This is a genomic window from Capnocytophaga sp. oral taxon 864 (assembly GCF_002998835.1).
Taxonomy (GTDB): Bacteria; Bacteroidota; Bacteroidia; order Flavobacteriales; family Flavobacteriaceae; genus Capnocytophaga; species Capnocytophaga ochracea.
In genome coordinates this window covers 1,656,374-1,714,044 of record NZ_CP027232.1, presented here as the reverse complement: position 1 = coordinate 1,714,044, position 57,671 = coordinate 1,656,374, and the positions used below count along the sequence as shown (strand labels likewise).

The 57,671-nt window shown below is 42.3% G+C and carries 35 protein-coding genes, 1 tRNA gene and 1 pseudogene (2 of these 37 running past the window's edge); 5 read left to right on the top strand and 32 right to left on the bottom strand.

The annotated features are described in order from the left end of the window. The 3 genes in view from C3V44_RS07530 to C3V44_RS07520 are tightly spaced (at most 36 nt apart) and all read left to right on the top strand, a layout consistent with a single transcriptional unit that may run on beyond the window. Positions 1–128, top strand: the 3' portion of a protein-coding gene (locus C3V44_RS07530) for a M23 family metallopeptidase (protein WP_106096646.1). The gene continues 847 nt to the left of window position 1, outside the view; 128 of the gene's 975 nt are visible here — the last part of the coding sequence; its start codon lies beyond the left edge, outside the window; the stop codon is at positions 126–128. Positions 129–164: 36 nt separating this feature from the next. Continuing rightward, complete coding sequence (locus tag C3V44_RS07525) at positions 165–944, top strand: DUF695 domain-containing protein (protein ID WP_106096049.1); 780 nt, start codon at positions 165–167, stop codon at positions 942–944. 15 nt (positions 945–959) lie between these two features. Beyond that, positions 960–1,292, top strand: a complete 333-nt coding sequence (locus C3V44_RS07520; RefSeq protein WP_009411004.1) for a MerR family transcriptional regulator — start codon at positions 960–962, stop codon at positions 1,290–1,292. A gap of 70 nt (positions 1,293–1,362) precedes the next feature. Here C3V44_RS07520 and C3V44_RS07515 read toward each other — a convergent pair whose 3' ends face one another. From C3V44_RS07515 to C3V44_RS12270, 29 genes are all read right to left on the bottom strand, one after another. Continuing rightward, positions 1,363–3,429: a beta-galactosidase gene (locus tag C3V44_RS07515; RefSeq protein ID WP_106096048.1), complete on the bottom strand. Its 2,067-nt coding sequence runs from the start codon at positions 3,427–3,429 to the stop codon at positions 1,363–1,365. Positions 3,430–3,472: 43 nt separating this feature from the next. Next, positions 3,473–7,516, bottom strand: a complete 4,044-nt coding sequence (locus tag C3V44_RS07510) for a two-component regulator propeller domain-containing protein (RefSeq protein WP_106096047.1) — start codon at positions 7,514–7,516, stop codon at positions 3,473–3,475. A gap of 836 nt (positions 7,517–8,352) precedes the next feature. Continuing rightward, a complete protein-coding gene (locus tag C3V44_RS07495; RefSeq protein ID WP_106096046.1) occupies positions 8,353–11,412 on the bottom strand; it encodes a glycoside hydrolase family 2 TIM barrel-domain containing protein in 3,060 nt (1,019 codons plus the stop codon). 24 nt (positions 11,413–11,436) lie between these two features. Further along, a complete protein-coding gene (gene bglX, locus C3V44_RS07490; RefSeq protein ID WP_106096045.1) occupies positions 11,437–13,749 on the bottom strand; it encodes a beta-glucosidase BglX in 2,313 nt (770 codons plus the stop codon). Positions 13,750–13,896: 147 nt separating this feature from the next. Continuing rightward, complete coding sequence (locus C3V44_RS07485; protein WP_106096044.1) at positions 13,897–15,309, bottom strand: cellulase family glycosylhydrolase; 1,413 nt, start codon at positions 15,307–15,309, stop codon at positions 13,897–13,899. A 93-nt stretch (positions 15,310–15,402) separates the two neighbouring features. Then, positions 15,403–15,792, bottom strand: coding sequence for a hypothetical protein (locus C3V44_RS07480; protein WP_048745689.1), 390 nt, complete (start codon positions 15,790–15,792; stop codon positions 15,403–15,405). 201 nt (positions 15,793–15,993) lie between these two features. After that, a complete protein-coding gene (locus tag C3V44_RS07475; RefSeq protein ID WP_106096043.1) occupies positions 15,994–16,482 on the bottom strand; it encodes a hypothetical protein in 489 nt (162 codons plus the stop codon). A gap of 714 nt (positions 16,483–17,196) precedes the next feature. After that, positions 17,197–19,653 carry a beta-galactosidase GalA gene (galA, locus tag C3V44_RS07465; protein WP_106096042.1) on the bottom strand — a complete coding sequence of 819 codons (2,457 nt, stop codon included), beginning with the start codon at positions 19,651–19,653 and terminating at the stop codon, positions 17,197–17,199. Further along, entirely contained in the window at positions 19,654–20,442 is a 789-nt protein-coding gene (locus tag C3V44_RS07460; RefSeq protein WP_009417047.1) for a glycoside hydrolase family 16 protein, read from the bottom strand. A 32-nt stretch (positions 20,443–20,474) separates the two neighbouring features. Beyond that, positions 20,475–22,031: a DUF1735 domain-containing protein gene (locus C3V44_RS07455; RefSeq protein ID WP_106096041.1), complete on the bottom strand. Its 1,557-nt coding sequence runs from the start codon at positions 22,029–22,031 to the stop codon at positions 20,475–20,477. A gap of 141 nt (positions 22,032–22,172) precedes the next feature. After that, positions 22,173–23,873, bottom strand: coding sequence for a RagB/SusD family nutrient uptake outer membrane protein (locus tag C3V44_RS07450; RefSeq protein WP_106096040.1), 1,701 nt, complete (start codon positions 23,871–23,873; stop codon positions 22,173–22,175). Positions 23,874–23,877: 4 nt separating this feature from the next. Beyond that, on the bottom strand, positions 23,878–26,631 hold the full coding sequence (locus tag C3V44_RS07445; protein ID WP_106096039.1) for a SusC/RagA family TonB-linked outer membrane protein: 2,754 nt from the start codon (positions 26,629–26,631) through the stop codon (positions 23,878–23,880). Positions 26,632–26,655: 24 nt separating this feature from the next. Then, positions 26,656–28,404 carry a RagB/SusD family nutrient uptake outer membrane protein gene (locus C3V44_RS07440; RefSeq protein WP_106096038.1) on the bottom strand — a complete coding sequence of 583 codons (1,749 nt, stop codon included), beginning with the start codon at positions 28,402–28,404 and terminating at the stop codon, positions 26,656–26,658. 12 nt (positions 28,405–28,416) lie between these two features. Then, positions 28,417–31,701, bottom strand: coding sequence for a TonB-dependent receptor (locus tag C3V44_RS07435; RefSeq protein WP_016478422.1), 3,285 nt, complete (start codon positions 31,699–31,701; stop codon positions 28,417–28,419). A 1,038-nt stretch (positions 31,702–32,739) separates the two neighbouring features. Then, on the bottom strand, positions 32,740–33,198 hold the full coding sequence (locus tag C3V44_RS07430) for a CopD family protein (RefSeq protein WP_106096037.1): 459 nt from the start codon (positions 33,196–33,198) through the stop codon (positions 32,740–32,742). An 18-nt stretch (positions 33,199–33,216) separates the two neighbouring features. Then, positions 33,217–33,783, bottom strand: coding sequence for an aminoacyl-tRNA hydrolase (gene pth, locus C3V44_RS07425; protein WP_016478424.1), 567 nt, complete (start codon positions 33,781–33,783; stop codon positions 33,217–33,219). A 43-nt stretch (positions 33,784–33,826) separates the two neighbouring features. After that, a complete protein-coding gene (rimO, locus tag C3V44_RS07420) occupies positions 33,827–35,128 on the bottom strand; it encodes a 30S ribosomal protein S12 methylthiotransferase RimO (protein WP_106096036.1) in 1,302 nt (433 codons plus the stop codon). A gap of 50 nt (positions 35,129–35,178) precedes the next feature. Next, positions 35,179–35,796, bottom strand: a complete 618-nt coding sequence (locus C3V44_RS07415; RefSeq protein ID WP_009411026.1) for a hypothetical protein — start codon at positions 35,794–35,796, stop codon at positions 35,179–35,181. 3 nt (positions 35,797–35,799) lie between these two features. After that, positions 35,800–36,885, bottom strand: coding sequence for a hypothetical protein (locus tag C3V44_RS07410; protein ID WP_106096035.1), 1,086 nt, complete (start codon positions 36,883–36,885; stop codon positions 35,800–35,802). A 236-nt stretch (positions 36,886–37,121) separates the two neighbouring features. Beyond that, positions 37,122–37,616 carry a hypothetical protein gene (locus C3V44_RS12285; protein ID WP_254425412.1) on the bottom strand — a complete coding sequence of 165 codons (495 nt, stop codon included), beginning with the start codon at positions 37,614–37,616 and terminating at the stop codon, positions 37,122–37,124. Continuing rightward, positions 37,564–38,061, bottom strand: coding sequence for a hypothetical protein (locus C3V44_RS12280; protein WP_254425411.1), 498 nt, complete (start codon positions 38,059–38,061; stop codon positions 37,564–37,566). Before C3V44_RS12280 ends, C3V44_RS12285 begins: the two co-directional genes overlap by 53 nt. A gap of 694 nt (positions 38,062–38,755) precedes the next feature. Continuing rightward, positions 38,756–44,230, bottom strand: a complete 5,475-nt coding sequence (locus C3V44_RS07395) for an alpha-2-macroglobulin (RefSeq protein ID WP_106096033.1) — start codon at positions 44,228–44,230, stop codon at positions 38,756–38,758. 151 nt (positions 44,231–44,381) lie between these two features. Beyond that, positions 44,382–46,040, bottom strand: a complete 1,659-nt coding sequence (locus C3V44_RS07390) for a hypothetical protein (protein WP_106096032.1) — start codon at positions 46,038–46,040, stop codon at positions 44,382–44,384. Continuing rightward, positions 46,030–46,509 (bottom strand): regulatory protein RecX, encoded by a 480-nt coding sequence (locus tag C3V44_RS07385; protein WP_106096031.1) that lies wholly within the window; start codon positions 46,507–46,509, stop codon positions 46,030–46,032. The genes C3V44_RS07390 and C3V44_RS07385 overlap by 11 nt, the downstream gene beginning before the upstream one ends. Positions 46,510–46,625: 116 nt before the next feature. Further along, the gene (locus tag C3V44_RS07380; protein ID WP_106096030.1) at positions 46,626–47,006 is read right to left on the bottom strand and encodes a hypothetical protein; all 381 of its coding nucleotides are present in this window, start codon (positions 47,004–47,006) and stop codon (positions 46,626–46,628) included. A gap of 48 nt (positions 47,007–47,054) precedes the next feature. Further along, positions 47,055–47,125 (bottom strand) — tRNA-Cys (locus C3V44_RS07375). A gap of 45 nt (positions 47,126–47,170) precedes the next feature. Beyond that, positions 47,171–47,536 (bottom strand): dihydroneopterin aldolase, encoded by a 366-nt coding sequence (gene folB / locus C3V44_RS07370; RefSeq protein ID WP_009411038.1) that lies wholly within the window; start codon positions 47,534–47,536, stop codon positions 47,171–47,173. A 17-nt stretch (positions 47,537–47,553) separates the two neighbouring features. Next, positions 47,554–48,504, bottom strand: a complete 951-nt coding sequence (locus C3V44_RS07365) for a type IX secretion system membrane protein PorP/SprF (protein WP_009411039.1) — start codon at positions 48,502–48,504, stop codon at positions 47,554–47,556. Between the two features lie 560 nt (positions 48,505–49,064). Beyond that, complete coding sequence (locus C3V44_RS12270) at positions 49,065–49,238, bottom strand: phosphinothricin acetyltransferase (protein WP_106096029.1); 174 nt, start codon at positions 49,236–49,238, stop codon at positions 49,065–49,067. 516 nt (positions 49,239–49,754) lie between these two features. Between C3V44_RS12270 and C3V44_RS07350 the strand changes: the two genes are divergently transcribed. Next, positions 49,755–51,824: a GDSL-type esterase/lipase family protein gene (locus C3V44_RS07350; RefSeq protein WP_106096028.1), complete on the top strand. Its 2,070-nt coding sequence runs from the start codon at positions 49,755–49,757 to the stop codon at positions 51,822–51,824. A gap of 389 nt (positions 51,825–52,213) precedes the next feature. On the opposite strand, the gene C3V44_RS07345 is transcribed toward C3V44_RS07350, so the two are convergent. From C3V44_RS07345 to C3V44_RS07335, 3 genes and pseudogenes are all read right to left on the bottom strand, one after another. After that, positions 52,214–53,296: an OmpA family protein gene (locus C3V44_RS07345; RefSeq protein ID WP_106096027.1), complete on the bottom strand. Its 1,083-nt coding sequence runs from the start codon at positions 53,294–53,296 to the stop codon at positions 52,214–52,216. Positions 53,297–53,341: 45 nt separating this feature from the next. Continuing rightward, positions 53,342–54,637 (bottom strand): leucine-rich repeat domain-containing protein, encoded by a 1,296-nt coding sequence (locus C3V44_RS07340; RefSeq protein ID WP_106096026.1) that lies wholly within the window; start codon positions 54,635–54,637, stop codon positions 53,342–53,344. 1,058 nt (positions 54,638–55,695) lie between these two features. Further along, positions 55,696–56,996 (bottom strand): annotated as a pseudogene (locus tag C3V44_RS07335) (hydroxymethylglutaryl-CoA reductase, degradative). A 131-nt stretch (positions 56,997–57,127) separates the two neighbouring features. Between C3V44_RS07335 and C3V44_RS07330 the strand changes: the two are divergent. Next, positions 57,128–57,671: the 5' portion of a porin family protein gene (locus C3V44_RS07330; RefSeq protein ID WP_106096025.1), read on the top strand. It continues 131 nt past the right edge of the window; only the first 544 of its 675 coding nucleotides appear in the window; its start codon is at positions 57,128–57,130; its stop codon lies off the right edge, out of view.

Sequence of the window (57,671 nt, the reverse complement as noted above, 5' to 3'; positions counted from 1 at the left end):
TGCACTACGAAGTGATAAAGAACGGCGAACACATCAACCCGATACACTTCTATTATGGCAACCTCACCCCGAGCGAATACACCGAGATGCTACACGTTTCTACCCAAGAAAATCAATCGCTTGACTAAGATGATTGGAAATAGTATTTTGTTAATTAAACCCATATGACTCACCATAATCTTCCCCAGAATTGGGACTTCTTTATGTGCCATATCGAAGACGTCCCAGCTTCTATACGCACCAATTTAGCCTTGTTTGAGCTTGCTCCTCTCGAGGGCTTATCGCAACGTTTACAGTTTTATATAAAAATGAAAAATCCTACCTCTGATGGATTTCCTTCAAAGGAGGAGTATCCTATCCTCTGTGATATAGAAGATGCCATAAACGAGAAAGCCGAAGCCACAGGAGCAGTATTGGCAGGTGTGGTAAAATCCGAAGGCTTTTTAGAGCTTTGGTTTTACTGTAATAATGTGGAAGTTTTAGCACAGACTTGCGAAGAAGCGTTACAAGCTTTTGAGGGGTATAAATCGGGATATAATACCGCTGAAGATGCCCAATGGGAAGATTATTTCGACTTCCTTTATCCTGATGAGTTTTCTTATCAAACGATGCAGAACAGAAAAGTGCTAATGCAACTTGAGAAGAAAGGAGATAAGATGGAAGTGCCTCGTGAAATCGACCATTTTATCTACTTCAAAAGTGAGGCACAACAACGAGGTTTTGCCGACAAAGTAGCCGAAAAAGGCTATAAAGTGCGTTTGAGTGATGAGAAAACAGTAGAGGAACGAAAATCCGAAGGACATACTTTTCCTTACACCGTCGAAGCCACACGTGAGGATAGTCCGTTAGATATCAATAATATCGTATGGGAACTGATAGAGCTCGCCTCTTCTTTTGAAGGAGAATACGACGGCTGGGGCTGTGTGAATGTAACTGATAACTGATAATTTCTTAGAGAAATGGATATTGTATTACCCGATAAACTATATTACACCATAGGAGAAATAGCAAAGGCTTTCAATGTGAATGCTTCTCTTATTCGCTTTTGGGAAAAGGAATTTTCTATTATCAGCCCGAGAAAGACGAGTTCGGGAAGCAGGAAATTCTCTCCCGATGATGTTAAGAAACTCCAGCTCATCTATCATTTGGTAAAAGAACAAGGCTACACCCTTGAAGGAGCGCGTCAACGTCTTAAAGAAGACAAGCAGAAACCTCTTACAAACCTTGATGTGGTTACAAAGTTAGAGCGTGTAAAGCAAATGCTTATTGATATCAAAGAAAATCTTGAATAACAAAAAAGCTGTACGATGTAACTATACTCGTACAGCTTTTTTAGGAAAAAACATCAATATTAATTTGTATCTATTTCCAAAGAATCACTAAGGTTTCTTCAGAGGATAGGCGAGCGGTGTTAGCTGTTGCACTTCCTCCCTTATCAGCAAAAACGACCGAAGGATTTACTCCTTTGGGGTAGCGCAATGCCACTGTGGTAGCTTGTGGGCGTTTGTTAATGAGGATAGTGAGATATTGATTGCCTTTTTGCATCGTATACATTTGCACTCCTTTTTGGTAAGTTTCAAACTGAAAAGGGACTGCAGCTTGCGCTTCGGCGAGTAGCAAACGCGAAAGCGCTTCCCCTTTGCCACTGCGCAAAGCACCCATACCCAATAGCGATGGAAACCAAAAGGTCTCTCCCCTCATAAAGCGATGTCGCGTTGCCAACACACTATTCCCCTCTTGGGTTACTATTTGCCCTTGAGTATTGTAGATACTCCCTTTCCAAAGGTGGGCGGGCAGGGGTGCGTTTTGGTAATTTACACTAAAATCGGTAGGGAGGCATTTTACTTCTTTCAGCGCTCCCCCCAATACATCTTGTAGCGGAAATCCTGTGTGATGTAGGGCAAACATATTTTCGTCATAGAACGCACTGAGTCCTTCCATTATCAGTTTGCCGCCATTGCGTACAAAGTTGCGCAGGGGTTCCCAATAACGCGACGGGAGGCTTATTTGTCCTGATAAAATAATGGTTTCGCCTTTGTAAGAAGCTTTGTTCCAGTTGAACTCATCAAAGCACTGAAACTGACTATTGATACCGTTTTCAAGTAGGGTTTCATACATTGCAAACGCCGATTTCATAGCTCCTCCCGTGTTTCTGCCCTCGTAATCATTGTTGGTATTATCATTTAGTTGTGCTTTCTTTTCTACCCAAAGTGTTTCGCGGGTATAGAGGATATGAATGTTGGCTACTACGGGTTTAAATTTGCTGATATTGATTTTTCGGAGTGTTTTGGCAACTTCGGAGGCAGCAATGAGTCGGTCGGTAGGTTGGTTTTGGAAATCTACGAGTGCCCATTCGCCTGCTTCATCACCCACAGCACGGGGGTTTAAGCACCAAAACAAGATGTGTTCAGCACCGTTGCCAATACTCGTCCACAGCCATTGGGTAATTTCTTCTTTGGTAGGGCAGAAGGCTTTATAACCGCTATAAGTGTTGTTACCTCCTTGCAATTCGGTTACCCAAAAAGGCAATTCGCCTGCTCCCGAACGTATGATAGCGCAATTCGCCCCCAAAGCTGTAGCGTACTGATTTCTGTGAAACATTGTGTAATGCCAACTGGGGTGAGCAGAAGCGCCTAACGAATTGAGGAAGTTGCGCCAAGCGGGGAAGTTGTATTCGGCAATATTGCTGAATATTTGGTGAGAATTGACGTGCAAATAGGCGTTAGGGTCGTATTTTTTTACCTCATTGGCAATCCATTGCAGGTACCAAGTGTTGTAGTATAGCAAGAATTGTTGAGGGGTGAAATCTACTATTCGTGGGTATCCTTTGCTGTTGTAGGCAGTAGGTTGTAGTGTTTTGAGCCATTCACTTTTTTGGGTATTGGCAAAAGTGTCGTTAGGCACCCAACCTCCTGTACCAGGTTCGTTCATCAGCACCCAACCATAGAGGGCAGGTGAGGTTTTGAAATGGGTTACTACTTGCTTGATATAGGTAGCAATTTCTTGTAGATGCGACTGCGAATAAGGGTGCTTAAACCCACCTAATGAATTGTCGGGGGCAGCGGGGAAGAGCGTGCCTACAATCTTCACATTGTACCGCTCTGCTGCTTTAAAAGCCTTGTCGAACAGCAAGAAATCCCAAGTACCGTCGGGGCGCTTCATATAGTTTTCGAACATACGAATGCGACAACAGTTCATTTGGTGCTCGCTGAGGAGTTTGAACCAAGTATTTATCTCCTCATCAGTTTGCCCAGGTTCGATAAATACCTGTGCACCAATGGGTGATACATAGGGTTGCGCTTTCACAGTGGTAGTGATGGAGGCAATCCCAAGGCATAAAAGGTATATACAATTTTTTAAAAACATACAAATACTTTTTTGGTGGTACATTTTGTGGTGCAAAGGTAAGGCGATAAAGAGTTTATCCACTTATCTTTTCTTTTAGAAAACTTATCAAATTAGCTTATACGCTTCACATTTCACTTTCCCCTTTCAAATACTCTCTCGGTGAGGCGTTGTAGAACTTCTTAAACGAGCGACTGAAATTCGATAGCTCTTGGTAACCCACCTTATAGGCTACTTCCGAAATGTTCAAATTGCCTTGCTTCATCAGTTGGGCAGCGGCGGTCATACGTATTTGTACAATCACGTTGTAAGGGGTGGTGTTCATAATGGCTTTTACCTTTTTGAAGAGTTGGTTAGTGCTCATATTTAGGGCATCGGCGAGGGCATCAATACCAAACTCGGGGTCGCTGAGGTGTTCCATTACAATGTTATTCACTTTATCTACAAACTCTTTTTTCCAAGGTTGCCCGATGAGTTTTTCGCGGTACACATTCAGGTCAGATGAGGAGCTGTACTGTTCCCACAGCTTCTTGCGAGAAAGCAGTATATTTTCGATGCGTTTGCTGAGGATTTTAGCCGAAAAAGGTTTGGTGATATAGTCTTCTACACCCAAACTATACCCCTCTACCACTTGCGATTCCTTGTCTAAGGCAGTGAGCAGAATGATAGGGATATGGTTTGTTTTTTCGTTGGCGCGCAGTTCTTTTACCATTGAAATACCATCGCGTTTAGGCATCATAATATCCGATACGATAAGGTCGGGGATATGGGCAATTGCCAATTCTAAGCCCTCTTCACCATCGCGTGCCAATAGTACGTGGAAATGCTCGTTGAGAATGTGCTGTATATAATCGCGCATATCATCGTTGTCTTCCACTACCAAAATAGTCTCTTCCTTGTCGGTTGCATTTTCTTGTGGAGCTATTTCTTTTACTGTTTGGGTAGTGTCTATCTGTTGCAAGGTGATAGACGCCTCGTCGTGGAGTTGTGGCACATCTAAAATAGGCAACAATACCGTGAAGGTAGCCCCTTGTTTTTCTTCACTTTCTACCTCTATATGTCCTTGGTGTAGGTCGACGAGGTCTTTGGTGAAGGCGAGCCCTAAGCCAGCCCCTTCGTTGTGGAGTTCTTTTTGGCGTTTGCCTTGCAAGAAAGCGGTAAAGAGCTGTTTTTGTTCTTCTTTGGAGATGCCAATGCCCGTATCGGCTATCTTTATTTGCAAAAACTTCTGCTGATTTTGCATCACAGTGGCAATGAGCACCGTGATTGCACCTTTTTCGGGGGTGTATTGGAAGGCATTTCCGATGAGATTGTAGAGAATTTTGTCTAATTTATCGGCATCAAAAGGCATCCACAAGCTGGGCATTGTACTCTTGATAGTGTATTGTATTTGTTTTTCTAAAGCCAGATAAGCAAAGGTTTCACTCACTCCTTTCACAAATTTCACTACATCGTCGTATTGTAAATTCAGCTCTAATTTGTTCTTTTCTAACTTCCTAAAATCGAGTAATTGGTTGATGAGGCGCATCAGTTTTTGGGCGTTGCGCAACATCATTGTATATTTCTCTTTGTGTTGCTTAGGAGAATTCTCATCATCTACCATTTGGTTTAGCGGACCTACAATCAGCGAAAGCGGTGTTTTGAACTCGTGAGAGATATTAGAGAAAAAGTTGGTTTTCATCTCGTTGATTTCGTACATACGCTGGGCTTCCAATTGCGAGATACGCAGGTTCTGCTTGTCTCTTTCCTTGATGGTGTAATACTTCACGATAAGCACGAGCAAGCCCACCCCCAGCAAGGCATAGAGGATATAAGCCCAAGTTGTTCGCCAAAGCGGAGGGGCTACTACTATCTTAATTGTAGTAGGTTTTTCGCTCCACACCCCGTCGTTGTTAGTGGCTTTTACTTTAAAGATGTAAGTGCCTGGGTTGAGGTTTGTATAGGTAGCGATACGCTCGGAAGCATCGTAAATCCAATCGCTATCAAAACCTTCGAGCATATAGGCGTATTGGTTTTTGAAAGAAGCGCGGTAGTTCAATGCCGAAAAACGGAACGATATTACTGATTGCCAATGTTTGAGGTGAATGCTTTGGGTCTCGTCTATTACCTTGGTGAGCACCCCTCTTTCTTCTGGTCGTACCGATTTGTTGAATATTTGAAAATCGGAAATTACTACTTTGGGTTGGGTTTGGTTAAGGGTAAGCTGTTGAGGATAGAAAGTATTAAAACCGTCTTTTCCTCCAATAAGCAACTCGCCGTCTTTGGCTTGTGCAAAAGCCCCTAATTGAAAGCCCGAATTTTGCAATCCGTCGTACTCGTTGAACACTTGAAACTGTTGGCTTTTTGGGGTGTATTTCAGTACTGCCGAAGGGGTACTCATCCACAGATTGCCACTATTGTCTTCTGCTAAACCGAAAATAGGGTCGCCATAGTCGGTGCCTTTACGGCGAATGAGTTCAAAACGTTCGGTTTTCTTGTCGAACTTGTGTAGCCCTCCTTTGGTGCCTATCCACAAGGTGCCGTCTTTGCTCTCGTGGATAGCCGTAATAAAGTCGTTGCTCAGGGCGTGTGTGTTGTTTTTTAGGGCTGTATAGGTGTGTTTGAGTTTTAGGTCGCGGGTGTAACAACGCAAGCCTTTTTCGGTGCCTACCCACAAAAGGAGGTCTTGGTCGCGGTGAATTACGTGGGTTTTATCTTCGGGGTAGATAATGTTTTTACTTTCGAATAGCGGGATAAAAACACCCGTAGCAGGCTGGTAGTTGATTGCCCCCAACTCGGTAGCAAGCCAAAAGGAATTATCCCAATCTTTGGTAATTTGATAGACGTTGCGGTAGGTGTAGTTCGTACCAGTAGGCATTGGAATGGGCACCTGACTAAAACTGTTGGACGAAGGGTTGTACTTAATGAGATAATTGGCGTAGTTGCCTATCCAAATATTGCCTTCGGCATCTTCACAAAAAGCCTGATAGAGCTGAGTATTGGGGTTGTAGGACTGGTTGCTAAAAGCGGTGAGTGTCTTTCTGTCGGGATTGAGTTTATCAATATGGTTTAAGCCACCTAACCAGAGGTTGCCTTTGCTGTCCTTAAAGATAGCGCGCACTTGCTTTTCCGAAAGAAAATTCTTGTACCTCACCCATTTGAATTGGGCAGGGGTAGGACTAAAATAGTAAATCCCTGAGGCGGTACTCACCCACATCAGCTGACTTTTATCTCGGTAGATGTGATTCACACTTTCATTAGCGAGTTGCGGGTTTTGCAAGTCGGTAATGGAGTGAGTGTTTTTATTGAGGAGTTTGATGCCCTCGTTGGTCTCTATCCAAATGTTGTGCTGACCGTCATCGGCAACCGAAAGCACATTCACATTGTGTGTACAATGGCTCGCGCCACACACCGCATAACGTTGGTAGTTTTTCGTTTTTTCATTTAAGCTATACAAACCACCGTGAGCCGATGATACCCAAACAGTGCCTTCTGGGTCTTTGTAGAGGTTGAAAATGTGCTTGCACACCTTCTCATCAGTGTCGTTTGTATGCCAATAAGGATGTAGTTCAAACTGCTTTTCCTTGCGGTTAAAACTGTACACCCCGCCGCCCCACGAACTGAGTATGAGCGTGCCATTGGTCGCTACCATACCCGTAAGGGCGTTGTTCAGGGGATTGGAAGTGCCTTTTTCTCGAATGTCATAATGAGTGAAAACACCTGTTTTGGGGTTGAGCATATCCAGTCCGCCACGGTCTACGGCTATCCAAATCATACCCGCTTCGTCCTCTACTATGCCCGCTACATCGTTATAGCTGAGGCTTTTACTGCCTTTTTGATGTTTGTAGGTGGTGAAGATACCCGTGCGCAGGTCCAGTTTGCTGAGTCCTTCGCCTTTTAAGCCAATCCAAAGGTTATGCTGACTGTCTTCAAACAAACACCTGATAGAGTTCCCTGCAAGGCTGTTCTTCTGGGTGCTATTGTGCTTATACACAGTGATATCATAACCGTCGAACTTGTGCAATCCGTCATCAGTGCCTATCCATATAAAGCCTTTTGAGTCCTGCAACATACTGGTGACCTCATTGCTTACCAATCCGTTGTGGGTGGTGATTTTGGATAGATACGCCCAGTCCTGCGCTGAGAGCAACGCAGGAAATAACACCCATATTATGTAGAGTAGTTCCCTCATTTTCCAAATTTGCTAATTCCCAAATTTTCTAATTTACTAATTCCCTTTTCCTTCATTACATTCCCCCTTTAAAGGAAGTCCGCCTTCGTCATTCGCCTCTCGTTCATTCGTCTTTTCTTTCAATTTTCCGTCGCTACACTCCCCCTTTGAAAGGTAGTCAGTAATAGCTGAGTATGTGCCCCGCTAGAGCGGAGTATGTGAGAAGGGAGATGTTTTCACCACATTACCTTCATCTTTTCCGTCGCTACACTCCCCCTTTGAAGGTAGCCAGCGACAGCTGGGTATGTGTAAAGGAAAGGTTTGTCTCCTTTTCCAGCTTGTCCCCCTTCGGGGGTTCGAAGGCTTACCGAATAAATGACTCGCCACAATTTTCTCCTTTGGAGGTATCCAGCGACAACTGGGTATGTGTAAAGGGTGATGTTATCCCCTATTACCTAATGTCTAAGACCTCACACTTCTCCATTTACTAATTTTCTAATTTCCAAATTCTCTAATTTGCTAATTCTCTTTTTTGTCATACTCCCCCCTATTGCCTATGGCCTAAGGCCTAGTGCCTCTTCCTCTTTCTTTCGCCTCGAAACCCTGATTTTAACATTTTTAGCACTGTTGTATTATACTATGAGTCAAATACTTATACACCCTTTCTATACCAATCGTCCAAGATTCGTATAAGCTTCCTATAAGCTCTCTATAAGCTAACCCCACCCTCCTTACACCCTTTTTTCACCAAAATCCCCCTTAACCTTCTTCCGAACTTTTCCGTTTCCTTCCGTACGACTCAACCCTCCCATTTGCTAATTTCTCTCATTTTCCCATTTCCAAATTTCCTAATTTTCTCATTTCCCACCTACCTGAATGCTAAATTCGTAATGATAATACGGTTGGTTGAGCAAAAATTCTTTATGTACGCGTGGCGACCAGCTGTCGTCACCTCCTACACCCATTTGAGCCTCATCGATATGCAAATAAGTGTGGTCTCCACGGTGCAGTTCTTGGGTTTCTTTGGATTGATTTAGCGCGTCGTCTGAATAGTCTTGCACGTTGAAATTAAATAGTTTAGGAGCACTGATGTACAGTTCGGTAGTACCCGAAAGGAGTTTGAGCCAACGGGTATCGGTATGATTGCCGTTTTCAGAGGGCATCACATAAGGGAAGTGCATATCCTTTACTGCACCGCTGTGAATACCCACAAAAGCCGATTCTTTTCTATCGGCATAAGTTTCATAAGGACCTTTGCCGTACCATTCCACTTTGTTAAAACTCTTGTCGAGCGTTAGGAGCATTCCCACTCTTGCCAAAGGAGGCACAGAGGCAGGTACTTCCACATTTGTGCTGATATCTATACGTCCGTCTCCATTGATGAGGTAAGTTACTTGTTGGCTGATATTGCCCGCTTTGGTTTCAATGCGGTTGTGTGCTACTATCTTCACTTGGGTTTCCCCTATGGGTGTAGCTTTCATTTCGGTAGCTGTTACCGTAGCTTCTTTTAATCCCGCTTTGCGCCAAGCTGAGGCATATGATTGTTCAAAACCCCCTTCATCGTTATCGGTAGGCACACGCCAAAAAGAAGGAACCATCGCTTCTGAAAGTAGGTTTTTCCCTTTATGCGTAAATTGACTTAAACCACCTGTTTTTTTGCTGAATACGGCTGTAAAATTGTCGCCTTTTACGGTGAAGTTTGTAGCTTCGTCAGTAAAGGTTAGTTTTTTATCGGAAGGCTTGGTGAGTTCTCTCTCAACACGGTTAGGGAAAGCGAGTTGTTCTTTGGCTACTTCAAAATCTTTTGAAGCCCAAGCAGTTGCCTTTTTATTCTTAAAACGGAAGTTCATAAAGTATTCCTTGCCGTTTTGTACCAATTTTGTATCGAAAGGTATTTGTAGAGCTCTTTGGCTTTGTGGGGCAATGTTCAAATCCTTGATTACCCCATTGGCGATAGGCTTGCCATTTTCGATAAGTTCCCATTGCAAATACACCTCATCGCTATTTACAAAGTAGTTGCTATTGCTGATGAGCACCAAGCCTGTGTTGATATCAATATCTTTTATATTGAAATACTGATATACCTTTTTCAGTTCGTGCATTTCGGGTTGAGGAACGCCTGTGGCATTTACCAATCCGTCGTTCACATTCGCTTTGTCGATATGATTGATGATGTTCCAATACTCTTTGCCGTTCTTATCTTTGCAACGCAACGCTTGATCTTTCCAGTCCCACGTAAAACCACCTTGGTAGCGCTCATTGGTAGCAAAAAGCTCCCAATACTTGCGGAAGTTGCCTAAGCTGTTACCCATAGAATGGGCGTATTCGCAGATAATCACAGGGCGTTTAGGGTCTTCGGTAAAGAGATTGTTCAGGTGGTTGAGCTCGGTGTACATATTAGAGATGATATCGTAATGCGAGAGTACGCCTGCATAAGCAGGGTTTTTAGACTCGTAGTGCACGGGGCGCTTTTGAGGGTCGAGTGCTTTTATCGCTTCGTAAGCTGCATCGAAGTTCTTACCCCAACCCGATTCATTCCCCATCGACCAATAGATGATACAAGGGTGGTTCTTGTCGCGGGCAACCATATTCACATTGCGCTCCACAATGTCCTTTTGCCATTCGGGGCGTTCGCCTATGTAGTAGCCACTCTCCCACAATCCGTGGCTCTCAATATTGGCTTCATCTACCACATATAATCCATATTCGTCGCAGAGGGTATACCACTCAGGCTGATTGGGGTAGTGAGAGGTGCGCACCGCATTGATGTTGTGCGTTTTCATCAGGATAATATCGTCAATCATCGATTGGCGGGTAATGGTGCGACCGTTATAAGGGTCGAACTCGTGACGGTTTACTCCTTTAAACTTCACAGGCTTGCCGTTCACAAGGAGTAATCCATTTGTTAGTTCAACTTTCCTGAACCCTACATTTTGAGTAAACGATTGTAACACTTTGCCTTTGGCGGTGAGCAAACTGAGTTCCACTTTGTAGAGGTTAGGGGTTTCGGCAGTCCATTTCAACGGATTTTTTACAGCTATTTGGGCACTAACGGTAGCTTCTTTTCCCGCAACAATATCCGCAATAGAGGCTTTTTCAGTGCCTATCACGTTGCCTTTACTGTCTTTAAGAGTGGTTTGTACCACAAGGGCATCGCTTACTTTTTCGCCTAAATTCTGTACCTCTACTTGCACCTGCAAGGTAGCATCGCGGTATTGCGCATCGAGTTGAGGATAAACCGAAAAGTCACGCATACGCAACTCGGGGGTAGCAAAGAGGTATACATCGCGATAAATACCGCTGAGTCGCCAAAAGTCTTGGTCTTCTATATAACTGCCGTCCGACCAGTTTAAGACTTTTACATAGAGCTCGTTTTTGCCTTTTTTTAGGTAAGGAGTGATGTTGAACTCGGCAGGTAGCATTGCATCTTCGTGATAGCCCACTTGCTTACCATTGATGAACAACTCCATCGCCGATTGCACTCCCGCAAAGTGAATGAACACCTGTTCGCCTTTCCATTTATTAGGCACAGTGAACTGCGTTCTATACACTCCCGTAGGGTTGTAGTCCTTAGGGGTGTAAGGAGGGTTCATCTCAAACGGATATTTGATATTGGTAAAAACAGGAGGGTCATATCGGTTGCTTTGCAGTTGCCAATTTGAAGGCACTTTTATAGCGTCCCATTGGGTAATGCCTTTGCCCAAAAAGAAATCGGCAGGCACTTGTGAAGGGTGCTTGAAGTAGGCAAACTGCCAATTGCCGTTGAGGAGTACTTTTCCAGCCGGCTCATAGTGGCTATGGCTTTTTTCGGTGTTGATACTGCTTACCGCTAAGTTTTCCCAATTGTGGGTTTGCGCTGTGCTGAGGCTACTCGCCAAAGCAAAAATGAATAAGAATAGAGTATGTTGTATTCTCATAATCGTTTACTATTTTATGGTTTGTTATTCTTCTATTGTAAAATGTTGTTCGTTATTATTATCGGCAGAATGTAAGCCCACCCACAGCAAGCACTCGCTGGGCTCAGTGTCTTTTTTTCCATTGATTCCGTAAAAGGCAAGTGCTTCGGAAGGCAGTTCAAAACGGACTTGTTTGCTTTCACCTGCTTTGAGAGATATTTTCTGAAACCCTTTCAATTCCTTTACGGGGCGACTAAAACTTGCTACTAACTGTCGGGTATAGAGTTGCACCACTATTTCGCCTTCGGTTGTTCCTGTATTCTGTACAGAGGCATTTACTATAATGCTATCGTTATAACGTTTCATACTTTTTTTATTTATATGCACATTATTAATAGCAAAGGTAGTGTAACTGAGTCCGTAACCAAAAGGATAAAGAGGCGTAATAGAACTATCCAAATAGCCTGCGTTATAATGAGGGCGGTGGTCTACTTCTTCATTATTTGTATATACAGGTCGCCCTGTACTCTTGTAGTTGTAGTAAATAGGAATTTGCCCTACACTGCGCGGGAAAGACATCGTTAAGTGTCCCGAAGGATTTACATCACCTACTATCACATCAGCAATACCATTGCCTCCTTGCGTACCAGGAAACCACGCTTGCAAAATAGCTTGTACATTCTCGTTTTCCCAAGAAAGGTCGAGCGGTCGTCCGCTAAAAGTAATGATAGCTATGGGCTTGTTTATGGCTTTTAGTGCTTCGAGCAATTGGCGTTGTGCTTGAGGCAAACGAATGTCGGTGCGCACCGCCGATTCTCCTGACCAGCTGCTCTGTTCACCTACGGCTACTAATACCCTATCGGCTTTGCGAGCCATAGCAACTGCTTCTTTGAGTTGTTCTGTTGAAATAGTTGTAAAACCACAGCCTTCGGCATAAAGAAGTTTTACGTTTGTACCCTTGTATTTCTCGGTAAGCCCTGTGAGTAAACTCACGCTTTGTTTGCCGTCACCTAAGCACGTCCAACTGCCGTTGATATCACTTGTGTTATTCATCATAGGTCCTATTACAGCAATCGTTTTACCGCTATCTTTTTTGATGGGTAATACTTCAGCTTCATTTTTCAAGAGTACTACTGAGGAAGCAACAACTTGTCGCGCTACTTTCAGATATTCCTCAGTAAAAGTATTTTCTTTGGCACGGGTTTCATCTAAGTATCGGTAGGGGTCATCAAAAAGACCTAAAAGGAACTTCATTTCCAATATATGCCTTACTGCTTTATCAATTTGAGCTTCGGTTGCTTTGCCTTCTTTTACTAAGGCACTAAGGTATTTAATAAAGGTTGCCCCGTTCATATCCATTTCTATTCCTGCATTGGCTGAGAGGTTTGCCGCTTGTTTATCATCTTTGGCTACCCCGTGTCGCACCAACTCGTTAATGCCTGTATAATCACTCACTAACAAGCCGTTAAAACCCCATTCTTTGCGAAGCACCTCAGTAAGCAACCACTTGTCGGCGGTAGCAGGTACACCGTTTATCTCGTTCAAAGAAGCCATTATACTGCCCACCCCTGCGTTTAGGGTCGCCTCATAAGGAGGTAAATATACATTGCGCAAGGTGTGCATAGATAGTTCAGCTGTATTATAGTCCTTTCCTGATTCGGCAGCTCCATAGCCGGCAAAGTGTTTACCACAAGCTAAAAGCGTGTGAGGGCTACTCAACGTTTGCCAATTGTCTCCCCCTTGAAATCCTTTTACGCGCGCTTCGGCAATGAGACTTCCTAAATAAGGGTCTTCGCCTGCGCCTTCCATTGCGCGTCCCCAACGAGCATCGCGGGTAATATCTACCATAGGGGCAAACGTCCAGTTAATACCATCGGCACTAGCTTCACGGGCAGCGAGTTCAGCTGTTTTACGCATCAAAGCCAAATCCCACGAGCAAGATTCAGCTAACGGAATGGGAAAGATAGTTTTATAGCCGTGTATCACATCTTGACCAAAGAGGATAGGAATACCCAAACGTGTTTGTTCTACCGCTATTTTTTGCAATTTTCGTATACCTGCAACCGAAGTAGCGTTAAAAATACTTCCTACCAAGCCTTTTTCGAGGTAAGGTTGGTACTTATCAGCCATTACAGGACCTGTAACCGACCAATCGGCTGAGAATTGTGTCATTTGTCCGATTTTTTCTTCAAGAGTCATCAAACGCAGTACAGAATCTACGCGCTGTTCTATGTGTTTATCGCCACTGAAACTCTTTTGGGTGAATTTTTCATTATCAGATTTTAGGATAGCGGGTGTTGCGCAACCTATCATAAGTAACGAAATAAGCGTTTTAAAGATGTGTTTGCTATATCTCATAGATACATTAACGTTTTTATAAAAAACACCTTCCTGCCTGTACCCTTCCCTTGAAATGAGAATTACATATTGCTTTGTTTTTATAATTTTGCCCTTTGCTCATCTATTAGGGCAGTAAGAAAACTAAGGAAAGAAGACAGGAAGATGCTATGGGTTTTCTAATACCACTACTATCGAACGCTTGAAGGCTGGAATCAATGCCTTTCCGTCATACATAGGCATATGTCGTTCCCATTGATCCGTCCAAGGGTCGTAAACACTGTAATGAGTATATTTTATATTTATGAGGTTGAGTGGTATTTCGAAATCTCGTTTCATTTGGGCAGGACGCCCCTCACGCAACTCTGTTTTCCAATTGTTAGTTAGGTCTCTGCACCACAATATCGTTTTTGTTTTGCCTTTTAGTCCGTAACAGGCTACAGCATTTCTTTTGAAATAGAAGGGTTGCATCGCTTCTTTCACGGGGTCAATTCCTTCAATAGCGTTTTTGAAACGCCCAAAGTGATACCACAATTGGTTAGGTTCTATGTAATGATCCCAATGCCAAGTATTGCCTGAACCTGCACTACCTCCAAAGAAAGGGGCAAAGATAAAATCGTGTAACAAAACGCCCTCTGTGTCTTTCGTATAAAGCGACGAAGGTCCTGCGTGGTTAGGGTTTACAGCTCCTATCTCATTGATGATAACAGGCTTGGGGTCGTTTTTGGTAAATGTCAACCCCATAGCTACGGCATCGGTTGCTAAATCACTCACAGCTCCTTTCACTATGGGATATTGATGCCACTTGTCGCCCTCGTCCAGATAACGGTGAATGCTCAAAAACTCGTTGTCAGGTATTACTGCCAGCTTCTTGTAGTAGTCGTCCATATAAGAGGCGTGCATACTGCCTAAGGTTTGGGTAACCAATTGCTCAGGGCATAACTTTTTCACCTTACCGAGCATCTCTTCGGTAAAAGGTAGCCACTCTGCTTCGGGTACTGCTGAATCCATTTCATTCCACAACTCCCACCCATATACATACGGGTGGTTTTGGCATTTTTTAGCAATCGCTCTGAGGCGTTTTAAGTAGGACTTTTTGCCTTTTTTAGTACTTACATACTCGCTTACATTCTTGAACTTGGTAGCTAGTGAATAGCTGTTACACCAAGAAGCCTCAGGTGAGATGTTATTAGAGATAGTACGCAAGTGATGCAGGGTGAATTTAAGGTAAATATGGTACTTTTCGGCAAGTTGTAGCAACTGTTCTATACGCGCTAACTTCTCAGGATTGTATTTTCCTTCCCTTTGGTCTTCTATTTCTAAGAACTCAGTGCTTATCCAGATGCGCATTGCATTTCCACCATTCTCGGCAAAGTGTTTAAAGTACTTTTCTATCTCTTCAAAATTATGCGATGGTAGATAATTGGTGCTAATAGGAATCCACGTCGCACCGTTTTTTTCAAAATAGCGCGGGTGGGTTTTGCTTACCGTTATATTTGCTTGTCCCAAACATAGCGGAGTGCTTAGGCAAAGCATTAAAAACAAAGCGTTTCTTAGTGTTTTATGTAGGGTTATGTTCATTTTAAATCAAGTAATAGGTAACAAGTTTTAAAAACGTTTTTGTTTTCATATGTAATAGTCTTTTTTATTACTTATTGTTTTATGAGAGTCGTTTTATAACACTTCTATTTTAGTTAAAGTGATATGATTATAACTATAAATTGCTGGGTGAATCCATTTTTTACAAAGAGTTTTTACCTCTCCTTGAATTTTTACTTTTATAGTAGTACCCTCTTCCTTATATTTTAAATCTCTTATTTTTTGAGGTAAAATATCCTCATTGCAAACTATAAAAAAATGAAACCCCTTGCCTATCCAAAATGTGTTAGGATAATAAGTATTTTGATTGTTTGCATAACTTATTTCTTCTTCAAGAGATTCTTTAATAGTCCAAACAGTAGGACTATTGCACCCACAATCTTCTTGTGGAGGAGTCTCTTTTTTTGAGCAACCGCACCCCACTATTGCCAATAACAGTAGTGCTAAAAACGTTTTTGTTTTCATAATGCTTTATTTTTATAAGTGATGTTTTTATTTGTCTTACGAAATTCAATCGTACAGAAAGCAGGCAGGTTTTTCTGATGAGCCTCTCAGAGTCCCTCCAACAAATCTGCTGATAATCCCGTGTGACTCACACCCTCATTTGCTCATTTCCAAATTTCCTAATTCTCTAATTTTTCCACCTGTCTTGCTACGACCTCGTCCCTAAATATCTTTGTTCACTTCAAGAGGCAATACTTCTACGGTTACAGTAGCGTTTTCAGGTAGTTTTTGTACTACCGCACCGTAGTATAACACTACAGGTCCAAATAGTCCAAGTAAGTCGAGGTCTACCGTAAGCACGTAGCTATTATTGTTTTTCTTGCTAAACCTACATTTCGCCTGTGTCATTTCAGAAAGCCCCTTTCTTCCTATGATAAGAGTCTGTGTACCGAAATCAATATCCTTAAATTCCTTTATAGTACTGAGGTCAGTATTAGGAAAGAGCGCTTGTAGGGCTTCTTTATTTTGGACAACTCGGTAACCATCTTGGGTAAGGGCAAAATTCACAAAACTATGCTCGGGTGTATTTGCTACAGTCGCAAAACTCTTAACCATTACAGCCTCAGGAAATGTTGTTTCCTCTTCTGTTTTAGAACAACCACAAGCTGTTATCACCAATAACAACATTGCTAAAAATGCTTTTGTCTTCATATATAATTGTTTTTAAGATTACTTACTGTTCATTTCAATTCCTACACCAAAGCATTTTCTATTATAAAAATACTCTTTGGCAGAAAGTCTTCTTTCGGGATTGTCGGCAACAGCCGAGTGTGTATATAGGGAGATGTTTTCACCACATTACCCTCGTCATTCGTCATTCGTCTCTCGTTATTACTTCCCTTTTCCATCATACTTCCCCTAGTGCCTATGGCCTAAGGCCTAGTGCCTCTTCCTCTTTCTTTCGCCTCGAAACCTCCTTTTTGCCATTTTTTGCATCGCTGTATTATACTATGAGTCAACTACTTATATACCCTTTCTATACCAATCGTCCAAGATTCGTATAAGCTTCCTATAAGCTCTCTATAAGCTAACCCCACCCTTCTCATAGCCCTTTTTCATCAAAAAGTCTCTTAGCCTCCTTCTGAAAAGCTTCGTTTCCTTCCGAAAATCCTAACTAGTCCGATTTGCCCTACAAGTTATACCTGTCAAAAACCCTTTTTTTATCATTACCCATTTTCTAATTCTCTCATTTCCTAATCTGCTAATTCACACCACAAAGTTATAAAATATTTGTCAATACAGCAATATGCTCTCTCTCTTTTCACTCTAAGTCAGTTTTTCCCTTTATTTATTTTTCGTTCAAGCCTTAACTTATTTTTTACTGACATACCCAGCTCTGAACCCTCTCTGGCTTTACCTTTTACCTTAATTCATTCTCACCATTGCCTCTTTCAGTCCGTTACTTGTAGCGCGTAGTTGTACCTTTCCGCCTTTTTCACCTGAGCGGATAATCACTTGGCATTTGCCATTAAAGAGTTTGCGCTCTACACGCTCTCCTTCGGCAAAAGTATCTTTCTCGTGCGAACTGGGGTCGCCGTTTCCTACTCCTATAATGCGAGCATCTCCTATAAGCTGAAACTGTATAAGGGCATCGGCATTGGGTACTTCACGTCCTTTTTTATCTACTACACTCACGTTCACTACTACGGCATCTTGCTTACCGGCTTTCAGTTGTGTTTTATGAGGAGAAAGCACAATCGCAAAAGGTTTTTCGGTAGTAGTTATTTCGGAGGTAATCCGCTTCCCATTCTTAGTGCCTACCGCTTTCAGCGTACCTTTTTCGTAGGGTACTTCCCAATATAAGTGTCCAAAAGCAGGTGTTTTTTGTTTGCCGAGCGTCTTTCCGTTCAAGAAAAGTTCCACTTCTTCGGTATTGCTATATACCCACACTTTTACCACAGTGTTTTGGGGTAGGTTCAGATTCCAATGAGGGGCTATGTGCAATACAGGCGATTCGCTCCAATGGGCTTTGTAGTAGTAATACACGTTCTTAGGGAAACCACACACGTCCATTACCCCAAAATGCGAACTAATATTAGGCCACGCAAAGGGGGTAGGCTCTCCGCGATAGTCGAAGCCCGTCCATACGAAACCTCCCATAAAACGAGGGTCGTTAGCAGTCGTGCTGTACCATTGCTGTGCTTGTGATGCCCAACTGGGGTAACTTTTGTCTTGGTCGAGCAGATAGGCGCGTAGGGTATCGGCTACAAAATGACCACTGTACCCCCCGGCTTTGTCGAGCACTATTTCCGGCAGATACACCCCTCGAGTACCCACGGTGCTGGCTACTTCGGTACCGATGATAGGTTGATTGGGGTGCGCTTTCTCATAATCGGTAAGACCATAGAGGTTGTAATTGAAGCCTCGTACAGGTATGGCAGCACTCACGCCTTCATTTTCATTACCTACGTTGGCGCCATAAGTGCTCACGCGTGAAGGGTCTAAATGCTCTTGTAAACTCACCAACGTACGAGCGATGCGCTCACCAGTTTCGGTGCTTTGTATTTTTTCTTCTTCATTCCCGATACACCACATAAAGACGCTAGCGTGATTGCGGTCGCGCTTGATAAGGTCTTCAAATTGTTGACGGTATTCTCGCCCGCTGTTTAAGAGTCGGGTTTCGTCCATTACTAATAAACCCAAACTGTCGCAGGCTTGTAGCACGGCAGGGCTATGAGGGTGATGGGCAGTGCGGTAAGCATTGGCACCCATCGCTTTGAGTAACCCAATACGATAATACTGCAACTCATCTAATAGTGCAGTACCTACTCCGGCGTGGTCTTGATGTACGCACACGCCTTTTATTTTTATTTTTTTGCCGTTGAGGTAAAAGCCGTCGGGTTGATAACTAAATGTGCGTACCCCAAAGCGGGTGTGAATAAGGTCGGTGGTCTTTCCGTTGGAAATGATTTTCGTTGTTAAGGTGTACAGATAGGGGTGCTCAGTGTCCCAAAGCTGTGCATTAGGAATGTTAAGGTTACTCTTTACAGTTACTTTTTCGTTAGAGGCAAAAGTAGTATTTGCAGATTTGTGAGTGGCTATTACTTTCTTTTCACGGTTAAGAATAGTCCATTCCACCTGAAATGTTTGTGAGCTTGTCTCTCGGTTATGCACAGTGGCTTCGGCGTACATTTCGGCTTGTTTGCCAATGCTTTTGGTATAGATAAAAACCTCTTCGGGGGAAGAGTGAACAGGGCTGTAAGAGTTCAGCCACACGTGCCGATAGATACCTGCGCCTTCGTAAAACCAACCTTCGTTTTGGGTAGCGTCTACCCTTATGGTAATCACGTTGGGTTTGCCAAAATGCACCAAATCGGTAATATCGTACTTTATTCCTGTATACCCGCTGAGGTGATGCCCTACATAAATGCCATTTACCCAACACCGACTGTCCCTAAAAATACCGTCGAATTGCAGTTCGATGTGTTTGCCAGCTTCGGATTTGCTGAGTTCAAAGGTTTTTCTATACCAACCGATACTATGCTCGGCGAAGGTACTGCCTAAGGCTTTATATCCGTGTGACCAATCACCTTTTTCACTGAAAGGGAGAGTTACTGCCCAATCGTGAGGAAGGTCTACGGTTTGCCACGTGCTATCGTCGTAGTCTATGCTCGAAAAGTTAATGCCTTTGGAAAGTGTTTTAGAGAAGTCGTTATACACGCGGTAATACAAATCTTTAGTAGGGTCGGTAGCGTGCCCTAAGCTGAATTTCCAACCGTTATCTAACAATATATGCTCCCTAATGGCTTGCCCATAGATGGGGTGAGCAAGCCATAGGAGCATACCGATGAGAAAGGGAAGAAACTTGTATGGATATCTCATTTACTTTTTAGGTACATATTTGTATACCTTTACCCAATCTACTTGTAGTTTGAGTTGTTTGGTAAAAGGTTTGTTAATGTCTTTTTCAGTTTGAAAGCATAAATGGTGAGGTGCTTTAGCCATTGCTATAGGGTCTTTAAGAGTCCATTCAAGTTTACCGTCGATGTAAATCTTTATGTACTCAGGAGCCCATTCCATTGCTACAATATGCCAATCGGTTTTGCTGTAGTTGCGGAAGCTCTGTTGATACTGTTGGTCTTTACCAGATACTGCATAATGGATATAGGTATTCCAAGCGTTGTCCTCGTGATTTGTTTCATAGATGTCGTTTTCGCCATCGTCAGGCCATTTTTCACTTTCAGGCCAAGTAAGTCCTAAACCGCTGGAAGATTTATGAGGGTCTTCGTCCATACGTATTCTGAACTCAAACTTACCGTATTTGTAGTTCTTTTTATGAGCTATTCCACCTGTTATAAACATTCCTTCGCGTTTATAATCTTTGTCGATAAGGCAATTCAAGAAGCCGTCTTTCACTTCTATGGCATAGGTACGGCGCGTATTCTCAGGTTTGAGTTTACCTTCTTTTTCGAGGTATTCATTGTCATACACAGCCCAATTATCTGTGTTTAAGGCATTGCCATCGAAGTTGTCTTGGAAGTCTAACACCCATTCAGTAGGGGTTTCAGGCATAGGGTTGTCTTCAATAGGAGTGTCTCCTCCCGATTTGTTACAGGCAGTAAGCCCGCACAATAACATTGTAATAAAACTAAAGGTTGTTGCGTTTTTCATATGTTTTTTAATTATCTATTTAATAAATTCATTTAAGGTGCTTTTTTAATAAAGATATCTGAAAAGGTCAAGTCTTCGTAATTGTTATCCCAGCTACCTATCTTTATCACAAAGTATAGTTTACCGGTTTTAGTAGCTGTGTAAGTCTTTTCCCCTGAAGCTAATTCCGACATCAGTCCGCTTTTAGGTGTTTTGATTTCTCCCGATAGGTCAAACACCTTACCGTCGTTGAAATCTTTGCCTTCTTCTGGTTCCCACTGACTTATATACACTTGTATCCAGCCCCACGCTTTACCTTTGGCGGTGAGTGTCATATCGTAAGTATAGGTTTCTCCTCCGCTTACTTCAATAGGCTGATAAATTACGTGGTTGAACATCTTTCCTTCGGTGCCCGAAGTGTAATGAATATTACCGTCGGTAATGGTGATATCAGCTTTTTCTGAAAGACCTCCATTGATGCCTTGCAATAGTATTTTCCAAGCGTCTTTCTTGATGCTAGTCTCTACCGGAGGTTTAGGAGGCTTAGGACTATTATCTTTCTTGAATACGATATCAGAGAGGGCTAAGTCCTCAAAGTTGTTATCCCAGCTACCTATCTTTATTACAAAGTAGAGTGTGCCGGTTTTACCAGCGGTATAGGTCTTTTGGTCTTGGATAGTTGAAAGTTCTGCAAATGAACCACTCATAGGAGAGGTGATGTTGTTTTGGAGTTCGAATACCTTGCCATCGCCGAAGTCTTTGCCTTCTTCGGGTTCGTGTTCACTCACATACGCTTGTATCCAACCCCACGCTTTTCCTTTGATTTCTACGTGCATATCGTAAGTGTAAGTCTGTCCTTTTTCTACGTTTACTGGTTGGTAAATCACGTGGTTGAACTTGCCACCCACTTTACCAGATGAATATTGGATATTACCATCTACGATATTAATCTTAGCATCGGCTGTAATTTTTCCGTCTATACTTTGTTTTAGAATCTTCCAAGCGTCTTTTTTGAGCATATTTTCCACAGGAGGCTTAGGAGGCTCAGGAGGTGTAGGCAAGAATTTTGCCCCATCAATCACTACTATGGTAGTTGCTTTGTTTTGGAGGATTCTCTCATTGCCATAAATGCTTACTGCCAAAGCGATGCGATTCTTGTAGTAATCGGGGTGGTCGGTAAGGAGCTTTTGCACATCCACTTCTAAGTAGAAAGACTCTTCATTCTTACCAGAAGGGATGATAGCGCTTTCAGGCAGAGTGTAAGAACCTTCGGGTAGTACAACAGCTGGTTTTTTCTCATCGTTTTTGTACTTTTCTACATAAGCATTGGTAGCTTGTGCATCCACTTTTACTTTTACAGAAAAACCTTCGGTAGAGAGACCTGAATTTTTCACGCCCAATACTATTTTCAATTTCTTGGTAGTCTCGTTGAAAGTGTAGTTTTCGGAGTTTCCGCCGAAAGGCACATTGTATTCATTACCTCCGTTGTTCAAGGAGGCTTGTGGCATATAGATATTGTTTATACCAGGGTCTTCAAATACATCGTCTTTTTTACAAGCGATGAAGGCTACGAATAGGAGTAGCAATAATGTAATGTTTTTTGTTTTCATATATAAGAGTTTGTCCTCACCCCCTCCTTCTCCCCCTCCCCCAAGGGAAGGGGGAGAGAATTCGCAAAAGCGATGAGGTTTGTTATTCAGTTATTTTTTTCAACTTGACGTATTTCTTCACTCGTCATTCGTCATTCGTCACTACCAACCAGGGTTTTGTTTTACAATTCCGTTAGATTTATTGATTTCGCTATGAGGAATAGGGTAGTAATACATCTTTTCGGTAAAAGTGCGCTTTTCTACTTCTTTTACTTGATAGCTAAAATGATTACCGTTTTTGGTAGCTTGCACTCCCGTAAGCGGCTCATTGAGCACGGTAGTAGCGTCTTTCCAACGGCGCAAATCCCAATAGCGGTGTTCTTCAAAGGCGAGTTCTATACGGCGTTCGTGTTTTACTTTCTCTCTGAACTCTTCTTTTGATGCTGTAGTAATCGCAGGCATTTCCACACCCGTTCTGCCTCTCACCAAATTGATAGCCTCTTTGGCAGTGAGTGCATAACCATTGTTAGCATCGGGTCCGTAGGCTTCGTTCATCGCCTCGGCATAGTTGAGGTAAATTTCAGCCAAGCGGAACACTATCCAAGAGCGGAGTCTTTTCTCGTCTTGTACTAAATCGAGATTATCGTTCAAAAACTTTTTGAGGTAGTAGCCTGTGCGTGAAGCGTTTTTGGCGTTGTAGTTGTCGGCGCCACCTGCGTATATTTCCATTGTACGTCCGTTCCACTGACTGTTGTTGGTTACTATCGTATAGCCGAGTCGAGGGTCGCGATTGGCGTATATATCATTAGGGTTGGGGGTGCCTTTGTACTCATAAGCACTCACCAAATTATGTGAAGGTGTGATGCCGCTGTTGCCTCCTGCCGTGCCAATAGGGTAGTTTTTCCTTTCCAAATCATTGGTGGCACTTTGGCGAATAGCAAAAATGGTTTCTGAGCTTTTGGCACTTCTGTCGCCGAGGAACAAATCGCGGTAGCTATTGTCAAGGCTGTAGAGATTTAAGCTGAGGAGCTCATTGGCAGCACTGGCAGCTGCTTTCCACTTGTTTATATCGTTAGTGGGGTTGTACAACGGACTTGCCGCATAAAGCAACACTCTGGATTTGAGAGCTAAGGCAGCGCCTTTGGTAATACGCCCGTCTAAGCCAATATCAAAATCTCTTCCCCAATTGGTAATCAAGCTATCTTTGGAAGCATCGATTTCACTCACGATATAGTTCACAACCTCGTCCACTGTGTTGCGAGGCAAATGCGTGTTACTATCGGCGGAAAGCGTTGTTTTTACAAGAGGCACCCCTCCGTAGCGTTTCAGTAGTTCGAAATAGAAATAAGCTCGCAACACGCGGTTTTCAAAGCGCAAAGCCCTTATGCTCTTTACATCGCGATTGTAGTTGTTAATGTCGTTTTGAGTGATAAGGTTGCGGTTCTGCTTTAAGAAAGAAGCATAGTTAGGGAAAGTTTCCAAGAAATAAGTAGCCGCTTGTATGCCTTCGTAGTTGTAAGCATACGTATTATCGGGGTTGTTGGTGCTATTCCAGCTTCCTTCGTTAAAAACTTGAGTGTTTGAAGGCGAAAGCGTATATTCAGCCTCGTCGCTCACTGCTGCAAACAGATTGCCATCGATGGCATCAAAGCGGTTTTGCAAACGCGTATAGGCAGCATAACCAAAGTCGTACAACACTTGGTAATTGGTTTTTATCTGCTCGTCGGTATCGTAAATATCTTCTTTGGTGTCTAACACATTACACCCGATAAGTGTACTCATCAGCGCAATGCAGCTCACTGCAAAGATTGTTCTGCTCGGTTTATTACTCTTTAACATAGCGATATATTTTCGGTAGTTCATTTGTTTAAAACTTTAAAGACACCCCCATAGTAACCGATTTGAGGGCAGGGTAACCCGATAACACTTCGGGGTCTAAGTCGTAATCGGTAAGCAGTGATGAGAAAGTAAATGGATTGGTAGCATTTACGTAAATGCGCAATTTGCTAACGCCTATCTCGTCGAGCATTCGTTTAGGAACGCTGTAACCTAACTCTATGTAGCGTACTCTTAGGTAATTAGCTTTCTTTATCCACAAGGTGGAAGGCTGGGTGTTATTGTTGTTGCTCAATAACGACAAACGTGGGTACTGTGCGCTGCTACGGGTATCGATGCCTTGTGCAGGATAGTAAGCCCAGCGGTTTTTGGCGATAGCATACACATTGCCGTTGTTCTCGAAAGCAACTGTTTTTTGGCGTGCATCGTCTAATAAATTGACCTCTCTGCCTTGTACTCCTTGTACGAGCACTCCAAGGTCAAATCCTTCATAACCGAGGTTGATTGTACCAGCATAAGTGAGTGTAGGGAGGTAGCTTTTGCCTATTTCGGTTTTATCGGCAGGGTCTATACGGTTGTCACCATTTAGGTCGCGGTATTTCACATCACCAGGGGCAACGTTTCCAAACGAAGGTTTAGGGAGTGAAGGTAGCAGATTGCCATTGCTGTCAAAATCGTTTATGTCGTAAAAGCCCGTAGCTTCATAGCCAAAGCGTGTGCCGATAGGTCTGCCTGTTTGAGCTGAACTCTCGCTAGTAGCGTTGTATTCAGCCATATAGTCTATTTTGTTTTTAGCATACGAAGCATTAGCGCCTATACTATAAGTGAGTTTTCCTGCTGCATTGCTGTAAAGTGTACTCACTTCAAAACCTCGGTTAGTTACCTTTCCTATATTTTTATAGGGAGGGGTAGCCCCAAAGATATCCGAAATACTGTAATCAGGGGTGATAATACCTTCGTGTTTGTTGAGGAAAGCATCTATCATCACGTCCCATTTGTTGAAGAATTTAGCTTCCACGCCTATGTTGTACTTATAGGCTTTTTCGGCAAATATACGCTCATTAGGCACGTATTTTAGTCCGATGGCACTATGCCACGACGGGTCATCGTTTCCTGTGGCAAAACCGCCTCCTCCGTAAGAACCGTAATAGCGTTCGTATAAGTAGCGACCTTCGTTGTACACATCATTACCAGTACTACCTACCGAAGCGCGCAATTTCAACCGATTGATATTGGCATTCGCCGAAGGGTGTTGCTCATTGAAAACCTGATAAGCTGCTGAAAGGGCGTGATAAAAACCAAAGCGATTGCCTTTTTTGTAATTATCCGAGCCACCGAAAGCAAAACCAAATTCTGCCGATACGCGTTTGTTCCAATCGTAGAATACACGTCCGCCGATGTTCTGATAGGCGTAGTTGTTGTTCAAACCCGCTTTTCCGTTGAGATTGTCGTCTATATTATAAACGTATTGAAGGTAGTTTACCGCTGTTTGGAAAGTGTTTTGTCCAAACTCACGGGAATAACCTGCACCTAACAGAAACTGCAAACGGTTCCATTGGTTGGTACCCCAGTCGTCGTTTACTTTATAGTTACTATCGCGATGAGTGGTTTGTGCTACCCCATTGAACATACGAGTGTAATCTCTACTTACAATGCGTGTGCCTCGTGTCCACGAACTGAGCGATACGCCTTGTTGTATGTACAACCCAGGGGTGATGAAGTCTAATTTCTCTTTTAGGTTGAAATTAGCCCCTAAAGTGCGGTCGTGTAGGGTTTTGATACCTAAGGCTCGGATAGAAGCGTAAGGGTTATCGGGGTGGATGGCTGTACCAGGGAATGACCCATTGGGGTTTTGTGCCGGATAAATGATATTAGGGTAGCTCGCCAAGTTTTGCCAGAGCTTATACTCGTTGTAATTAGGTGATTTACGGTCTTCTATACGTCCGTTGATATTTACATTTCCTTCAAATATTTTGAGCATACTGAAGTCTAAATTTGCCTTTACGAGATATTGGTCGAACCTTCCGCTGGAATGTGAATCGTCGTTCTTAGAGGCGTACAAACCACTGTTGCCAGCGTGCCCTAATAGCACAAAATACTTGGTAGTAGCCGAGCCTCCGCGTATGCTCACATCTTGCCTATCAAACAAAGCCGACTTTTTGAGCACTTTGTCGTACCAATCGGTGTTGTATTTCACATCGTTAGGAATATTGTAAAAGCTCGTCCAAGCCCCTGCATCGTTACTGTAAGCCTCGTTGTATAGTTGGGCATACTCGGTAGCCGATAGCGGTTTGCTCAGTACCGTAGGCATTTGCACGCCTGTTTGGAAATCTACCCCTACCACGGGCTTGCCTTCTGTACCACGTTTGGTGGTAATCCACACGATGCCGTGCGCTCCTTTCATACCAAACGGCGCTAAGGCAGCCGCATCTTTCAAAACCGTAATCGACTCGATTTCGGAAGGCGATAGCAGTATAAAATCACTTTGGTAACCATCGATAAAATAGGTAACCGAAGGGTAGTTGTAAGAACCCAACCCGCGGATATTTAGGCTGGCATTGTCCATTCCTCCGCCTTGCAATACAGTGAGCCCAGGTAGCAACCCAAACAAACTGTTGGTAAAGTTAGTTGTGGGCATTTTTAAGAGTTGTTCTCCTTTTACTGATGAGGTAGAAAGCGTAGACAATTCTTCGGGTACGTTCAGAGGGCTTTGTGCCTGCACAGCACCTGCCCAAAGCATACAGCCCACAAGGCTACAAAATAATATGTTATGTTTATATTTCATTTCAGTTGTTTTATTAATTGGTTATTAGTACCCTGGGTTTTGTATCAAGTAGCCTTTGTTCACTTCCGATTGAGGGAAAGGCTCTAAATACTGACTGTTGTCCCAATACCCTGTATAGACAGGTTTCACAGCATAAGAAGCGTAATCCCACGCATTCCACCCTTCCGATTTTCCTGGGGCGTACTCAAAAACTACTCCTTTCTTTTCCCCTCCAATGATACCATTGGCAATATCGGTGAGTTTCCAGTGTTTTACATCAAAGTAACGGTGATTCTCTTCGTAGAACTCTACCGCCCACTCTCTTTGTACGAGTTTGCGCAAAGCATCTTGTCCTGTTTCAGTAACATTGGGCAGCCCTGCACGCGAGCGGATAACGTTTAGGTTTTGCAAAGCCTGAGCAGGATTGCCTGCTTCGTTATAGGCTTCGGCGAGATTCAAATAGAACTCAGCCAAACGGTACAAAGGGAATTCAAACCAATCGCGGGTATCAGCCATATAGAAGAATTTTACACGGCGTCCTGCGCCTTCACTGCCCGCTCTCTTTTCCCAAGTAGACGCATTTGCCAAACTCTCACTTGACCAATAATGCGAGTTAGGGTTGTTCCACGCTTGTTGTCCTGCAATCGCTGCTGAGGCTTTAAAGCGTGCTTCTAACTCATTACACTTGTTCACATAAGTAGCGTAGCTTTCCCAATTTTCACCCGTCCACGTTTGGTCAGTTCCATCAGTTTTGTAGTATTGGGTAAGTTGCAAGTAACTCATAGAATTTGCTCCTCCTGGTTGGCTGTGAGGGTTATAAGCCTCTATATACTGTTGTGATTTAAAGGCGAGGAGCACTTCTCGGTTGTTAGGGGTTGCTACCGCTGTACCGTAATCGGCTAAGGGGTTGCCCGTATTGATGATTTGATAACCATTGGCAGTTGCCCAGCGTATCACTTGCTCATTAGCCTCAATAGCTTGTTGCCACAACGAAGCATCGTGTGTGCCAAAACAAATCAGGTTGTTATTGCCGCCCAAACTCATATAAGGCGTATTGCTATTGAACAGCGGACGCGCGGCGTACATCAATGCTTCGGATTTGATACACATTGGGATACCTTTGGTTACACGTCCTTTTTCCGAAGCGTTGTAGCTATCGGGCAGGTCGCTAATAGCTTTGTTGCAAAGGGCAATAATGTGGTTTAAGGTAGCGCGCAAAGTAGCGCGAGGAATATTCAGGTCGGAATCTACTGAAAGTATACTTTCTATAATAGGTACCCCGCCGTAACGTTTAAACATCTCCTCATATCGGTAGGCAATGAGGGTATACATTTCGGCTTTGATACCTTTCTTTTGTACCTCAGTAAGATCGGGGACTTTATCGATATTCTCAATCACCAAATAGCACTGACGGATAGATTGGTAGTTGAACACGAAACCATCGGAGCTAAGTGCTTTGCCATCGGAGTCGCTGGCTACCATTCCAGAACGTTGAATTTTATAGGTATCTTCCCAACTGAATTTCACATCGTTCACTTCTCCCGATAGGTGAGAGAGCGTTCCCGCTTTCAGTCCGCTAATGCGCCCGTTGTCGAAACGCAAGGTAATACCCGATTGCAGGCTCATAGCGTAGGCTTGAGCAATAGCCGAGAGAGATTTCTGTTTGCTCGAAAAGATAGAATCAACGTTTACATCGCTCCCTAAACTTTTTTCGAGGAAGTGGTCTTCTAACTTACAAGAAAATACTTGTAAGAAAAAGACGAGGATTAAGGTGGTATAAATGAGCTTTTTCATTGGTTGTATTTTTTAGAATTGAACGTTGAGCCCTACGCTATAAGTGCGGGTCATAGGGTAGAGATATCCAGAGGCAGCGCCATTAGAATCTTGTTGTTCGGGGTCATAACCATCGTGCATTTTTGACCACGTATAGAGGTTGTTACCACTCACCGATACCTTCACCGATGAGATACCCGTTTTTTCTAACCACATTTTCTTTTGCAAGAGATAGCTTACCTCTACGTTTTTCAGCTTGATATGGTCGGTAGAGAGCAACCAGAAGTCGCTAAACAATCCGTTGATGTTATCACCTGTGCGCATAGAAGCACGCGGGAAGGTAGGGGTAATGCCATTTTGGGCTTTCTCAGGAGTCCAACGTCCGTCGTACTGATGTTGGAAAGCAGCCCCTGTACCCATATAGAAAGGGTTGCGCGTATAGAAATCTAAAGGCATAGAACCTTGAGCCGTACCGGTGAAGAGCACTGATATTTCAAATCCTTTGTAGCCTACATTGAGGTTTGCCCCAAAGGTATAACGAGGGAAGTTTGCATAGCCAATAGGTACGCGGTCTTTCTCGTCGATGATACCATCGCCATTCACATCTACATAACGGAGGTCACCAGGTTGTACTTTATTGCCATCAAAACGCGAATAAGGGCGTTGCATTACTTCTTGCCAAGTGTTGTAGAAACCATTGGTGAGATAACCTCTATACTGCCCGATAGAATAGCCCGTTTCATTCATCCAAGGGTGAGGATTGTTAGGCTCGTCGCGGTAGTCTATTTTGTTTTTAGCATACGATACATTACCCCCGATACCATAAGTGAAATCGCCTATCTTATCGCCCCAGTGCACTTGTAGTTCGTAACCTTTATTGGTTACCTTACCTATATTGCTAGCAGGAAGGTCAGAACCTACAATACCAGGCACTGTACCTCTGTTCCACAAGATGTTGTCGCGTTTTTCTTGGAATACATCGGCATTGATGGTAAGTCTATCTTTAAACATATTCAGGTCGATACCTGCATTGCTTTTTTTGGCGCGTTCCCAAGTAACATTGGGGTTTCCTACACGAGTTTCCCAAGCACCGGTATAGAAAGGGTCTTTGGTAGTACCATCACTACTACCGAAATAGTAACCTCCTGCACCATAGCCATCGTTGCGGTAACCTTCATAGCCATAGCCCCAAGTACTAGGCAAGTATAGAAAACGGCGACCGCCTACTTGGTCATTCCCTACTTCGCCATAAGAACCTCTCAGTTTTAGATAGGTGAGAATATTGTTTTTAGGGAAGAACTTTTCGTTAGTAACCACCCAACCTAATGAGAAAGCAGGGAAGAACCCGAAGCGTTTGCCAGGGGCAAAGTTTTCGGTACCATTATAACCCATATTGCCTTCAATAAGGTAACGGCGGTCGTAGTCGTAAGTAACCCTACCCGCGAGCCCCATAATACCAGCAGGCACGTTGAACTCAAAACCAGGGTCATACGTTTTTTGTCCGTTAGCCAAAAGTAAGGCAGTGATATTGTGTTTTCCGAAAGAGCGGTCGTAGTTAGTCGCTAATTCAAAATAGAGGCGACGCCACTTGCTTGATTTAAAGCGGTCGGTAAGAGTAGTGCGTTTGAGTCTGCCGCCAAAGAAGAGTAGTTCAGCAGGGTTTTTAGGGTTGCGAGTTACGCTATACGAAGGGATAGAACGTTCTCTTTTCACACCTTTTCTATACAAATCGTTGTAAGAAAAAGTACCTGAAATAGAAAGACCCTGAGTGATATAATCGAGTTTGTGTTTCAGTTTTAAGTTTAGGTTCAAGTCGGTTTGATAGGTAGTAAGATAAGGTCGCCAGAGCAAGCTTGACAACACCGAATAACCTGTACCTCCTTTGCCTACTAAAGGATTTACACCATCTACATATCCATCGATTAAGCGTCCGTCTACAATACCAGGACCTGCAAAAGGTGTATTCGCCAAAATGTGTACTAACATCGACTTTTTGCGTGCTGTTTCGCTGTTTACATCGCCGTCTTGCTCACTACCCAAAATACCACCTACCTTTGAAGATACAGCAGCAAGGTCGAGCGTGAGGTTGGTGCGGTCGGTAAGTTCAAAATCGAAGTTAGAGCGGAAGTTGTAACGCTGGTATTTAGAGTTTACATCGGCGTTGTGGTAGTTAGTTTCTTTGAAAGTACCTCCTTGATAGAAATAACCCAAAGAAGTAAAGTAACGTGTTTTCTCACTTCCTCCTGATACGTTTAAGTTGAATTGCGTTTGAGGAGATACCCCGCCAAAAGCCTCTTTGAAATAGTTATGACTTGTGTAATAAAGTGCGGGGCTATTCAGTAGGGCTTGTTTTTGTTCAGGAGTGAGGTTCATCGCTTCTACCTCTTGGGGCGTATAGTCGCGATTGTTCTTGAACTTCCACAACTCGTTGTGGAAACCGCTTTCACTGAACAGCTTATCGAAGTTACTAGGGTCGTTGTCATTACGAATAGCTTCGTTGCGGAAACGAGCATAATCATAAGAACTGAGCAGGTCTAACTGAGTAGCCAACTCACTCATACCAAAGTTATAAGTAAGACTCACCTTAGGAGCGCCAGAACGACCTCTTTTGGTAGTTACTACCACCACCCCGTTAGCTCCTTTCACACCATAGACAGCTGTTGCCGAAGCGTCTTTCAGTAAGTTAATACTTTCAATTTCGTAAGGGTCCATCGCATTTACGGCATTCATAGAGCTTTGGATACCATCTACTACTACCAAAGGTTCTTGGCTACTTGCATTGAAGGTACTCACCCCGCGAATACGAATGGTAGTAGCGTTCCTACCGGGCTCACCACTGGACTGAGTGGAAGTAATACCTGGCATACGCCCAACCAGCGCATTGGATACGTTGGCAACTGCATTTTCTACGAGTTTGTTACCTTTCACAGAAGAAATAGCACCCGTTACAGTTTCCTTCTTTTGGGTACCATACCCTACCACCACCACTTCTTTCAGTTCGGTGGTTTCGGGCAAGAGCTTTACGGTGATGTTGTTGCGGTTTTGCACCTGCACTTTGGTACTCTTATATCCCATAAAGGATATTTCCAAGGTAGCATTTCCGTTCTTCAAGCTGAGTTGGAAGTTACCGTCGAAATCGGAGGTTACGCCGTTTTTAGTACCTGCTTCCAATACGGTAGCACCCATCAGAGGCATATTGTCTTCATCAACTACTTTCCCTTTTACTGTTTGGGCAAACAGGGATTGTGCTCCTACGCATAGCCCGAACAGCCAAGCGAGCATCAGTAGTTTGGTTTTGTATGAATGTAATCTATCCATAATTTTGGAATTTTAGTTATATGGAAAATGTCTTATTTCGTTGGGGCAAAGGTAGGGTGTTATAGTTAAAGGGTTGTTATCATTTCTTTTCGTTTATTTATCAAATTCTATCTACTGTAAGAAATATTAAAGTAAAGGAAATGTTTAGGTATTTGTTATATTGTGTTTATCAAAGGTTTATAACAAAATACTTTTTTCTTTAACAAGTGCAATATTACATATTTTAAAATAAATAAACAAATAGAGGTTTTAGAATAAATTTAGCAAGAAAGGAAAAGTGTTATTTGGAAAATAGGTTGAACATACGAAATTGTCTTTTAATAGAAGTAGACCTGACGGTGTAGAAAAGGTAAAAGATAAAGCCAGAAAGGGGGCACAGCTGGGTATGTGAGTAAAAAGTAGTGACGGTTATTAGGATGAAAGACAAGGTTTGTTCGAAGGTATCGCGAAGATAAGATAAAGGTAAGGCGAACGATGAGTGGCTCTACAGTGGGTCTACAGTGGGTCTACAGTGGGTCTACAGTGGGTCTACAGTGGGTCTACAGTGGGTCTACAATGGAGACTAACCGAAGATTAATTGAATACTAAATGAACACTGATTGAATTTAGAATGTTACTAAAACCAATTGAGGGTGGGAAAAAATCAGCAAATTAAAAAATGAGAGAATTAGAAAATGAGAAAATTAACAGATTAGTAAACGGAGACGGAGAAATTTGGAGAGGTTCGGAAGAGGTAATTCAGGTAAAAGATAAGAGGTAAAGTGGGGGGCTTAGCTTATAGGAAGCTGTATAAAGAAGAGAGATTTTTTGTTATGATACAAAAATGCAACTTAAAGAGCAGGTGTAACCCATAACAACTGACTTCGACAATTGGTTTATAATCGGAATCAGATAAAAACCTTAGGTGTGAGTGAAAATGGAAAGTTAAGAGGGGTAAAAGCAGAATTTAACCAGTCGGGAAGTTTGAAGAGAAACAATCCGCGTTTAAATCTTAAAGAAAAGAGGGCTAATGGAAGTTTATTAGTTAGCTCTTTAATATTATTGTATTCCACCTATTCTTACTAAGCTACCGAGTATTACCATTACTACCCCTATGAGGGTTACACAGATAATATGCACCGCCATTTCAAGCAACTTGTTAAGCTGACCTTTGCGCAGTTTGGGCAAAACACGCGTTTGTGCCGAAATAGCAAAACAAATAGAGGTGAGCAAACAAATGAGTTTTAGTGATACCACGCGCTCAATAGGAGTAGCGAATGAAAACCAAGAACTGAAGCCAGCGTTGTAGTCGTAAGCCATCAAAATACCTGTGATAACTAATACGGCAAGAGAGGGCATTCCGATAGGCTCGTAAGTCTTCTCGAAATTGCCTATATAGCTAAAATCTTTGCGTTTAAGAGCTTTTGGCAAATAGCCGATAGCCAATACTAAGTGTCCGCCTACCCAAATAGTGGCAGCAATGAGGTGCAGAATGAGAATGAGGTGACGTGTGTACATAGGTATTAGGGTCAGGGGTTACTTGTTATTAAACGTATTCATTGTAATATTAAGCCCTGCTAAGCCAAAAGAAAGGACGGCTTCGGCACATTTTTCTAAGCGTTCGGGGAGGAGGGTTTGCTCTTCGGGAGTCCATTCGCCGAGTACATAGTCTATTTGCTTGCCCGATTCAAAATTACTGCTAATACCAAAACGCAAACGTGCGTATTGTTGGGTGTTCAGTTGAGCCTGAATATCTTTAAGTCCGTTGTGCCCCCCGTCGCTACCTTTGCCTTTGATTCGGATAGTGCCAAACGGGATATTCAAATCGTCGCAAATGACCAAGAGGTTTTCCAAAGGAATGTTCTCTTTTTCCATCCAGTAGCGTACCGCTTTGCCACTGAGGTTCATATACGTGGAGGGTTTCAACAATATAAAGGTACGCCCTTTCACTTTAATTTCGGCGAGGTCACCAAGCTTCTGAGTAGTAAAAGAAGCATTATGGTCTTTCACCAATGTATCGGCTACAAGGAATCCTATATTATGACGTGTATTAGCATATTCAGCCCCTATATTGCCGAGGCAGGCGATTAAATATTTCTTCATAGTGCAAAGGTAATAATAATTTGCGAATTAGCCAATTTGTTGATTAGCACGGCTCTCCATACAAATCGTAATCGGTAGCATCGATAATCTTTACATCTGTAAAATCACCTATCTTTACATAGTGTTTTTTAGCATCGATAAGCACCTCGTTGTCTACATCGGGCGAGTCGTATTCGGTGCGACCTACAAAGTAGTTGCCCTCTTTGCGGTCGATAAGGCAACGGAAAGTCTTGCCTACCTTTTCTTGGTTGAGTTCCCACGATATTTGTGATTGTATCTCCATAATCTCGTTAGCTCGTGCAAGCTTTACTTCTTCCGGCACATCGTCTTCGAGCGCATAGGCGGTAGTGTTTTCCTCGTGACTGTAAGTAAAACAACCCAAACGGTCGAAACGCATTTCTTTTACAAAGTCTTTCAGCTTCTGGAAGTCTTCTTCCGTTTCTCCTGGGTACCCCACAATAAGGGTAGTGCGTATAGCCATTTCGGGTATCGCTTCGCGAAACTTTTTCAGCAGTTTGGTAGTCTTCGCTTGGGTAGTACCGCGCTTCATACTTGCGAGGATAGAGTCAGAAATATGTTGAAGCGGAATGTCTAAATAGTTGCAGATTTTAGGTTCAGTCTTCATCACCTCCAATACGTCCATCGGGAAGCCTGTAGGGAAAGCGTAGTGGATACGTATCCATTCAATCCCTTCTACTTTCACAAGAGCACGCAGTAAGTCGGCTAAGGCGCGTTTCTTGTAGAGGTCGAGACCGTAGTAGGTAATATCTTGGGCGATGAGTATAAGTTCTTTCACCCCTTTGGCAGCCAACTTCTCCGCTTCGGTTACGAGAGCTTCAATAGGGGTCGATAGGTGCGCCCCGCGCATTAGCGGAATCGCACAAAAGCTACAAGGGCGATCGCAACCTTCCGATATTTTCAGATAAGCGTAGTTCTTAGGGGTAGTAGTGAGGCGCTCGCCTATGAGCTCGTGTTTATAGTCGGCGCCGAGTACTTTCAAAAGGGCAGGGAGCTCACTAGTACCGAAGTATTGGTCTACATCAGGGATTTCTTTCTCCAAATCGGGTTTATAGCGTTCAGAGAGACACCCCATCACAAACACCTTATCTACCAATCCTGCCTCTTTCTGTTGCACATAGTCCAAAATAGTGTTGATACTCTCCTCTTTGGCATTGTTGATAAACCCACAAGTATTAATCACCACAATATTGCCCTTTTGTTCGTGCACCACCTCTTTGCCACCCGCTTTGAGTTGCCCCATCAGCACTTCGCTGTCATATACATTTTTAGAACACCCAAGGGTTACGACGTTTATAGTGTTTTTCTTTATACTTCTTGTTCGCATTTGTTGTTAGTTTCAGGGTGCAAAGATAAGAATAATTTTGTGGTTCACGCTTAAAAATGGAAATTCAGCTGTACAAAGCCTATTTTAGCTAAACGACTCTCAAACCACTCGGTTTGAGCATCGGGGTCGAAGCTTCGGCGATCGCGACGAATGCTGTATTTCACAAAAAAACCTGGCTCGGTAGCTACCGAAAAATTCTTGCTCAAGCGAAATAGTACCCCGAAAAAAGGATTAAGAGCAATATTAGTAAAGTGTTGTTGGCGGTCTTTGTAATAAAGATAACGCCCCCAAACATCAATTCCATAGTAAAATTGCCATTTCTTATAGTCTTTGAAGAGTTTGTCAACACCTATCTTCAAAGCAAGTTCATAACTGCTATCCTTAGCAGTTTCTGCGCGATAATCTCCCCCAATACGATAGGCAAAAGAAGGTGTTTTTAGGTAGCGGTATTCCAATAGGAAAGCATTGCTATCACTGGGGAAGGCGGCATTTACAAATTTGGAAAGCCCTATGCCTATTTGATGCTTACATTCTGGTATATCATTCACAATTGTCGTAGGAGAGGTAGTGGCGACGATACTATCAGTAGTCCTAAAAAGAACATTGCCCTCTTGAGCGAGAGCAATGCCATTAATTATAGTTAAAATGAATAATAAGAACTTTCTCATTACTTATTTAGTTTTAGTAAAACGTTTGAATATTTCGGTTACTCTCTCTTCAAAGTCCGATACGTATTTTTCTGCTTTTTCTTTAGAACCGTCAGAGAAAATAAAATAAACTACCTCTTCGTCGTTTTCTTTATCGAATTTCACATCAGCTACTTTGCGACCGTTTTTGTAGAGCTCTGCTTTTACATAAGTATTTGCTTCTTCCACTGTTAAGTCTCCTATTTTTTTACCTGACTTATGCACTGATTTTACATCTGCTTGTGCTATAATTTGAAAGTCATTTTGAATAGCTAACACGTGAATGTTATCAACTGCTTCTTCAAAAGTAGCAAAGCTATCATAATTGCCAGAAGTAAGTTTTACATTGGCTTTTAATCCAGTTGTGCAACCTTCAGGAGAACTAAAGGCAAAGTCAAAGATAAAGTTCTCAGCGGTTTGTTTGGTAAGTCTGATAGTAGTGGTAAACGGATTGGTAAAAATAGTAATATCTGCTGAAGTAGGCACTGCAAAATTAGCGTTTTGTTCATATTTCACATTGCCAATTGTTACTTCAAGCATTTTTACGTTATCTACCGTAACAACAGCGTGACCTTTTATAGGAAGTTTACTTACATCTCCTCCTTCAAAAGTAGCTTTAAAATCTTCATAATTTTCTACTACCCCACGGGCATTGTTGGTAGTACTGCTAGCCGTAGCTGGGAACAACCAAACGATGTTATTGGTAGTATTAGCCGTTTTGTCCCATTGTTTAGTAGTGCTATTCCAAGTGTAGGTACCTTTGAGCTCTTGGTAGTTAAAACCATTGTCTTTGTTCAAGTCAAATTGACGGTCGAATTGGTCACCTAATTGGTCAAACCACGTTTCTTTTTGACCATATTGGTCTCTACCTGCTTCTTTGAATACAGTATTGTAAAAGAAGTCAGCAAAACCGCCGTCATTTGCTTTTTTAAGACAGTCATAAAAACTGTTCATCGTAGCGGTAACCGCCGCTTTTGCTTCCTCTGCAGAATATGCAGGAGCATCATCGTTTTTGTCACCACAACTTACGAGGGCAACTGTAGCCAAAAGACTTAATAAAATTCTCTTCATAATGAATGCTAGTATTTAAATTTTGGGGCAAAAGTAATACTTTTTTCTATTCTCTACTATTAAAGGAATGTTAAACTTTTACACAATGACAAAAAACCAACCTCTTTCAGAGTCCCTTCGGTTAATCACACTTTCATTTACTAATTTGCAAACCTACTTATTTTCTTTTCTTCATCCTATAAAAAACATTCGCCCCCACATTGTGAGGGCGAATATCTTATATTTTATTAAAAAGACTAATATTCATACTCCTTAGTCCCTTGAAACTCTCTTGCACCGTTTCCTTTTTCCTTATATTGTTTTACTACGGTTGGAAAGCCTGCAGTATTATAAGTGTACTCATAGGTGCGAAGCGTTTTCTTTTTTGTACCAGCTGTTTTACGCTCATCGGTATCTTTATAGGTTAAGATATTGTGCTTCCCATTACCAACTACAAGAAAATTTGTAGGGTCGGGCTCTACAAAATCAGTCATATAGTATAACGGATTAGGCTTAGTATCATAAGTGTATTCTCTTGTTGAAATAGAATAAGAATCTTCATCTATCACTTTCACTACATTTCCGTCAGAAAGAGTATAAGTTGTAGTGTAAGTGCCATAAGAATGAGAAGTATTAGTCACTACTGCACCATTGAGGTCTTTTTCATATTGGGTTGTTACTACAATTACCGTATTGCCACTATAGGTAAATTGTTTTTTTTCTATAATAAGTACCACTTTGGGTACCTCCATTCACATAAATAGTAGTAGGATAGCTTCGCAATACACTTTTAAGTTGATTACCTGCATAAGAATACTGATACGTGTAAGTACGGTAGTCACTTTCATACTTCTCCGTTTTGGCAACAAGTTTTCCCCCTTCATACGTGAAGTTTTGTACATAGTTATCTCTTCCTGCATTTTCTCTTTTAGCCTGTTTAACAAATCTCCCATCGAAGTGGAGGGTAGTAATTTGAGTAGTACCTGTCTGCACACCATTCTCGTAATTAGCTTCAGAAAATGACACAGGGCGTCCTCCCTCATAAGTAAGGGTTATTACCTCTTCGAGCTTTCCATCCTCGTCTTTTGTAGTGATTTTCTTAACCAGATAGTTTGCTGAATCACCACCGTTATCGTCGTTTTTGCTACATGCTACTAATGTAGCCATTGCCAAAAGGCTCAATAAAATTCTCTTCATAATGAATGTTAGTATTTAAATTTTGGGGCAAAAGTAATGCTTTTTTTTATTCTCAACTATTAAAGGAATGTTAAACTTTTATACAGTAACAAAAAACCAACCTCTTTCAGAATCCCACCGATTAATCACACTTCTCATTTGCTAATCTCCAAATTTGTTAATTCTCTAATTATCCCAAACCATCTATTCTCTTTCCGTCACACTCCCTCCTAGTGCCTATGGCCTAAGGCCTATTCCCTATTCCTCTTTCTTTCGCCTCGAAACCCTCTTTTCGCCATTTTTTACATCGCTGTATTATACTATGAGTCAACTACTTATACACCCTTCCTATACCAATCGTCCAAGATTCGTATAAGCTTCCTATAAGCTCTCTATAAGCTACCCCCACCCTCCTTACGCCCTTTTTTCACCAAAAACTCTTCCTCCTCTCTTCCGAATTTCTCCGATATCTTCCGAACCCCTCAACGCTTCCCTATTTGCTAATTTTTTCCTCGCCTGCCGTGCTATGATTGCCCGCCGTGCTACGGTTGCCTGCCGTGCTACGGTTGCCGTGTTACGACCTCGCACCTCCGAGCCTCTCAGAAACCTTTCAAATAAAAAACTGCCCACATTACTGCAGGCAGTCTTTATATCACATCTCATTTGTTAATTTCCTCATTTCCTCATTTCCTCATTCCCTCATTTTCTCATTCTCTCATTTCCTAATTACCTCCACCCATTTACCATTGGTACGGGTGTTGTAGCGGTTGCTGTACATTGCCTCAGCATAAGTACCCGGCAGATAATAGTGTCCCGCATACGAAGCATTCAGCTTGAGCTTGATATACTTCGTTTGTTTGGCTTTCAGCGACAAGTAGAAATTCGCACGGTCGTCACGGAAATCAGTGTAGTCTATATAACCGTTGCCATCACCTTCATCATAGTCAGTAAATCGGGTGTTTACAATCTCCCAGCCCGAAGGGATAATTTGGGTGAGTGCTACATTGTCTACTCTCTCCCCTGTGAGGTTTGTAATCTCAATAGTAGCTATAAACTGAGTGCTTTGGCGCAAATTGGTCACATCAAGTGTGTGTCCGTTGTTATCGCGGTAAGTCGTGTTGAGCGAAAGTCCGTTTTGCATAGCGAGCTCTTTGCCTACAGGTAATATACCGCTGGTAACGAGGCGTACATAGAGGGTTTGGTTGCCGTTGTTCTTCACTTGTAAAGTCTCATTGCCTTTGGCTACAAGCGTCTTCTGTAGTATTGGCTCGGTAGATTTTAAGTTTTCGGTTTTGCCACTAAGGGTATAACTAGCTGCTATATTTCTACCGCTCTTGTTCTTTTGTACGTATTTTGCCATTGCATAAAGCGAATAGGCTGTAGTTTGCGTGCTGAGCCAATCGTTAGTCGAGAGCTTTTCTGCAATCTCCAATGCCCAGCGTCCTGCATCTTCTTTCCTACCGATAAGCAAAGCAGTTTCCATTGCCATTGCTTTATTGCGCAACACCGAGCCGTAATAGTTATCGGCATCGTCGTCTATGGAAGTGGTTTGGAAGAGCTTTTCAGCGGTTTGCTTTTGTCCGGCAAGAGCGTAGGCAGCTGCCAAAGTGCGTTTAGCGTTAGGAGTGAGCTCACTGAGTTCACGCAAGCGGTTCATAGCGCCTATGTTAGGATTTCCGGCAAGAGCCAAAGTATAGAGGCGATAGGCTTGGGCAAAATCGTTTTGGTATTTACCCTCGTAACGCCATTGGCGCGCCTCATTGTTCTGATAGTCGAGCCAACGCTGTTTGCTACCTGAAGGCAATACATAACCTTTCTTCTCAGCTTCTACAAAAAACTGACCTATATAGGAGGTTACCCAATCATCGGCATACTTGCCGCCTTTCCAGTAGGTAAATCCTCCATTAGAGAGTTGGTTTTCATACAATTTGCTAATGGTAGCACTTACATTGCGGTTTACCTCATCGGCTTTTTCTTTAGAAAGGGTTACAAAGTCAGCTAAGAAAAGTTGAGGAAACGCCCCTGAGGTGAGTTGCTCGCTACAACCGTGCGGATAAGCGATAAGATAACCTAAACGCTGGGTGAGGTTCACACCTGGGAAGCTCGATACTTCTAATACAGTCTTGGCTTTTTCACCAAAGAGATTGATATTGAGAGAATGCGACTGTCCGCCCTGCAATACGGCGTTTTGTACTACATAAGTAACGGGATTAGGGTTGTACACATTCATTTCCACCTCATAAGTCGCTTTTTCTTTACCCGAAGTAGCAATGATTTTTACCTTACCAATACCTGTTTGCGAGGTGGTTTCAAGTTCAAAGTAAGCCATTTGCTCCCCTGTTTTATCGAAGTGCAACTGTTGGTTGCGTGTGCCTACTACTTTAAACAAGCCGTTAGTCTCTACTTGTAGCGATACGTTCTTCACTTGTTTTTCCATAGCAAAAACGGTTACCGGCAACACAATTTTCTCATTAGGCACAGCTTTGCGTGGTAAGGAACCCAAAATCGATAGCGGACTCACCACAGGTATATCCTTTTTCTCAGCACTGCCATAGGCGTTACCCTTTACATCGCTGGCTACTACCATCACACGAGCAGAACCCATATAGTTAGGAATTTTCACGGTATGGGTATTGCCTGCTCCTTTTTTTAGTTCAAACGGACCTCTAAATATTACGAATGGCTTGAAGCGGTTTGCTTTCTGTGCATCGGCACCGCCTAAATCTTCGTCTCCTCCTATACTGAACGCTTGATTGATAGTACCTCCATAAGCACCTATTACATCATCGTACACATCCCAAGTCTTTACTCCAAGAGCGGTTTTGCTAAAGAAAGTATTCCAAGGGTTAGGAGTTTTGAAGCGGGTGAGGTTTAGGAGTCCGTCTTCTACGATAGCCAAAGTGTACGTCATCGGTTTACCCGATTTCTCTCTTACCTTGATGCTCACTTTTTGGTTAGGAGTCAAACGGTCGGGCATTTGGATTATAGGATTAAGGACGGTATTCTTGTCTACCACCTTCACCGGTATCACCCCATAGAGGCGTATAGGCGCATCATTGAGCGTTTTGTTGTGTGGTTGCAAGAGGGTAACATAGAAATACACATTAGGCGTCATCTTATTGGTGATAGGTACCTCAAAAGTAGTTTCTTTATTAGCGGTCTCTACCCAGTGAGTTTCGAGTACATCGTTCCCGTTTTCTACCGAGATGAGCGCGCGACCGCCTTTGTCTGACGGGAAACTAATCTTAGCTTTTTCACCTACGCTGTATTCTTTTTTGTTAGTACCCAAAGCGAGCATTACCGCTTCACTACCTTCACTGCCTCGCGATTTGCCAGTCCAGTCACCCCAATCAAAATAAGCAGTCGTGCCACACTTATGACCGCTTTGGTCGTCAGTGAGCATAATAAAATAGCGACCCCAGTCGGCATCCGGAATATTGAGTGTAAAACGTGCTTTACCACTGCTGTCGGTAGTGATGTTTTTAGTGGTGTAAATAGCATTGCTACTACTGCTATTGTAGGTAGAGATATTCTGGTTCGAAGCGTCCCACCACCAGTTCCAGCCTACTTTATACACGGTTACCGATACGTCTTTATGGCTGAGTGGTTTGCCGTCTTCGCTGAGTACTACTGCATCGAAAGTATGGTTTTGTTGGGTGTTGTAATAATCGTATTTGTTGGTTTCGGGCAAGCGTAAACCTACGTACTCACTATAAGGTGAGAAAGAGGCGGTACTCACATCGGTACTGAAATCGCCACCACTTTCGTTGGCTTGGGTGAGGAAGTTCACTTTTAGCATACCAGGGGCATCTAAGTCGTTCGTTCTGAAGTAGAAATTTGCATTCCCGTTGCTATCGGTACGCCCTTCAAATACGTTCATCTCTTCGCTCTCAAACTGATAAGCGCGATTGTTGAACACGTATTTTTCATAACCTTTGAAGGCAGTTTCTAAGGGGTAGAATTTTGCTTTCACGCTCACACCTGTATTACCTGCTGGAGAGCCGTGTAACCACAACACTTGCAAGCGCACATTGTCGCCCTTTTGACTGATAAGTTTACCGTTGAGGTTGTTCTCTATCTTCAAACGGTTAGGCTTAATGGTTTCAATTTTGATGCGTTTGCTGAATTTCGTAGCTCCTGCCGAGATACTCACACTCCAATTGCCCGTAGGCGCATCGGAGTTGGTTTTCAGTCCAAATACATACTGGTTGGTAGGGTTGCTACTCTGCATACGCTCGGCTATCACCTTTCCGTAAGGGTCAGTAAAGCGCAGTTTAATAGGCAGTTTTTCAGGGGTCTTTTGGGCAAAGTCATTCAAGATAAAGCCCACATAAATGCTATCACCGGGTCGCCATACGCCACGTTCGGTATAGATAAAGCCGTTGAGCCCTTTCTGTAAGCGCATACCATCTACATCGTATTTGCTTACCGACTGTGGTGCGCCGTCGTCTAACTTCACATAGGTAGTGAACTTGTCTTTCTTCACTTTCGCAAAATAAGCACGGCTACTGAGGTCTAAGCGCAATATTCCCTTACTATCGGTTTTGCCTTCTTGTATTTTCTGCTGTTGGTAGCTGAATACCTCTACTATTGCTCCAACTACTGGTTTGGTAGTGAGCAAGTCGTTTACTACTATGGTAAAGTTGTTCGTTTGTCCTTTTTTTACAATTACCCCAAGGTCGGAAGCAAGCACATTGGTACCCACCGTTCTGCCGTAGTAATAATTGTCTTTACAAGGACTATCCTCGTCTTCTTCCCAATAGAATTCTTCGTCGTAATCATAGTATTGAGAGTAGGTTACATCGTCGTCATTTAATGGTTTTTGTTCAAACGAAAGGTCAAGAGGTTCTTCGTTTTTAGCACCACAAGCGTAGAGTGAATAGTTTTTGGTCATTCCTAATTCTACTCGGTAAATTGCCCCTGGTTCGGGTGTAATCACCGAAGCAAGGTCGAGCGAATAAGTATTCCACTCGTTCAGCGGATAGAGCGCACTGTCATTCAGTTTGAGTACTTTTCGTGCAATAGGCTTGCCTACACGCTGTATATACGAGCCTCCGCCCAAATCGTTATCTTGCAAAAACTGAAAGATATTGTTCTCGAAAATGCGGTATACTGTTACATTCACCGCGCGCAAGTTGATAGTTTGGAAGTTGATTTTCAAATTCTGTGAGCTCGGTAGGATAGTACCGCTCTTAAGGAAGCGAATATCGGGTTTTTGCTGTAAAAATTTGATGTCAAAAGTCGCTTCTTTTTCCAAGCGGTCGCCATAGATATTCTTGATACCTTTAGAAACGTGCACCTTGTAATCGCCCTCTTTTTGTTCCTCGCGGAAGACTTTCACTACGTTGCCGTTTACGCTGTATTTCAGTGCAGTATTGGTATCGCTAAGGCTTATGAGTCCTGTAAAATCTTGTTCTTTTTCTAAGGGGTCAGAAAAGTTTACACTGAAAGCCTGGTTGGCACCGTCGGTTTTAGCGTTCAGTGCCTTGAATACCCCCTTTTGCGGAATAGTATAAGAGAAAGGTATGAGGTTTTCTTTAGGTATGTCTTTAACGTCCCATTTTATTTGAAGAGTTTGTTCTTTGTTGAGACGAGGCAAGCTGTCGAAGATAATTACAAACTTGTTATTAGTGCCTTGCGACTGGAACTTCACTCCTACTTTCTTCCCATCAAGAGTTGCTTTTAAAATCTCTTTAGCGGTTTCGTAAGGTATTTGGTCATTAGCCAAGAGTTCAGCACTAAGAAAATAATAATCACGGTTGTACGACTGTAACTCGTTTGACCTTACTCGAAAGGCTTGTTGAAAAGTTTTCACTGTAAAGTTGAAAATCTCCAGTTCCTTTTTTGGTACTGCATAGAGCTTCTTTACGTGAAACGACACGCGGTACTCTGTGTTTTGAGCCAAAGGTTTTTCAGGCATAAACTCTACAAGTGTAGGGTTTACGCACACCACTTTTCCTTTCACCTTAGGCGAAATTTCAAAGAGGTTAAGGTCGCTCACCTTGTCCATTTTGTCTTGCGACAAGGGTTCATTCAGTAGTATTTTTATTCCTGAGTGGGCAGAGATAAGCCCTGAGGTATACCCTGAAATATAATCTTTAAAAGCTAGTGGGTCGCTGTTGAAATTTACATTCTTCTTACAAGCGATAGCGACCAACAACGCTATCAGTACAAAGCTTATTTTTTTCATATTTTGATGACACTAATATTTTAAGGTACAAAGGTAGGAATTAATTATCAAATTAGCAAATGCTTTCTGAAAAAGCGTACCCTCTAAAAATAATACTTGTGTCGTTCACTTTAATTGCTTGTACTGTTACGACTGTTTGTGTGACTTGTACTTAATTAAAAATCTGCTCTAATATTTTAAAGGTGATGAGGTAGGTAGGCTTTACTCCCGTAGTACCCAAGCCTCCTGAGGCAAGAGTGCTACCAGTCTCCAAAGGATTGTCGGAAGCGTAGTAAGCATAACGCACTTTCACATCTTCACGTATGCTCTTGCGTATTTTTGATGCCGACTGTATAGCTTTTTGGTAATGTACACCTTCCATCTCCAAGCCTACTGCATTCCACGTAGAGTGTAGGAAGAATTTTAATATATCTTTGTTTTGTAGTGAGGTTCCCAGCACAGTAATCATAGAGCCCTCAAACACTTTTAGCCCATTACCTTCAAAGTCGGCTTTGGTAAATTCGTTGTGGAAAGGATAGTTATCTGCCGTACCTTCGAAGATGTGTGCAGTAGGAATCATCAGGTCTCCTTTCTCGCCTTCCAAGATGCCTGCCTTACCCATAATTGAGATAGAAAGCACGTCTAAGAAATAGGTCTTGCCTCCTTTGTGATAAGGTTTTAGGAGTTCATCTATGGTCTCAAAGGCTTGTTCACCAAAAGCGTAGTCCATTACTAATATCACAGGTTTTTCACCCTTTTCAAGGTGATGTACTTCGTATGGTGTATCTGTAAAGTCTATTTTGGCAGTGTCAAACAGTTGCACATCGATGTTCGTACCAGAAGTATCGTCTACCGAAATCATTCCGTGTTTATGAGCGTATTCCTTCACTTTTTTGCGTAAAGGTTCACTTTCGGGCAGACTTAGGAGCTCGAAGAGTTCTATACGTGAGTTTACTTCCACTTCTTTGGCAAGTGCTTTTTCAGCAAACAAGCTATTCATCACGCTGTGCATATTGGCACTGATGATGTGTAACGGGCGTTCTAAGAGTCCATTTTTTAGTAATATATGCTTGATGTGTTCCGCCCATATCTCTCCGTGCAGGTGATGCCCGATACGCTCGCGCAATACAGTGCTAAAGGTGATAGTGCGCTTATCGTCGTTTACGCGTTCGTTCAGAGCGAGCTTGCCTAACCAGTAAATAATGTGGATAAAGCGGTCGGGTAGGGTAGGAGTAGCTAAGGCTTTGTAAGCCCCCAGCACCTCTTCAAAAGTGCGCCCCAAAAGGTTGCCTATGTGTATAAAGGTAGCCTCACGCTCGGCAAGGGTGAGTTTATTCTTTTGTATATTGGCTTCTAATTTTGCCCAATCGTGCGAAATTTTATTGTCGTCTAACAGAATGCGGTCAGCGATTTTGTGTGACTCTATAAATAGGAAAGTAAGGTGCGTAAGCACGTCGTAAATATCCGAACGACCACGAGTGATTTCAATATTCATCTGCTCAGGATCTATACGGTAACAATTGCGACGACGTTTCGGTGGGATAATAGGCTTGAAGTGCGATTGGCGGTATCCCTCATCAGCAATTAGGTTGATGTATTTACACTGCTCAATCCCTTCAGGCAGACGGTCAAGTACGTAAATAAGCCCGTTCAGTTCCGATTTGCTCTCAGCAATACTGCCATAGATTTCTGGGCGCAATACCAGTAGTGATTCCCGTAGTGCCTCGCCCGAGATACCCATAGGTTTATAGAAACCCCTTGAAAAGAGGTGTCTCATCGTTACATACATACGCTCTATAGCGTTCGTTGATTCCTGTGCTCTACTTTTCATATAATTCTTCTACTTTCTCATAAACCAAATCCGGCTCCCAACCGCGGTACAGTAGGTAATTAGCCAGTTTAGCTTTAGCTTTATAAAGGTTCTTTTCTTTAATGGTAGCTTGTTTTTTCTCAGCCACTATCTCGAAAGTATCTATGTATTCTTCTTCGTCAATTTCTTCTAAGCCCACTTCAATATTGTAATCCGAAAGTCCTCTGGTTTTTAGTTCCCGTTCTATGCGCACGCGTCCCCATTTTTTGATGCGAAACTTACCACGGGCAAAGCTTTTAGCAAAGCGCTCTTCGTTTAGGAAGCCGTTCTGTATCAGGTGTACCACTATATCATCAATAGCCAAAGGTATCATACCCATCGCACGCAGTTTCGTTACTACCTCGAGGTGGCAACGTTCTTGGTAGGCACAATAGGCTTCCAGTCGCTCTTTTGCCTCTTGTATGGTATAGGTCTTTGCAGTAGCTTCCATTATATTTTGTAATTGGGCAAAGATACAAGAAAAGCTACCAATACGGTAGCTTTCTTTTAATAATAACTTCTTTACAATCTTTTACTAACTTAATTGTGTGGGAATTAGAGCTGTGATTAGAATATAGCTGCTAAATCTTTTTTGTACTTAGCGAGTAAAGCTCTTGTTATACCATAGTTTGCTTTAGTCGAGTCTACTACTAAATAAATGAAATAACTACCATTCGCTGAAATATCAAGAATGTGATTTTGGTCAGTAAGAACAATTATAATCTCATCTATTTTTTCCTTAGTAGCCAATCCTAATGCTTGAAGAGCATTTTGTTTAGCCTTCACTACCTCTAAGTTATAAGCAGATGCTAAGTTAGGATCAAAACTAGGATCTACTGATTCTGCACCGTAAGAAACCCCTGAACGTACTTCAGTTACTGAAACGGCGATAAACCCAGGAATGTTATTTTTTACATCCTGAATAAATTTGTCTAAAACGTTTGTCATCTTTTTGAAATTTTTACTTTGTGGATTAATTATTTACTTTAAAAAGTGAGGCATCGAGCGGATTTGAACCGCTGTAAAAGGTTTTGCAGACCTCTGCCTAGCCCCTCGGCCACGATGCCTTTTTATGTTTTGTAGTATCAGCGTGCAAAGTTACTACCTTTTTTTTAATTAGCAAGTTTTTTCTGTTTTATTTTTACACTCACCGAGGCTACGTCGCCATTAATAGGGGGATTGATTTTCGCAATTTCAAGTGTTATCTTCTGAACCTCAGAAAGCTCTTTGAATATCCTGTCTATAATGCGACCCGCTACGTGCTCTAATAATTCCGACCGTATAGCCATCTCTTCTTTTACAATCCTGTTCAAGTGTACATAGTCTACCGTGTCAGCAAGTCGGTCGCTCTTAATAGCTTTTTCAAGAGGAACTTTCACCTTCACATCCACGCGGTAATCACTCCCTATAATACCCTCTTCAGCAAGGCATCCGTGATTGGCGCGAACGCGTATGTTCTTTAAGATAATATGTTGCATTCTATATTGTTATACTACTATCGCTGTGCACATTTACAGTTACTTACTCCTTGGAATAGGTCAAGACCTAAGGTTATCACGTGAGTACCTGAGTTGTATCTGATAAGTTCGTTTAAGTGGAGTTGGTAAGAGTATGCAAAGTACACCATTCCGCGTTTGAGCCCCGCCATAGGACCAATGTTTAGTGGTTTGAAGATTTGGTCATTTAACGAGCGATAGTTCACCCCTACCCAATAATAATCGTCTAAATCCATCCAGCGGAATTTAAGGTTAAAATCAGTAGTAGAACGCCCGTCGCTTTCGTAGTACTGATAAAGTACTGAAGGCTCTATTTCAAAACGACTGTTCTTGTCTTTTTTATAACGGTATCCTGCGTAAACAAGGTAGTTGCGCAAAGCCTTAGGCTCTTCTTTGTAGAAACGCTCAATATCCTTGTTTAAGATGTTCAAACCCGATAGGTTTACAAACCATCTTTTATAGCGGTAAAGCACCGCTACATCAAAGTTGTGATTCACAGTAAAGCGGTCGTTAGTAACTTGTGGGTCAGGAATATTGTCGAACTTGTCGATATCAATCCTAAAAGTGTTCAAGGCATACGAAATACCAAATGAAATAAAGTGGTTGTCATAACGGTCAAGTGTAAGGTGGTGCGCAAACGTAGCTTTACCCCCCATTTGCTTGGTATTCCCGTTGCGGTCATTATAAAGCATAAGCCCCACGCCGCTGCGTTCTCCTAAACGCATATCTCCCGCAAGCGATTGATAATCAGGAGCGCCCTTAACGCCTACCCATTGAGTGCCTGCTGAAAGACGTATTCTCACAAAGTCCCCAATACCTGCATAGGTAGGGGCAATAAGAAATTCGCTATCTGCCAAATATTGGTTCATTTGTGGCAAGTTCAGCTCTTGCGAAAGAGCTTTCCCCCCCATAGTGCATAGTGCGAGCATTAACAATACTATTCTTTTCATTGTCGATAAAAATTTACTTAAACTATTTTCTTGCTATAAAATTACTAATTATCTCACAACACCTATATAGTACGTAGCTATAGTGTGCAAAATTTTCAGCAAATATACTCATTATTTTTTTACTGCACTATTTTTTTACAAAAAAAATGTGCATATTTAACACATTTATATTTTTATTAACATTTTTAAAGCTGTTTTTCAGCTTTTTATATTTTTATGTTTTGTGAATAATTAACATATAAAAATAGCCTATTTATACTTTTTTATGAAGATTATAATGCTAAAAACGGCTTTTAATACATTTTTTCATATGTGTAAAAAACACCGTATCTTAATAACCCCACCTAAACAATTTTAACGTTTCAAAATGATGATTTTTTTCTATAAACCATAAAACTTCTTCCTCACATCACTCTAAAATCACCCTTCCGGCATTACATTCCCCCTTTGAAGGGGGCTAGGCGGATGTTTTCCCCTATTGTCTACGCTCTAAGACCTCCTCCGCTGGCGCGAGCTTTTAGCTCGTGCTTTCACTGCTAATTCCCAAATTTGCTAATTTTTTAATTATTTCTTCTCTTTTCCGTCGCCATATTCCCCCTCATTGAGGTAGCCAGCGATGGCTGGGTATGTGCCCCACGAGAGCGAAGTATGTGTAAAGGGGGAAGTTTGTCACCTTTTCCAGCTTGTCCCCCTTCGGGGGTTCGAGGGCTTACCCAATAAATGATTCGCCACATTCCTCCTCTCCGAGTAAGTCCGCGAGAGATTTTCATCACATTTTCTTCGTCATTCGTCTCTCGTCATTCGTCATTTCATTATTTTTTCCGTCATACTCCCTCCTATTGCCTATGCCCTAAGGCCTATCACCTCTTCCTCTTTCTTTCGCCTCGAAACCCCATTTTTACCGTTTTTAGCCTTGTTATATTATGCTATTATTCAATCATTTATATACCCTTTCTATACCAATCGTCCAAGATTCGTATAAGCTTCCTATAAGCTCTCTATAAGCTAACCCCACCCTCCTTACAGCCTTTTTTCATCAAAAATCCTTCCTCTCCTCTTCCGAAAACCTCCGTTTTCTTCCGAATCCCTCAACACTTCCTCATTTTGCTAATTTTTTTCGCCTGCCGTGCTACGGCTGCCCGTGCGACTCGCACCTCATTTCCTAATGTTATTTGTATACAACCTAACACTTTTTTTCTTACCTTTGTAGCTTAATATAAAACATTCTTACTTTCTAAGTATACTAACCAATGAAAAAGCAACTTTTCTTTATCACACTCTTACTCCTTACCGCCTTTGCTTGTGCACAAAAAAAGCCTATTAAAGTGGCGTGTGTAGGCAATAGTATTACCTATGGCTATGGCATTGAAAACCGCGAAAAAAACAGCTATCCTTCGGTGCTCCAACGTCAGTTAGGAAAAAGCTATGAGGTGGAAAACTTCGGTCATTCAGGAGCTACTTTACTCAGCAAAGGACATAAGCCTTACATTCAGCAAGAAGAATACAAAAAAGCACTCGCCTTTGCAGCAGATATTGTGGTCATTCACTTAGGTATTAACGATACCGATCCCCGCAACTGGCCTAACTATCGCGATGATTTCGTAAAAGATTATCTGTCTCTCATCGCATCGTTTAAAAAAGTGAACCCCAAAGCGCGTATCCTCATCGCTCGTATGACCCCACTCGCACATCGGCATAAGCGATTCGAATCTGGCACCCGCGATTGGCACGCCGAAATACAACAAGCCATAGAGCGCATCGCTAAGCAAGCGGGCGTTCAGCTTATCGACTTTCACGAGCCTTTATATCACTTTCCTCAAATGCTCCCCGATGCGGTACACCCTAATGTTCAAGGGGCGGCTATCTTGGCACAGGTAGTTTACAGTGCCATTACAGGCGATTACGGAGGCTTGCACCTCCCCGCTATCTATTCCGATAATATGGTATTGCAACACGGTATACCTCTCACCCTGGGCGGTATCGCCAATACAGGTACTAAAATCACTGTGAAGATAGGCAAACAACAACTCACCACTACCGTCGATAGTAATGGCAAATGGCAAGTAACCTTATCGCCACTTACTGCCAAAGAAACCTATACGCTCCAAATTACAGCAGGTAAAGAAAAACGCACCTTTACCAATGTAGTAGCCGGCGAAGTATGGCTTTGCTCAGGGCAATCGAATATGGAGTTTTATATGAACCAAACTTCTACGGGCGAAAAGGATATTCCGCAAGCCGATAATCCTAATATCCGCCTGTTTGATATGAAAGAAAGGTGGCGTACCGACCCCGTAGAATGGAATCACTCAGTATTAGATTCGCTGAACCATTTACAATATTACCGCCCTACTCAGTGGCAAGTGTGCTCTCCTAAAACAGTAAGCCATTTTTCTGCGGTAGCTTATTACTTTGGGCGTACTCTCCAAAAAGATTTGGATATGCCCGTGGGGCTCATTTGCAATGCTGTGGGGGGCTCACCTACCGAAGCGTGGATTGACCGTCGTACTTTGGAATACAACTTCCCAAGTATCCTTTATAATTGGCGTGAAAACGATTTTATAATGGATTGGGTGCGCTCTCGTGCTTCCGAGAACATCAAAAAGTCTACGGATAAACTCCAACGTCACCCCTATGAGCCTGCTTATTTATTCGAAGCGGGAATACTCCCTTTAAATCATTATGCTATCAAAGGGGTAATATGGTATCAAGGCGAATCGAATGCGCATAACAAGGACGCTCATAGCAAGTTATTCCCTCTATTGGTGAAGAGTTGGCGCACTGAGTTTGGCAATCCACAAATGCCTTTCTACTACGTACAGCTATCCAGTATCAATCGTCCGTCGTGGGGTTGGTTTAGAGACAGTCAACGTCGATTGATGAAAGACATACCACACAGCGGAATGGCAGTATCTTACGACCACGGTCACCCCACCGATGTACACCCAAAGAACAAACAACCCATAGGCGAACGCTTAGCGCAATGGGCTTTGAATGATACTTATGGCAAGACAAATATAATCCCTTCAGGACCTTTGTTCCGTTCAGCGACTTTCAGTGGGAAAGTAGCCACAGTTTCTTTTCAGTATGCACAAGGCTTGCACACCGCCGATGGTAAGCCCTTACGTGGTTTTGAACTTTCTGACGGCAATGGTATTTTTTATCCTGCTACCGCCGAAATAGTAGGTGAAGAAGTGAAAGTAACCAGCAATCAAGTAACGACCCCTAAAGTCGTGCGCTATGCTTTTACCCCTGTTACCGACGCCAATTTAGTAAACCAAGCCAACCTCCCCGCCAGTACCTTTACAAGTGAAGAATAATGGTTAGAGGTTAACGATTAGTGATTAATATAAAGCAATCGCTTTTGCATCCCGTTTCCCCCTCTATTCCCTAATTTCCTCATTTTCTCATTTCCTAATTCTCTAATTTTCTGCCCGTGCGGCTCGCACCTCATTTCCTAATTCTCTAATTTTCTGCCTGTGTGGCTCGCACCTACGACTAAATAAGGCTTCCCGATATCTCATCAGGAAGCCTTCATTACTGTATAATTTAAATAGTTGCGGTGAAGAAAAATATCACCTTATGAAAAAACCTTCTTATTCTTGGTCTTAAAATGATGTTCTTAAAAACTCCCACAGAGGCTAAAAACAGTTTTTGTGTATCATTGTGATGAAGTTCTATCACTTATTTCTGTGGGAGACTGCCATTACTACTGATTATCTTTCACTACGTTTATTTCCACCCTACGGTTAATTTCCTTTCCGCGTTCGGTCTCATTGCTCTCAATAGGTCGTGTTTGTCCATAACCTTTGGCGTCGAGGCGTTTTTTGCTTACACCGTGGCGAGAAAGGTATTGTTTGATAGCATCGGCGCGGTCTTGTGAGAGTTTGAGGTTGTGCTCAGGAGTTCCGGTGTTATCAGTATGACCTTCTACTACAAAGTTAAAATCAGGGTTCTCGTTCATAATGATAGCAATGTTATCCAAGATAAACTCAGCCTGTGGTTTCACTACCGATTTATCAGTGTCGAACAAGATAGTCTTAGCATAAAGGTTTATCTGTTTCACCACGCGTTGGGTACGAGCTTCGCGTTCTTCTGCCGTTTCCACACGAGTAATCGCTTTGTTAGCCGATACGCGTTTGCGCTCTTTCTTTACCTTAGGTTCTTTTACCTTGGTGCGTTCTACGTGGTCTACAATAGGATTCTCACGGGCAGTAAGAGGCAATTTAAGCACCACACCAGCACCCCATTGGTAGTAGTCGTGACCGGTTCCACCTCCTACGTTGTAGGCAGTGTTCACATTGGCACCTACTACATCAGTAAACCAGAAGTTCACTCCTGCACCAGCGATAAACTTAAACTTGCTCTCGTTATCTACTGAGGCAATGCCTACACCCACTTGTGGATATGGGTCGAGCCAAGGCAATCCGTTCCATAAGCGGTTTAGGTGATAACGACCACGTACATCAAAAGCCCAATAACTCTTCGCATCGGTGAGTTTTGTTTCCTCTACATCGGGGAAGTAATTTTGGTCTTTCTTAATGCTTGCATAAGCAAAACCTGCTTCGGCAGTAATACCTTTTTTGATATATCGAGCAGCATTTACGCGGAAGCCCACATTCATATCAGGATACCCGAACCAGTCTTTTATTACACTTCTTTCAGGTACTTTAAAGTCTACGGTGCTCACGCCCGCTCCTACGAGCCAAGGGCGGTAGTTATCTTGTGCTGATAACACACCTGTGCTAAGGGTTGCTAAGGTAGCAACCATAAGTATTTTTATTCTGTTCATTCTCGTTTTGTTTTAGAAATTAGTTTGTCGTTACACGCGCTTTTCTTACATTCCTTTTATTCCCCCTTTAAACGTTTGTTCTACCCAAGGGAATTTAAGCTTCCAGTCATTCACATAAGCACTTAGCACATACAATGTTGTATTGTTGCCCTCTTGCATTACCTGAGAACTCATTTCAATAGCTCCTGGTGTAGTGGAGGCTATACGCACTTCTCTTAACTCTTTAAGGAAAAGGTAACTGTCAAGACTTTTTACTTTAGTTCCCATTGTAATAGACTGTAAGGTTGTAGGGAAGGTGTACATATAATAAGTAGAATTATTACCACTAATCCTCTCTATTTCAGGTAAATTGATACGTTTGATTTTCGTTCCGGCAAAAGCTCCACCATATATATATTTTACTTTATCCGCCACAACAGTTACTAAGTTTTGAGAATTATAAAAAGCATATGAATTAATAGCTTCTACATTGTTAAGGTCTATCTTTGTAATAATAGGGTTGCGGTAAAGTTCGAATCCACTTGGAGAAACGTTGGGATTATTATAACCATACGTAACCTCTTTTACTGTGTAAGGTACTTTTGGTGGGTTTTGCAACATATCAAAACTGCGTTGGGTAACGTATACATTGCTAGAGAGTCCTTGTAAGACAGTGCCATCACCGTTGGTTCTCCAAAACTTAGTTACGCGTTTAATAGTTACCACACGGTCTTCCGCATTGGCTTTTGTCAATCTAAAGGTAATAGGGGTTATCTCATCGTAATGGTTTTTAGCCGTTACTTTTAATAAAGTACCTGTTTGCTTAACAATTACCCTTTCGCCGGCACCATCTGGTTTTAAAGTAGAGGCATCGTAAGTAAAGCCTTCGGGAACCTCTATGTCTACATAGTCCTTAGCGTCTTTGGTAGTTTTGTCACCGTCAATATTCTCAATAACAAAATTATTGCCGTCCCAACCTCTGTCACGTTCGCCCACTATTACAGTAAGGGTAGCAGTAATGCCTACGCCATCAGCAGTTTTATCGGCGATACGAATATCGTGACTGCCTGTACTGCCGTCTTCAGCTTCAATAACAAGTGAGGGAGAGGGGTCTGTACTCTTGCTTACACTCAAATAACCCACAGGAACTTCATAAGTGAAGTTATCAGTTGCACCGTCAATAGTAACGGTCCGTTTTTCTTTTTCTTGCATATGGATAGTGTGCGTAGCACCATTGCGGAAGAAAAAGTTGGTCTCGGTGCTAGAACGCGGTTTCTCGCCCACACCGTCATCGGCTTCTGATTTGCATCCTACTAAAGTAAGTGCTGTAAAAGCTACTAATACAAAGATGTTTTTTCTCATATTTCTTTTCGTTTTTTAGTAAAAATTGAACATTGCAAAGGTAAGGGGGCTGTCAAGTACTTGCCAAACTTTTTAAGATTAATTTAACGCGTTTTACCTCAATGACGTACTAATGACGTAGTTTTTTAACAATTGTTAAGAAAAATTATTTATCCACGTAAAATAAGGGCTTGCAAGGGGTCTTGCTTTACTAAAAATCACTTAAAAACTCCCTAAAATTGCATTTGTAACCTATTGTTCTCTAATTATTTACTAAATCTTGTAGTACTTTTGACGTAGTACCCAAAACATACTAAAAAATTACTCTTTTATATAATTCCCATTTTTTCCTCACTTTTCAGTCCTTTTTCCTCTATTTTTCCTCATTTTCTTCCTATAATTTTCCCTCGTTATTCCTCATTGTAATTTTGCAAGGCGTAGCCTTGATACTATTTTTAACGTCAGTTCGATATATACAACATTAATTTACAATCGTCTTTCTGTTACTGTTCCGTGAAAATCCAGCAACGCAGTTACCAATCCGTGCGCATCACATTTGTCAATTATCAATTGTCAATTGAAAGACTGTCCGTGTAATCAGTCCGAGACTTTTAGGTTGCTTGCTATTTATTTGTTTGATTTGTAAAGATTTGTAAGATTTCTGTAGCGTAAGCTACACTTTTCTTATATCGAACTCACGTTAGTTATTTTATGTCCGATAAGTCTAACCAGTAGAACGAGAGATATTAGAAGATAGTAGTTCTATAAGTTCGATTAATGTTCAATTATAATTTAATTAATCATCATCGTAGACCCACTGTAGAGTCACTGTAGACCCACTGTAGTTTCGTTTGAAGTTTATTTAAAGTCCATCAGAATTGGTTTGCATATATTCCTCCTCTCTGAAGAAGTCCGCGAGAACGGAGTATGTAATAGGGGAGAGGTTTCTCCGAGTCTCTCCGAGTTCTTCGAAGTCCTCCAAATCTCCGAAATATCTGAACAATCTGAAATTCCAGCCACCCCTCAACTCCCTAATTTTCTAATTTTCTCATTTTCCACCTACCCGTGCGGCTCGCACCTCATTTCCTAATTTTCTTGAGAGCTTCGGCTACTTCGTTATATGTTACGGTTTTATCTTTAAAATAAGAAGAAAGTACGCGCTTCTCCTCTTCGGTAGCCCCTAATTGGTTAAAAATGTTGTTCAAGTGCATTTTCATATGCCCCTTCTGGATTCCCAGACTAATCAGCGAGCTTACAGCCGAAAAGTTCTGTGCTAACCCCACACAAGCCACTATTTGCATTAGCTCGCGAGCGTTAGGCTTTTCAAGGATTTCAAGAGCCGTTTTTACCAAAGGGTGCAATGTAGTAAGTCCGCCCACGGTGCCCAAAGCCAAAGGGAGTTCAAGGGCAAAGAAGAAAGTATCGCCCTCTATCCACGCAGCCGATAAGCTCTTGTACTGCCCGCTACGAGCAGCATAAGCGTGCGCACCAGCTTCTATGGCACGAAAATCATTACCCGTAGCCAAAACTACCGAGTCAATACCGTTCATTATACCTTTGTTGTGAGTGGTAGCACGGTACACATCAGCATTGGCAATAGCGAGAGCTTGCACAAATTTCTTTGCAGCTTCAGCACCTTTTAAGTGGGCAATCTCCAACTCCTCAATAGAGCATTGCACTTTTGCGCGCACCAAACAGTTAGGCACATAGTTCGAGAGTATCGACATTACGATTTCATACTTATCATCGATAGAGGCGTCCCGTTCCGCTTCTTCTCTAAACGTCTGTGCAAAGGATTCTAAGCACGAATTGATGAAGTTCGCACCCATAGCGTCTAAGGTTTCAAAAGTAGCCGAAAGCTGATAATAGTGTGCCAAAGCATCAGTCTTGTCCACTAAGGTAAGAGAAGTAATACCGCCCCCGCGTTTTTCCATATTGGCAGTAATGGGTTGCGCTTTAGCGAGCATCAAGGGTTGTATGTGGTTGAAGAAGTTTTCTAAATTAGTTTTTTCACCGTAGAAGAAGAAATGTACGTGCCCTGTTTTTTCGGTAGAAAGCACTTCGGTATGAAAACCACCACGGCTTTGCCAGAATTTAGCCGCCCTGCTAGCAGCTGCCACCACCGAACTCTCTTCAATAGCCATAGGTACAGTATAAGTGCGCCCGTTGATGAGAAAGTTAGGCGCTACCGCAAAGGGCAGATAGTAGTTAGAGACTGTATTTTCAATAAACTCGTCGTGCAGTTTCTGAAGGTCAGTATCAGCGTTGTGGTACTTTTCAAAAAAGAAGCAGCATTCTCTATATTAGGGAAATAAGTATCGCAAAGCCACGCAATCTTTTGGGCTTTGGTAAGTTTAGAAAAACCGTCTATCTGTTTCATCAGTTGTTAAGTATTAGAGTTCAGCTTTTAGTTTGGGAGGCAAAGGTAATAATAATTAATATATTCGCAAGTTTGTTCATTTACAAAATATTTTGTATCTTTGTACTTTAAATAACAAAAATCAATATAGAATGAAAAGAACAAAACTATTTTTAGCTGTAATGTTATTCAGCAGTATAGCGATGTTACAGGCACAAGTAAAGCCAGGTTTAGAAGTGAAAATAGGAGGCAATATAGCAGGACTTTATTACGCCGATTCTTCTAATAGTGATAGAACTTTTACCCCAGGTTTTCATACAGGGGCGTTGTTCAGTTTGAACTTCCCTACCGGATTTGCTCTTGAAACAGGTTTAATGCTCAACACCAAAGGGCAAGCCTATGAGTATAAATATAAAGACGGCAAAGAAAAACAAATCAGTGAGTTGCATTACACTTATGGTTATTTAGAGATGCCTTTTTATGTAGGCTATAAACTTAAACTCAGGAATGTAAAACTCGTTTGGAAAGCAGGTCCTTATGTAGCAGCTGCTTTGTGGGGCAATAGTCGTGAAGAATGGGCTTACTACAAGAAAGATAAGTTAAAGGACTATAAAGTAACCAATCGCCATTCCCTCAGCATAGGTAATCGTTCTTCTGATGATTTACGCCCTTTTGATGCAGGATTAAACTTAGCCA

Bases quoted from the DNA above. Each gene is read 5' to 3' on its own strand.
- C3V44_RS07385 (WP_106096031.1), bottom strand. From the start codon at position 46,509: ATGGAAGCTACTGCAAAGACCTATACCATACAAGAGGCAAAAGAGCGA.
- C3V44_RS07430 (WP_106096037.1), bottom strand. From the start codon at position 33,198: ATGTACACACGTCACCTCATTCTCATTCTGCACCTCATTGCTGCCACT.
- pth (WP_016478424.1), bottom strand. From the start codon at position 33,783: ATGAAGAAATATTTAATCGCCTGCCTCGGCAATATAGGGGCTGAATAT.
- C3V44_RS12270 (WP_106096029.1), bottom strand. From the start codon at position 49,238: ATGTGGCGAATCATTTATTGGGTAAGCCCTCGAACCCCCGAAGGGGGA.
- folB (WP_009411038.1), bottom strand. From the start codon at position 47,536: ATGCAACATATTATCTTAAAGAACATACGCGTTCGCGCCAATCACGGA.
- C3V44_RS07395 (WP_106096033.1), bottom strand. From the start codon at position 44,230: ATGAAAAAAATAAGCTTTGTACTGATAGCGTTGTTGGTCGCTATCGCT.
- C3V44_RS07390 (WP_106096032.1), bottom strand. From the start codon at position 46,040: ATGAAAAGTAGAGCACAGGAATCAACGAACGCTATAGAGCGTATGTAT.
- C3V44_RS07445 (WP_106096039.1), bottom strand. From the start codon at position 26,631: ATGAAATATAAACATAACATATTATTTTGTAGCCTTGTGGGCTGTATG.
- C3V44_RS07345 (WP_106096027.1), bottom strand. From the start codon at position 53,296: ATGAACAGAATAAAAATACTTATGGTTGCTACCTTAGCAACCCTTAGC.
- C3V44_RS07340 (WP_106096026.1), bottom strand. From the start codon at position 54,637: ATGAGAAAAAACATCTTTGTATTAGTAGCTTTTACAGCACTTACTTTA.
- C3V44_RS07460 (WP_009417047.1), bottom strand. From the start codon at position 20,442: ATGAAAAACGCAACAACCTTTAGTTTTATTACAATGTTATTGTGCGGG.
- C3V44_RS12280 (WP_254425411.1), bottom strand. From the start codon at position 38,061: ATGAAGAGAATTTTATTGAGCCTTTTGGCAATGGCTACATTAGTAGCA.
- C3V44_RS07455 (WP_106096041.1), bottom strand. From the start codon at position 22,031: ATGAAAACAAAAAACATTACATTATTGCTACTCCTATTCGTAGCCTTC.
- C3V44_RS07410 (WP_106096035.1), bottom strand. From the start codon at position 36,885: ATGAAGAGAATTTTATTAAGTCTTTTGGCTACAGTTGCCCTCGTAAGT.
- C3V44_RS07365 (WP_009411039.1), bottom strand. From the start codon at position 48,504: ATGAAAAGAATAGTATTGTTAATGCTCGCACTATGCACTATGGGGGGG.
- C3V44_RS07520 (WP_009411004.1), top strand. From the start codon at position 960: ATGGATATTGTATTACCCGATAAACTATATTACACCATAGGAGAAATA.
- galA (WP_106096042.1), bottom strand. From the start codon at position 19,653: ATGAGATATCCATACAAGTTTCTTCCCTTTCTCATCGGTATGCTCCTA.
- rimO (WP_106096036.1), bottom strand. From the start codon at position 35,128: ATGCGAACAAGAAGTATAAAGAAAAACACTATAAACGTCGTAACCCTT.
- C3V44_RS07525 (WP_106096049.1), top strand. From the start codon at position 165: ATGACTCACCATAATCTTCCCCAGAATTGGGACTTCTTTATGTGCCAT.
- C3V44_RS07495 (WP_106096046.1), bottom strand. From the start codon at position 11,412: ATGAGAATACAACATACTCTATTCTTATTCATTTTTGCTTTGGCGAGT.
- C3V44_RS07480 (WP_048745689.1), bottom strand. From the start codon at position 15,792: ATGAAAACAAAAACGTTTTTAGCACTACTGTTATTGGCAATAGTGGGG.
- C3V44_RS07510 (WP_106096047.1), bottom strand. From the start codon at position 7,516: ATGAGGGAACTACTCTACATAATATGGGTGTTATTTCCTGCGTTGCTC.
- C3V44_RS07415 (WP_009411026.1), bottom strand. From the start codon at position 35,796: ATGAGAAAGTTCTTATTATTCATTTTAACTATAATTAATGGCATTGCT.
- C3V44_RS07435 (WP_016478422.1), bottom strand. From the start codon at position 31,701: ATGGATAGATTACATTCATACAAAACCAAACTACTGATGCTCGCTTGG.
- C3V44_RS07450 (WP_106096040.1), bottom strand. From the start codon at position 23,873: ATGAACTACCGAAAATATATCGCTATGTTAAAGAGTAATAAACCGAGC.
- C3V44_RS07380 (WP_106096030.1), bottom strand. From the start codon at position 47,006: ATGACAAACGTTTTAGACAAATTTATTCAGGATGTAAAAAATAACATT.
- C3V44_RS07440 (WP_106096038.1), bottom strand. From the start codon at position 28,404: ATGAAAAAGCTCATTTATACCACCTTAATCCTCGTCTTTTTCTTACAA.
- C3V44_RS07475 (WP_106096043.1), bottom strand. From the start codon at position 16,482: ATGAAGACAAAAGCATTTTTAGCAATGTTGTTATTGGTGATAACAGCT.
- C3V44_RS07485 (WP_106096044.1), bottom strand. From the start codon at position 15,309: ATGAACATAACCCTACATAAAACACTAAGAAACGCTTTGTTTTTAATG.
- bglX (WP_106096045.1), bottom strand. From the start codon at position 13,749: ATGAGATATAGCAAACACATCTTTAAAACGCTTATTTCGTTACTTATG.
- C3V44_RS12285 (WP_254425412.1), bottom strand. From the start codon at position 37,616: ATGGAGGTACCCAAAGTGGTACTTATTATAGAAAAAAAACAATTTACC.
- C3V44_RS07350 (WP_106096028.1), top strand. From the start codon at position 49,755: ATGAAAAAGCAACTTTTCTTTATCACACTCTTACTCCTTACCGCCTTT.